Annotated in this window: 51 protein-coding genes and 3 pseudogenes (1 of these 54 only partly in view); 27 read left to right on the plus strand and 27 right to left on the minus strand. The window is 72.5% G+C overall.

The features are described from left to right. Positions 1–316: hypothetical protein (locus tag C2142_RS40850; RefSeq protein WP_241002952.1), on the minus strand; the 316-nt coding region annotated here is incomplete at its 3' end. A gap of 43 nt (positions 317–359) precedes the next feature. Between C2142_RS40850 and C2142_RS40855 the strand changes: the two genes are divergently transcribed. Continuing rightward, positions 360–563 carry a hypothetical protein gene (locus tag C2142_RS40855; RefSeq protein ID WP_241002953.1) on the plus strand — a complete coding sequence of 68 codons (204 nt, stop codon included), beginning with the start codon at positions 360–362 and terminating at the stop codon, positions 561–563. Positions 564–611: 48 nt separating this feature from the next. Here the strand turns inward: C2142_RS40855 and C2142_RS34535 are convergent, their stop codons facing one another. Beyond that, positions 612–2,987 (minus strand): lamin tail domain-containing protein, encoded by a 2,376-nt coding sequence (locus C2142_RS34535; protein WP_148646807.1) that lies wholly within the window; start codon positions 2,985–2,987, stop codon positions 612–614. 326 nt (positions 2,988–3,313) lie between these two features. Between C2142_RS34535 and C2142_RS34540 the strand changes: the two genes are divergently transcribed. Continuing rightward, positions 3,314–4,183: an alpha/beta hydrolase gene (locus C2142_RS34540; protein ID WP_148646808.1), complete on the plus strand. Its 870-nt coding sequence runs from the start codon at positions 3,314–3,316 to the stop codon at positions 4,181–4,183. Here C2142_RS34540 and C2142_RS34545 read toward each other — a convergent pair. The 5 genes from C2142_RS34545 to C2142_RS34560 all read right to left on the minus strand — a co-directional run bounded on the left by C2142_RS34545 (position 4,167) and on the right by C2142_RS34560 (position 8,796). Continuing rightward, positions 4,167–4,601: a PPOX class F420-dependent oxidoreductase gene (locus C2142_RS34545; RefSeq protein ID WP_148646809.1), complete on the minus strand. Its 435-nt coding sequence runs from the start codon at positions 4,599–4,601 to the stop codon at positions 4,167–4,169. The two genes, C2142_RS34540 and C2142_RS34545, sit on opposite strands and share 17 nt — an antisense overlap. A gap of 104 nt (positions 4,602–4,705) precedes the next feature. Next, positions 4,706–6,550 carry an alkyl sulfatase dimerization domain-containing protein gene (locus tag C2142_RS34550; protein WP_148646810.1) on the minus strand — a complete coding sequence of 615 codons (1,845 nt, stop codon included), beginning with the start codon at positions 6,548–6,550 and terminating at the stop codon, positions 4,706–4,708. A 176-nt stretch (positions 6,551–6,726) separates the two neighbouring features. Beyond that, positions 6,727–6,915: a hypothetical protein gene (locus C2142_RS42070; RefSeq protein WP_346766410.1), complete on the minus strand. Its 189-nt coding sequence runs from the start codon at positions 6,913–6,915 to the stop codon at positions 6,727–6,729. A 24-nt stretch (positions 6,916–6,939) separates the two neighbouring features. Then, positions 6,940–7,512: a DUF4239 domain-containing protein gene (locus C2142_RS34555; RefSeq protein ID WP_346766411.1), complete on the minus strand. Its 573-nt coding sequence runs from the start codon at positions 7,510–7,512 to the stop codon at positions 6,940–6,942. Positions 7,513–7,536: 24 nt separating this feature from the next. Continuing rightward, a complete protein-coding gene (locus C2142_RS34560; protein WP_148647204.1) occupies positions 7,537–8,796 on the minus strand; it encodes a D-alanyl-D-alanine carboxypeptidase in 1,260 nt (419 codons plus the stop codon). A 400-nt stretch (positions 8,797–9,196) separates the two neighbouring features. On the opposite strand from C2142_RS34560, the gene C2142_RS34565 reads away from it, so the two are divergent. Beyond that, a complete protein-coding gene (locus tag C2142_RS34565) occupies positions 9,197–10,537 on the plus strand; it encodes an MFS transporter (protein ID WP_241002954.1) in 1,341 nt (446 codons plus the stop codon). A gap of 10 nt (positions 10,538–10,547) precedes the next feature. Further along, the gene (locus C2142_RS34570) at positions 10,548–10,775 is read left to right on the plus strand and encodes a hypothetical protein (protein WP_148646811.1); all 228 of its coding nucleotides are present in this window, start codon (positions 10,548–10,550) and stop codon (positions 10,773–10,775) included. Here C2142_RS34570 and C2142_RS34575 read toward each other — a convergent pair. Continuing rightward, entirely contained in the window at positions 10,772–11,563 is a 792-nt protein-coding gene (locus C2142_RS34575; protein ID WP_148646812.1) for a TetR/AcrR family transcriptional regulator C-terminal domain-containing protein, read from the minus strand. The genes C2142_RS34570 and C2142_RS34575 overlap by 4 nt on opposite strands. A gap of 92 nt (positions 11,564–11,655) precedes the next feature. Here C2142_RS34575 and C2142_RS34580 point away from each other — a divergent pair, with 92 nt between their 5' ends. Next, on the plus strand, positions 11,656–12,540 hold the full coding sequence (locus C2142_RS34580) for a siderophore-interacting protein (protein WP_148646813.1): 885 nt from the start codon (positions 11,656–11,658) through the stop codon (positions 12,538–12,540). A gap of 277 nt (positions 12,541–12,817) precedes the next feature. On the opposite strand, the gene C2142_RS34585 is transcribed toward C2142_RS34580, so the two are convergent. Both C2142_RS34585 and C2142_RS34590 read right to left on the minus strand, forming a co-directional pair. Next, the gene (locus C2142_RS34585; RefSeq protein WP_148646814.1) at positions 12,818–13,387 is read right to left on the minus strand and encodes a DUF6529 family protein; all 570 of its coding nucleotides are present in this window, start codon (positions 13,385–13,387) and stop codon (positions 12,818–12,820) included. Between the two features lie 4 nt (positions 13,388–13,391). Further along, positions 13,392–13,979 carry a hypothetical protein gene (locus C2142_RS34590; RefSeq protein ID WP_241002956.1) on the minus strand — a complete coding sequence of 196 codons (588 nt, stop codon included), beginning with the start codon at positions 13,977–13,979 and terminating at the stop codon, positions 13,392–13,394. A 515-nt stretch (positions 13,980–14,494) separates the two neighbouring features. Between C2142_RS34590 and C2142_RS34595 the strand changes: the two genes are divergently transcribed. The 4 genes from C2142_RS34595 (at position 14,495) to C2142_RS34610 (ending at position 19,841) form a co-directional block, all read left to right on the plus strand. Further along, the gene (locus tag C2142_RS34595; protein ID WP_148646816.1) at positions 14,495–16,396 is read left to right on the plus strand and encodes an ABC transporter ATP-binding protein; all 1,902 of its coding nucleotides are present in this window, start codon (positions 14,495–14,497) and stop codon (positions 16,394–16,396) included. Further along, entirely contained in the window at positions 16,393–17,349 is a 957-nt protein-coding gene (locus C2142_RS34600; RefSeq protein ID WP_148646817.1) for a serine/threonine-protein kinase, read from the plus strand. The genes C2142_RS34595 and C2142_RS34600 overlap by 4 nt, the downstream gene beginning before the upstream one ends. A gap of 355 nt (positions 17,350–17,704) precedes the next feature. Continuing rightward, positions 17,705–19,471 carry a high frequency lysogenization protein HflD gene (locus C2142_RS34605; protein WP_148646818.1) on the plus strand — a complete coding sequence of 589 codons (1,767 nt, stop codon included), beginning with the start codon at positions 17,705–17,707 and terminating at the stop codon, positions 19,469–19,471. A 79-nt stretch (positions 19,472–19,550) separates the two neighbouring features. Next, a complete protein-coding gene (locus C2142_RS34610; protein WP_148646819.1) occupies positions 19,551–19,841 on the plus strand; it encodes a hypothetical protein in 291 nt (96 codons plus the stop codon). Here the strand turns inward: C2142_RS34610 and C2142_RS34615 are convergent. The 6 genes from C2142_RS34615 to C2142_RS34640 all read right to left on the minus strand — a co-directional run bounded on the left by C2142_RS34615 (position 19,828) and on the right by C2142_RS34640 (position 27,671). Then, the gene (locus C2142_RS34615) at positions 19,828–21,201 is read right to left on the minus strand and encodes a tetratricopeptide repeat protein (RefSeq protein WP_148646820.1); all 1,374 of its coding nucleotides are present in this window, start codon (positions 21,199–21,201) and stop codon (positions 19,828–19,830) included. The genes C2142_RS34610 and C2142_RS34615 overlap by 14 nt on opposite strands. Before the next feature lie 40 nt (positions 21,202–21,241). Beyond that, positions 21,242–21,961, minus strand: a complete 720-nt coding sequence (locus tag C2142_RS34620; protein ID WP_148646821.1) for a class F sortase — start codon at positions 21,959–21,961, stop codon at positions 21,242–21,244. Positions 21,962–21,963: 2 nt separating this feature from the next. Further along, the gene (locus C2142_RS34625; RefSeq protein ID WP_148646822.1) at positions 21,964–23,622 is read right to left on the minus strand and encodes a DUF4331 domain-containing protein; all 1,659 of its coding nucleotides are present in this window, start codon (positions 23,620–23,622) and stop codon (positions 21,964–21,966) included. Positions 23,623–24,162: 540 nt separating this feature from the next. Next, positions 24,163–25,536, minus strand: coding sequence for a VWA domain-containing protein (locus C2142_RS34630; RefSeq protein WP_148646823.1), 1,374 nt, complete (start codon positions 25,534–25,536; stop codon positions 24,163–24,165). A 167-nt stretch (positions 25,537–25,703) separates the two neighbouring features. Further along, the gene (locus C2142_RS34635; RefSeq protein ID WP_148647205.1) at positions 25,704–26,576 is read right to left on the minus strand and encodes a MoxR family ATPase; all 873 of its coding nucleotides are present in this window, start codon (positions 26,574–26,576) and stop codon (positions 25,704–25,706) included. Between the two features lie 420 nt (positions 26,577–26,996). Beyond that, the gene (locus C2142_RS34640; RefSeq protein WP_148646824.1) at positions 26,997–27,671 is read right to left on the minus strand and encodes a Tat pathway signal sequence domain protein; all 675 of its coding nucleotides are present in this window, start codon (positions 27,669–27,671) and stop codon (positions 26,997–26,999) included. A gap of 418 nt (positions 27,672–28,089) precedes the next feature. On the opposite strand from C2142_RS34640, the gene C2142_RS34645 reads away from it, so the two are divergent. The 3 genes from C2142_RS34645 (at position 28,090) to C2142_RS34655 (ending at position 30,228) form a co-directional block, all read left to right on the plus strand. After that, the gene (locus C2142_RS34645) at positions 28,090–28,803 is read left to right on the plus strand and encodes a TetR/AcrR family transcriptional regulator (RefSeq protein WP_148646825.1); all 714 of its coding nucleotides are present in this window, start codon (positions 28,090–28,092) and stop codon (positions 28,801–28,803) included. Positions 28,804–29,008: 205 nt separating this feature from the next. Then, positions 29,009–29,656 carry a DUF6230 family protein gene (locus C2142_RS34650; protein WP_148646826.1) on the plus strand — a complete coding sequence of 216 codons (648 nt, stop codon included), beginning with the start codon at positions 29,009–29,011 and terminating at the stop codon, positions 29,654–29,656. A gap of 155 nt (positions 29,657–29,811) precedes the next feature. Beyond that, positions 29,812–30,228, plus strand: a complete 417-nt coding sequence (locus C2142_RS34655) for a DUF6114 domain-containing protein (RefSeq protein ID WP_148646827.1) — start codon at positions 29,812–29,814, stop codon at positions 30,226–30,228. Positions 30,229–30,515: 287 nt separating this feature from the next. Here the strand turns inward: C2142_RS34655 and C2142_RS34660 are convergent, their stop codons facing one another. Next, positions 30,516–30,752 (minus strand): hypothetical protein, encoded by a 237-nt coding sequence (locus tag C2142_RS34660; RefSeq protein ID WP_153882845.1) that lies wholly within the window; start codon positions 30,750–30,752, stop codon positions 30,516–30,518. 389 nt (positions 30,753–31,141) lie between these two features. Between C2142_RS34660 and C2142_RS34665 the strand changes: the two genes are divergently transcribed. The 6 genes and pseudogenes from C2142_RS34665 to C2142_RS40860 form a co-directional block, all read left to right on the plus strand. Beyond that, positions 31,142–31,678, plus strand: coding sequence for a DUF6193 family natural product biosynthesis protein (locus tag C2142_RS34665; RefSeq protein ID WP_148646829.1), 537 nt, complete (start codon positions 31,142–31,144; stop codon positions 31,676–31,678). 2 nt (positions 31,679–31,680) lie between these two features. After that, positions 31,681–31,890, plus strand: a pseudogene (locus tag C2142_RS34670) (IS5/IS1182 family transposase); the annotation flags it as partial. A gap of 141 nt (positions 31,891–32,031) precedes the next feature. After that, positions 32,032–33,128, plus strand: a pseudogene (locus C2142_RS34675) (tyrosine-type recombinase/integrase). Next, complete coding sequence (locus tag C2142_RS34680; RefSeq protein WP_241002957.1) at positions 33,125–35,377, plus strand: tyrosine-type recombinase/integrase; 2,253 nt, start codon at positions 33,125–33,127, stop codon at positions 35,375–35,377. Before C2142_RS34675 ends, C2142_RS34680 begins: the two are co-directional and overlap by 4 nt. Continuing rightward, entirely contained in the window at positions 35,367–35,810 is a 444-nt protein-coding gene (locus tag C2142_RS34685) for a DUF6262 family protein (RefSeq protein WP_206671086.1), read from the plus strand. Before C2142_RS34680 ends, C2142_RS34685 begins: the two co-directional genes overlap by 11 nt. A 75-nt stretch (positions 35,811–35,885) precedes the next feature. Then, positions 35,886–36,017 (plus strand): annotated as a pseudogene (locus C2142_RS40860) (IS5/IS1182 family transposase); the annotation flags it as partial. Positions 36,018–36,073: 56 nt separating this feature from the next. Here C2142_RS40860 and C2142_RS34690 read toward each other — a convergent pair. Together C2142_RS34690 and C2142_RS34695 are read right to left on the minus strand one after the other, a co-directional pair. Beyond that, complete coding sequence (locus C2142_RS34690; protein WP_153882846.1) at positions 36,074–36,211, minus strand: hypothetical protein; 138 nt, start codon at positions 36,209–36,211, stop codon at positions 36,074–36,076. 168 nt (positions 36,212–36,379) lie between these two features. Beyond that, positions 36,380–37,519, minus strand: coding sequence for an NAD(P)-dependent alcohol dehydrogenase (locus C2142_RS34695; protein ID WP_148646830.1), 1,140 nt, complete (start codon positions 37,517–37,519; stop codon positions 36,380–36,382). 100 nt (positions 37,520–37,619) lie between these two features. On the opposite strand from C2142_RS34695, the gene C2142_RS34700 reads away from it, so the two are divergent. Together C2142_RS34700 and C2142_RS34705 are read left to right on the plus strand one after the other, a co-directional pair. Next, positions 37,620–38,636, plus strand: a complete 1,017-nt coding sequence (locus tag C2142_RS34700; RefSeq protein WP_148646831.1) for a helix-turn-helix transcriptional regulator — start codon at positions 37,620–37,622, stop codon at positions 38,634–38,636. Between the two features lie 175 nt (positions 38,637–38,811). Further along, the gene (locus C2142_RS34705) at positions 38,812–39,765 is read left to right on the plus strand and encodes a globin domain-containing protein (protein WP_148646832.1); all 954 of its coding nucleotides are present in this window, start codon (positions 38,812–38,814) and stop codon (positions 39,763–39,765) included. Positions 39,766–39,902: 137 nt separating this feature from the next. Here the strand turns inward: C2142_RS34705 and C2142_RS34710 are convergent, their stop codons facing one another. Together C2142_RS34710 and C2142_RS34715 are read right to left on the minus strand one after the other, a co-directional pair. Continuing rightward, entirely contained in the window at positions 39,903–40,484 is a 582-nt protein-coding gene (locus C2142_RS34710; protein WP_194235834.1) for a hypothetical protein, read from the minus strand. 320 nt (positions 40,485–40,804) lie between these two features. Beyond that, positions 40,805–42,226, minus strand: coding sequence for a selenium-binding protein SBP56-related protein (locus tag C2142_RS34715; protein ID WP_148646833.1), 1,422 nt, complete (start codon positions 42,224–42,226; stop codon positions 40,805–40,807). 271 nt (positions 42,227–42,497) lie between these two features. Between C2142_RS34715 and C2142_RS34720 the strand changes: the two genes are divergently transcribed. The 4 genes from C2142_RS34720 (at position 42,498) to C2142_RS34735 (ending at position 46,762) form a co-directional block, all read left to right on the plus strand. After that, positions 42,498–43,460, plus strand: a complete 963-nt coding sequence (locus C2142_RS34720) for an alpha/beta hydrolase (protein WP_148646834.1) — start codon at positions 42,498–42,500, stop codon at positions 43,458–43,460. 179 nt (positions 43,461–43,639) lie between these two features. Continuing rightward, positions 43,640–44,434, plus strand: coding sequence for a fused MFS/spermidine synthase (locus C2142_RS34725; RefSeq protein ID WP_148647207.1), 795 nt, complete (start codon positions 43,640–43,642; stop codon positions 44,432–44,434). Positions 44,435–44,661: 227 nt separating this feature from the next. Next, positions 44,662–45,507, plus strand: a complete 846-nt coding sequence (locus C2142_RS34730) for a class I SAM-dependent methyltransferase (RefSeq protein ID WP_148646835.1) — start codon at positions 44,662–44,664, stop codon at positions 45,505–45,507. 166 nt (positions 45,508–45,673) lie between these two features. Then, positions 45,674–46,762 carry a polyprenyl synthetase family protein gene (locus tag C2142_RS34735; protein ID WP_148646836.1) on the plus strand — a complete coding sequence of 363 codons (1,089 nt, stop codon included), beginning with the start codon at positions 45,674–45,676 and terminating at the stop codon, positions 46,760–46,762. A 146-nt stretch (positions 46,763–46,908) separates the two neighbouring features. Here C2142_RS34735 and C2142_RS34740 read toward each other — a convergent pair whose 3' ends face one another. Both C2142_RS34740 and C2142_RS34745 read right to left on the minus strand, forming a co-directional pair. Beyond that, positions 46,909–48,054 carry a beta-propeller fold lactonase family protein gene (locus C2142_RS34740; RefSeq protein ID WP_148646837.1) on the minus strand — a complete coding sequence of 382 codons (1,146 nt, stop codon included), beginning with the start codon at positions 48,052–48,054 and terminating at the stop codon, positions 46,909–46,911. 703 nt (positions 48,055–48,757) lie between these two features. Next, a complete protein-coding gene (locus C2142_RS34745) occupies positions 48,758–49,663 on the minus strand; it encodes an arginase family protein (protein ID WP_162002633.1) in 906 nt (301 codons plus the stop codon). A 211-nt stretch (positions 49,664–49,874) separates the two neighbouring features. On the opposite strand from C2142_RS34745, the gene C2142_RS34750 reads away from it, so the two are divergent. Both C2142_RS34750 and C2142_RS34755 read left to right on the plus strand, forming a co-directional pair. Further along, on the plus strand, positions 49,875–50,459 hold the full coding sequence (locus C2142_RS34750) for a TetR/AcrR family transcriptional regulator (RefSeq protein ID WP_162002634.1): 585 nt from the start codon (positions 49,875–49,877) through the stop codon (positions 50,457–50,459). Between the two features lie 84 nt (positions 50,460–50,543). Then, positions 50,544–51,764 carry a zinc-binding dehydrogenase gene (locus tag C2142_RS34755; RefSeq protein ID WP_148646840.1) on the plus strand — a complete coding sequence of 407 codons (1,221 nt, stop codon included), beginning with the start codon at positions 50,544–50,546 and terminating at the stop codon, positions 51,762–51,764. Here the strand turns inward: C2142_RS34755 and C2142_RS34760 are convergent. Beyond that, a complete protein-coding gene (locus C2142_RS34760; protein WP_148646841.1) occupies positions 51,695–53,230 on the minus strand; it encodes a DEAD/DEAH box helicase in 1,536 nt (511 codons plus the stop codon). The two genes, C2142_RS34755 and C2142_RS34760, sit on opposite strands and share 70 nt — an antisense overlap. A gap of 372 nt (positions 53,231–53,602) precedes the next feature. Next, positions 53,603–53,806, minus strand: a complete 204-nt coding sequence (locus tag C2142_RS34765; protein ID WP_148646842.1) for a cold-shock protein — start codon at positions 53,804–53,806, stop codon at positions 53,603–53,605. A gap of 384 nt (positions 53,807–54,190) precedes the next feature. Here C2142_RS34765 and C2142_RS34770 point away from each other — a divergent pair, with 384 nt between their 5' ends. Continuing rightward, positions 54,191–55,048 (plus strand): S-methyl-5'-thioadenosine phosphorylase, encoded by an 858-nt coding sequence (locus tag C2142_RS34770; RefSeq protein ID WP_148646843.1) that lies wholly within the window; start codon positions 54,191–54,193, stop codon positions 55,046–55,048. Here the strand turns inward: C2142_RS34770 and C2142_RS34775 are convergent. Both C2142_RS34775 and C2142_RS34780 read right to left on the minus strand, forming a co-directional pair. Beyond that, the gene (locus C2142_RS34775; RefSeq protein WP_194235835.1) at positions 55,014–55,484 is read right to left on the minus strand and encodes a hypothetical protein; all 471 of its coding nucleotides are present in this window, start codon (positions 55,482–55,484) and stop codon (positions 55,014–55,016) included. The genes C2142_RS34770 and C2142_RS34775 overlap by 35 nt on opposite strands. Beyond that, positions 55,481–56,123 carry the 3' portion of a molybdopterin-dependent oxidoreductase gene (locus C2142_RS34780; protein ID WP_241003327.1) on the minus strand. 473 nt of this gene lie beyond the right edge of the window, so only the last 643 of its 1,116 coding nucleotides appear in the window; its start codon lies off the right edge, out of view; it ends in the stop codon at positions 55,481–55,483. Before C2142_RS34780 ends, C2142_RS34775 begins: the two co-directional genes overlap by 4 nt.

A 56,123-nucleotide genomic window follows, 5' to 3' on the forward strand; every position in this document is an offset into this window, starting at 1 on the left:
GGCGGCGGTGGGTGGGGGTGCTGGCGGCGTGCAGCAGTTCGTCGACCAACGCGTCCCTCGCGACGTCGGGGCCGGCCTCGACGCTGAGCACGGCGCCGAACCCGTCGACGTTCTCGGGCGAGCCGCCGTCCGCGCTGGCCTCGACGGCGGAGTCGGCGCTGGCCTCGGTGTCGGCGGCCGCGGCCTCCGCCGCGGCCGCGGCGGCGTCGTTCGAGGCGTCGGTCTCGGCCCAGGCCGTGGAGGCGCGGCAGAAGGCCGCGACGGCGCTCGGAACGCTGGAGAACGGCGGGAACGCGCTCGGGGACGTCACGGTCACCGGGGTTCCGCGGGCGCAGACGGGCGGGCTGCACGCGGTCGTGGTGACCATCGTGAACAGCGGGATCAACACCGCCTCGTACGCGGTGCAGGTCGACTTCACCGACACCAGCGGGAAGGCGGTGGACAGCTCGTTCGTCGGCGTCCAGGACCTCCCGGCCGGGGACAAGGCCCAGCCGATCGCCTTCAGCAAGGCCCCCGCCGACCAGGTGCTGCTGCCCGTGGTCGTGAAGGCCCTGCGGTACTGACCCCGCCCCCCGGCGTGGGGTCGGTACCGCAGGGCGGCACGGCGGGCGTTACGGCAGCGGGATGCGGACGACCTGCGGGTCGTGGTCGCTGAGCTGGGTCGGGAACTCGCTGTTGAGGTGGACGATGTCGTAGCCGTACGGCTTCGCCGCCAGGACACCGGAGATCAGGATGTGGTCCAGCACCTGGGAGTTGCCCTCGTACACGTAGGTGTAGCGCTCGCCGAGCGGGAGGGTGCGGGGGAGGTCGACCAGGGAGCCGCCGGCCGTGAGCAGGTCGGCCGTCTGGGAGAACTCGAAGTCGTTGAGGTCGCCGAGCACGATGACCGCGGCGTTCGGGTCGACGGCCAGGATCTGGTCGGTGAAGGACTTCACCACGGTGGCCTGGGCGTGCCGCTGGGTCTCGGAGGGGCGGGCGGGCTGCTGGTAGCGGCCGAACAGGGGCTGGTCGCCGCCCTTGGAGTTGAAGTGGTTGGCGATCACGAAGACCGGCTTGCCATTCCAGCGGAACTCGCCGGCCAGCGGCTTGCGGCTGGCGTTGAAGGCGGAGTTGGCGGGGTCGATCCGGCCGGGGGAGTAGGCGAGCGCGGGGGTGCCGGCGTTGTTGACGACGGAGTTGGCGGTGGTGGAGCCGGCGCCGGCGCGGTCGGTGAAGGTCAGACCGCGGTCGGTGCGGTAGAGGAAGACCTGGCGGATGTTGCCGCCGGGCTGGCCGCCGTCCTGGTCGTCCTGCGGGTTGATCTGGCGGTAGGAGTACGCGGGGCCGCCGGCCGCGGTGATGGCGGCAGTGAGCTTGGCGAGGGTCTGGTCGGCGGCGACGACGCCGTTGTCGGTGGCGCCGCTGTTGTCCTGGATCTCCTCCAGGGCGACCAGGTCGGGCGACCTGAGGTTGCCGACGATGCCGGCGGCGAGGCCGTCGTACTTGCTCTGCGGGTCGCCCGGGGCGAGGTTCTCCACGTTGAACGTGGCGGCGGCCAGCTCGCCCGCGGCCGGCGCGGCGGTGGCCTCGGGTGCGGTGCCGCCCGGGGTGAGGGCGGGGGTGGCGGTGACCAGCAGCTTGAAGTTGCCGAAGGAGTAGTCGAGCACGCCGACGGTGGCACCGCTCAGGGTGTCGCCGACGGTGGCGGCGGCCGGGGTGGGGGCGAGCACGTCGTCGAGGATGACCCGCTCGGGGTTGGCGTCGTTCGCCTGGAGCAGGATGCCGCCCCGGGCGGTGCGGGTGGTGCTGCCCTGCGGGACGACCGGGACCTCGCCGAACTTGCTGGTCGGGCCGACCACGGCCGCGTTGTCGAGCTCGACCCGCATGCCCTCCAGCGACTCCCAGAAGTCGAGGCCGTCGGTGGCGGGCTGGAAGGCGCCGGCGGTCTCGACGTCGCCGCTGGTGACGCCGGAGATGACCGTGGCGGGCGGCACCCGGCCGCCGGTGCCGACCAGGGTGGGCGCGGGCAGTGCGGCGTTGTGGGCGAGGACGGTGACGCTGGGGCCGGTCAGCTCGGTGACGGTGAGGTTGGTGGTGCCGCCGGTGCCGCCCGGGCGGAACTCGCTCACCGTGCCGCCGACGGTCACCGAGTCGCCGACCGCGACGGTGGGGGCGGACGAGGTGTAGACGTAGACGGCCTCGCTGGTGGCCGGGTCGGCGTCCGGTGTCGGGTCCTGGTACCAGAAGCCGGCGGTGCCGACGGCCGTCACGACGCCGGGCACCGCGGAGACCGGGCGGCCGGCCAGCGGGGAGGTCCGGGCCGCGCCCTGGACGTCGTGTATTCGGGTGCCGCCGCCGCCCGTGCCGCCGCCGGTGGACGAGGAGCCCCGCGGGGCGGGCGCGGTGACGGCGAAGTCGGCCGCGTTGCTGTCGGTGTCGGTGGCGCCGCCGCCGGCCCGCAGCGCGGCGGTGGAGTTGGAGAGGTTGCCGGTCGGCGAGCCCTCGGCGGAACTGGCGGAGGAGCCGTAGCCGACGAAGTCCCGCACGCCGGGCTGGGTGGCGCAGCCCGAAGTGCACGTCAGCGCCGTGCCGTTGGTGACCAGGGCGATCTTGCCGGAGGTCGCGCTCAGTGCCAGCGTCCCGGTCGCGTCGGGGGTCGGCAGGGCCGCGCCCGTGCCGGCGCCGGCCGCCTCCTGGACGAGGTAGTACTTCCCGGGGGCGATGGTGCCGGAGAGGGTGGTCCGGGACCAGGACGAGCCGCCGGCCGAGGCGTACTGCACCGTCCAGCCGGTGACGGTGACCGGTGCGGTGCCGCGGTTGTACAACTCGATGAAGTCGTTGGCGTACGGGGCGCCGGAGTTGCCCCCGCCGCCGTACACCTGGCTGATCACGATGTCCGGCGACACCGCCTGCGCGGTGGCGGCCGGGAGGACCGGCAGTGCTCCCACCACGGCGGCGGCGGAAGCCACCGCGAGGGTGCGGAGCCGGACTCGATCGGTTTGCCGCATGGGCTTTCCTCCTGATGGTCCTGACGGGCGGACGGTCTGACGGGCGGTGATGCCCGGGCGGTGATGTCCGGGCGGTGATGTCCGGGCGGTGCGTGTCTAACAGCGCCACCCGTGCCATACCGCGCGCTGCGGCCGACGACCAGACGTACAGCGGGAGAACAGTCAGGGCGTCATGTCCGCACCAAGAAGGTTCGGGCGCCCGTCGACGCGGCACCGGAGGGCGGGCGCGTCCGCGGCGGCATCCCTCTTGTCGGGCGGGCTACCGGTCGGTAATCCTTGCTGGCATCGCGAATCCCTGCTGACATCGCGTCCAACAGAGGAGCCCCATGCCCGCCGACGTCACCTTCCCGCTGCCCGCCCCGCACGGCCCGGGGGAGGTGACCGTGCGCCACCGGCGGCTCGGCGCCGGGAGCCCGCTCCTGCTGCTGCACGGCATCGGCCACCACTGGCAGGCCTGGGAGCCGGTCCTGCCCGCACTCGCCGAGCGGCACGAGGTGATCGCCGTCGACCTGCCGGGCTTCGGCGCCTCGCCCGCCCTGCCACCGGGCGTGCCGTACGGGGTGGACGCGGTGGTCCCGGTGCTCGGACGGCTCTGCACGGAGCTCGGCATCGAACGGCCGCACGTCGCCGGGAACTCGCTCGGCGGGCTGCTGGCCCTCGGGCTCGGCCGGGCCGGGCTGGCCCGCTCGGTGACGGCACTGGCACCCGCCGGCTTCTGGACGGAGACCGAGCGCCGCTACGCCTACACCGTGTTGGGCGGCATGCGCGTCGGCGCGCGCGTGCTGCCGCAGGCGGTCGTCGAACGGCTCGCCCGCTCCGCCGCCGGCCGGGCGCTGCTGGTCTCCACCATCTACGCCCGCCCGGCCCGCCGGGACGCCGCCGCGGCGGCCGCCGAGACCGGGGCACTGCGCGCGGCGACGGGCTTCGAACCCACCCTGGCGGCCGGCCGCGGCCTGCGCTTCACCGGGGACCTCTCGGCCCTCCCGGTCACCGTCGCCTGGGGCACCCGGGACCGCATCCTGCTGCGCCGTCAGGGCGTCCGCGCGCTGCACGAGCTGTCGGACGCCCGGCTGGTCCGGCTGCCGGGCTGCGGCCACGTGCCGATGAGCGACGACCCGGAGCTGGTCGCCCGGGTGATCCTGGACACCTGCGCACAGGTGGAGGAGGAGGCCGGGCGGGTCAGTCCGTCAGCGTGATCCGGATCCCGACGGTGCCGCGGTCGCCGCGCCGCAGCCGGCTCCCGAGCAGGGTGACCACGCCCAGCAGGCCGTACTTCTGCCGCAGCAGGGTCCGGTAGGCGGCGGTCCGCTCGGGGCCGAGGATCTCGGCGGTGGCCGGGTACTGCTCGCCGGTCGGCCGGCCCTTGACGTCGCAGGGGCCGACCAGGACGTCCGCGCGGTTGCGGATGCGCTTGACCTTCCAGGAGTCCGTGACGGTCCACACGCCCAGCGCGTCGCCGTCGCGGACCACCCAGACCGGGGTGGGTACGCCGGTGCCGTCCTTCTTGTAGGTGGTCACCAGCAGGTAGCTGCCGGAGGAGAGGCGGACCAGGCGCTCCAGCCGCTCCCGCGAGGCGGGATCGGGAGTGGCGGGGTCGGGCGTCGCGTCGTTCATGGCGGGAAGTCTAGGGGGTGTTCGAGGCACCTCCCGCCCGTCGTCCCGCGGCCCGCCCGGCTCGCGGCCCACGGCCCGCCCGGCGGTGGCCGGGCGGGGTTCCGTCAGGGGGTGACGACGGGGAACGCCGGGTCGGCCTTGGTGACGACCGCGAACAGCCGCGTCAGGAGCCCCGGGTCACCCTCGTGCCCGATCCCGTCGAGGCCCTGGCCGGCCAGCAGTCCGAGCAGCCGCGGTTTGTCGAGCGTGAGGGTCAGCCCCGCCGCCGACTTCGGGGCCTCGCCGGCCGGGTGGGAGCGGTGGGTCAGCGCGCCGTTGTGCAGCGTCAGCCGGTACCGCCGCTGCTCGTCCGTCAGCACGAGGTCGATGGTGAGGTCCTCGTCCCAGGCGCGCGGGCCGTCGATCCGGACGGCCACCGAGTCGAGCAGCATCTCGACGGTGAGAGCCGCCGTCATCTCCGGGTTGCTCGGGTCGACGGCCGAGACCTTGACGCCCTGGCGCAGCTCCTGCGCCCCGGCCAGGTAGAAGTTGCGCCAGGTGCCGTTCTCCGCGCCCCGGCCGAGCCGGGTGTTGACGGCGGCCAGCGCCTCCTTCGCCGCGGTGTCGGCGGGGTCGGCGAAGACGACGTGGTTGAGCAGGGTTGCGGCGAACCGGAGGTCCCCGGCGTCCGCGTAGGCGCGCGCCTTGCCGAGGACGGCGTCCGCCCCGCCGGCCACCTCGACGTACCGCTGCGCCAGCTCGGCCGGCGGGTGCTCCCACAGGTGGGCCGGGTTGCCGTCGAACCAGCCGAGGTAGCGCTGGTAGACCGCCTTCACGTTGTGGTTGAGCGAGCCGTAGTAGCCGCGGGCGTGCCAGCGCCGTTCGAGTGCGGGCGGCAGCCGCAGCTCCTCGGCGATCTCCGGACCGGTGGGGCCGTCGTTGAGCCGGCGCAGGGTCTGGTCGTGCAGGTAGGCGTAGAGGTCGCGCTGCTCGGTCAGGAAGGCGGCGACGTTGTCCCGGCCCCAGGTCGGCCAGTGGTGGGAGGCGAACGCGACGTCGTACCGCCCGTCGAACAGGTCGATCGCCTCGTCCAGGTAGCGGCCCCAGATCCGGGCGTCGCGGACGACCGCGCCGCGCAACGTCAGCACGTTGTGCAGGTTGTGGGTGGCGTTCTCGGCCAGGCAGAGCGCCCGCAGCTCCGGGAAGAGGAAGTTCATCTCGGCCGGGGCCTCGGTGCCGGGCGTGAGCTGGAAGAGCATCCGCACGCCGTCGACGGTCTCCTCCTGCCCCGTGCGGGTGATGTCCACCGTGGGCGGGAACAGGGTGATGGTGCCGTTCGAGGTGGCGCTGCCGAGGCCGACCCCGATCTGCCCGTCGGGGGCCCTGGGCAGGTCGTTGCCGTACATGAAACCGGCCCGGCGCACCATGGCGTTGCCCGCGTAGACGGTCTCGCTGACCGCGTGCTCCAGGAAGCCGGCCGGGGCCAGGACGGGGACGCCCTCCTCGGAGCCGTGCGGCAGGACACCGCGGGCGCCGCCGAAGTGGTCGGCGTGCGAGTGGGTGTACACCAGGCCGGTCACCGGACGGTCGCCGCGGTGCTCGCGGTAGAGGGCGAGCGCGGCGGCGGCCGTCTCGGTGGAGATCAGCGGGTCGATCACGACGACCCCTCGCTCGCCCTCGATCAGCGTCATGTTGGAGAGGTCCAGGCCGCGCACCTGGTAGACGCGGTCGGCGACCTTGTACAGGCCCTGGCGGGCGCAGAGCCGGGACTGCCGCCACAGACTCGGGTGGGCGGTGTCCGGGCAGTCGGCCCTGAGGAAGTCGTAGGCGTCGTTGTCCCAGACCACCCGTCCGTCGGCGGCCCTGACCACCCCGGGGACCAGGGCCCCGAGGAAACCCCGGTCGGCGTCGGCGAAGTCGGTGGTGTCCTCGAAGGGCGGGGCGGTGTCGTCGAACGGCAGGGCTGTCATCCGCCGCTCCGTTTCCAGGCGGGGAGGGGTTTCCAGGCGGGGGGTTTCCATACAGGGGGTTTCCAGGCGGGGAGGGCCGGGGCCCGGACGGGAGGACCGGGGGCGGCCCGCACACTGCGCCATCAGAACACCGCTCGGCGAACCGTGCACTTCGGCCGGACGGGTGCGGCCGGACGTCACCAGAACTGCGCCAGCGTGCTCTGCTTGAACGGGTTCGGGCTCACACAGAGGTCACCCGCGAACGGCCGGTCCAGCACCAGGACCAGCAGCAGGCTGAACCCGATCAGCCCCGCCAGCGACCCCACGAACAGCAGGCGCATCCGCCGGTTGCGGATGCCGTAGATGAAGGTCAGCGGCAGGATCACCAGTGCGCCGCCGATGACCAGCAGTCAGAGCAGCGGCGGCAGCGACAGTCGGCTGTCGGCGATCCGGGCCCGGCGCTGCGCGACGGTGTCGTTCAGGCTGTTGAGGGCCTCGCCGTAGAAGGCCTGTTCGGTCTGGGTCTGCGGCTCGAACTCGCGCAGCGCCTGGTACATCGCCTCCATTCGTTCGGCCGTCCGGGCGAAGTCGCCGCACCCCTCGCGCATCAGCGGCCACTGTTCCTCGACCACGGCGTGCACGTAGTTGCCGACCGCCGTGTTGACGGCGGCCTGGTGTTCGGGAGGGAACGCCTTGGCGTCGCGGACGATCTGGGAGACCGCCGTCGCCTCGCCGGCGACCACGCTCTGGGTCTCCTCCAACTGCGTCCAGAGGTTGACGATGACGAAGGCCAGGATGATCCCGTAGATCGCGCCGAACATGCCGAGCACCACGCCGACCATCTCGTTGTGCTCACCCTCGGCCAGGGCCGGGTGCCGCCGGTAGGCGAGCAGGCTGCCGACGGCGGCGAGCGCGACGAAGCCGCCGACCACCACCACGGTCAGCCCCACGGTCGAGAAGTGGTTGAGCAGCCAGAGTTCCACGCGCGCTCCCTCGGACCCGGCCGGTCAGCGGGAGCGCCGGGCCCGCTGCCGGGCCGCCACGACGTGGGCGCGGACGGAGCGGGCGAGCCGCCGCCGGCGCCGGCCGCCCACCGCCGTCGCTCCGCCCAGCGCGGTGGCCCCGGCCCGGGGGTACGCGACCGGCACCTGCACGGCCTCCGCGGCCACCGGCCGGAGCCGGCGCCGGCCACGGGCCCGGCCGGCCGCCCAGAGCGCCAGCGCCCCGCACAGGGCGACGGCGGTCCAGCCGGCCGGGCCGAGCGCGTGGTGGGCCTGCTCGACCGCCCGTGGCAGCCCGCCGGACGCCGGGACCTCGCCGGCGGGTGCGGAGGCGACCGCCTCCTCCACCAGGTGCCCGACCGGCTCGACCTTGCCCGCCGCCGCGAACCCCCAGTCCAGCAGGCTCGCCGCCTCGTCGTACACCTTCGCCTGCGACTCCGGGTGCATCACCGTCACCAGCAGCGTGCGGCCGCCGCGTTCGGCGGCACCCGTGAAGGTGGCCCCGGCGTTCGAGGTGTAACCGTTCTTCACCCCGATCAGCCCCGGGTACTTGCCGAGCAGCCGATCGGTGTTGGCGATGTCGAAGGCCGTCCGCTGCCCGGTCGTCTTGTCGACACCCCCGGGGAAGCGCGCCGTGCGGGTGGAGCAGTAGGCACGGAAGTCGTTGTTGCGCAGCCCGGCGCGGGCGAACAGCGTCAGGTCGTAGGCCGAGGACACCTGTCCGTCCTGGTCGTAGCCCTCGGGGGAGACCACGTGGGTGTCCCGGGCCTGGAGGGACAGCGCGCGGGCCTGCATCTGGGCGACGGTCTGCGCCAGCCCGCCGTTCATGTGGGAGAGGACGTGCACCGCGTCGTTGCCGGAGCTGAGGAAGACGCCCCGCCAGAGGTCGTCCACCCGGTACGGCAGGTTCTCCTTGATGCCGACCAGACTGCTGCCCTCCCCGAGGTCGGCCAGCTCGGACGGTGCCACCTGGTGCTCCAGCGAGCGGTCGAACTTGGGCAGCACGGTGTCCGCGAACAGCATCTTCAGCGTGCTGGCCGGCGGCAGCGGCACGTGCGCGTTGCGCGCCGCCAGCACCTCGCCGGTGGCCGCGTCCGCCACCAGCCAGGACCGCCCGGTCAGCTCCGCGGGCAGCGCGGGCGCCCCGGCCAGCGGAGCCACCTGCACGGCCGGCCGTCCCAGCCGCTCGCCGCCGACCACGGCGGCCGCGTCCTGCGCGACGGCCGCCGGCGCGGTGACGGCCGGCGCGGTGACGGCGAGGACCAGCGCGGTGGCGGCGAGGAGCCGTGGGGCGACGGCGCAGGTCGCGGCCGCCCTCCTGACGTGGTGTGACCCCTGCGGCACCGGGACCGGCTGCGCCGTTGTCCGTCGCACCGAGCCCTGCTGCGCTGCTGTCTGCCGCACGGACCTCTGCTGCACTGACCTTGGCTGCACACGGCGAACGTACCTGCGCCACCGCCGGGCCGCCGCGCCCGCTGCTCCGTCCGGGCCCTCCGGAGGCTGCCGTCCCGCGCCGGGGAGCTGGTAGCGTGCCGGACATGTTCCTCCCCCGTGTCTAGGCGACCCGCCGCGACCGCGTCCCACCGCCGGGCGCGGCGCATCGGTGTCCCCGCACGCCCGCGGGCACGGCTGCGCGCCGGGCCCGCCTCCACCGAGGAACGTTCCCTTGACCCCCTCCTACCGCGCTGTCCTGCGCACCCCGCACGCCGGCCGGACCTTCGCCGCCGCGCTGCTCGGCCGGCTCTCGTACGGGATGGTCCCGCTCGCCCTGATGCTGGCCGTCCGGGACGCCACCGGCTCCTACCCGGCGGCCGGAACGGCGCTGGCCCTGTTCGGGCTGACCAGCGTCCTGCTCTCACCCGCCCGTGCCGCCCTCGTCGACCGGCTCGGCCCCCGGCGCGCGCTGCCGCCGCTGGCCGAGGTGTACGCCGGGCTGCTCGCCCTGACGGCCTGCGCCGCCTGGCGGCCCGGCGCTCCGCCGCTGCTGATCGGCGCGCTGGTGGTGGCCGCCGGCGCCTGCACCCCGCCGCTCGGGCCGGTGATGCGGACCCTCTGGCGGAGTCTGGTGCCCGATCAGGCCCTGCTCCGGCGCGCCTACAGCCTGGACACCGTCGCCGAGGAACTGCTCTTCGTCAGCGGCCCGCTGCTGCTGGGGCTGCTGCTCGCGGCGGCCGGTCGGGTCGGGCCGGCCGCCGGGGTCGCGGTGGGCGCCGGGCTGGTACTCGCGGGCGCGTTCGCACTGGCCTACTCGCCGGCCGCCCGGGAACTCACCGGGGCCGCGGCGGTTCGGGGGGAGCAACCGGACGGTCGGCCGACCGGGGTGCTCGGGGGAGCACTGCGCCGGGCGGTGCTCGCCTCGGCGGCGACCGGGCTCGCGCTCGGCGCGCTGGACCTCATGGTGGCCGCCTTCGCGGAACAGCGCGGGCAGGCGGAGGCGGTGGCCTGGGTGCTGGCGGCCCTGTCGGTGGGCAGCGCGGTCGGCGGCCTCGCCTTCGGCGCGCTCCGCTGGTCCGCCCCGCACGCGGCCAGGCTTCCGGTTCTGGCCGCCGGGCTGGGCGTCGCACTGGCCTGCGCCGGGCTCGCGCCGAACCTCCCGGTGCTGGCGGTGGCCGTCTCCTGCGCCGGGCTCTTCGTCTCACCGGCCGTCACCACCGCCTACCTGCTGGCCGACGAGGCCGCCGCACCGGAGGCCCGGACCCGGGCGGGGGCCTGGGTGAACACCGCCTTCAACGCGGGCTCGGCGGGCGGCACCGCCACCGTCGGCCTGCTGGTCGGCAGGGTGCCGCTCGCGCTCTGCTTCGTGCTGGGGGCCGCCCCGGTGCTGCTCGCGGCACTGCCCGCGGTGTTGCGCCCGGTGTTGCCCGCGGCGCTGCGCCCGGGGCTCTCGGGTCTCGTCCGGGTGCGTGGGGCCGGCCGAAACCATGACCTTGGTGCAGGCCGAAACCGCGACTTTGGTGGGGTGGAGCCACGCCGAAAGTCGGATCCCAACGCCGGGCGGCCTCTCTAACCTCGACTGCATGAAGAACCTGCTCGGTTTCGTCAGCTTCGTCCTGGTCGTCGGAGGCATCAGTGGTCTGCTCTCCGACCACCTGTGGGGCCTGCACGTCTTCGGCTTCGTCCGCCACCTGGTGCCGGACGACCACCGGACGGTCGGCTACGTCGTCCTGGTCGTCATGGGCGCAGCACTGGCCGTCGGTACGGACCGCATAGGCCGCTCGCGCCGGAGTGCCGGCGCGGACGGTTAGCCGACGGTGGCCGCCTCCACGCCGTCCAGCAGGACGGCGAGGCCGGTGCGGAAGGCCTCCCGGGTCTGGGCCTCCAGGGGGGTGCCGTTGCCGTCCCCCGCCTCGGGGGCGGCGGCGTCACCGCTCTCCAGGGCGGTCAGGAGGGGGAAGCGTTCCGCGAAGTCCGGTGCCAGCTCGGCGAGTTGGGCCGCGCGGGCGTACCACCACTCCTCGTCGGGGACGCCGGTGGCGGCCGCGGCCGTGCGGGCCTCGGCGGCCGTCCGGGCCATGCCGCGGACGAGCTGCCAAAGCGCGGCGACCACGCCCCGCAGCTGCCGGGGGGTCAGCCGGGCCCCGGCGAGGATCCGCAGCAGCGCCTCCATCGCGCCGAGCTCGGCCGGACCGAGCACCGGCCTGGCCTGGGAGATCTGAAGCACCCACGGGTGGCGCAGGTAGCAGGCGAACGCGTCCTCGGCCCAGGCCGTGGCGGCGGTCCGCCAGCCGGCGCCGAGGTCGTAGGAGGTGGGCAGTTCGGCGAGCACCCGGTCGTGCATCAGGTCGAGCAGCTCGCCCTTGCCCGGGACGTAGGTGTACAGCGCCATGGCCGTGCGGCCGAGCCGCTCGCCGACCGCGCGCATGGAGAGCGCGGCCATGCCCTCGGCGTCCGCCACGGCGATCCCGGCGGCCACGATCGCCTCCATGCTCAGTCCGGGCTTGGGGCCGCTGCGCCCGGGTCGGGGGCGGTCCGGCGCGCCCCAGAGCAGGGACATCGAGCGGTGGGCGTCGCCCTGTCCGGCGAAGACGGTCACGAGGACAACTCCTTATGGCGTAAAGTATCCTGCCCGAGGTAACTCTTTATGCCGTAAGGTTATCAGTGGAGCCCGAACCGGAAGGGTCGACCATGCCGTTGCCCGTCACATTCGTCCAGGTCGTCGGGGTCGAGCGGATCACCCCGCGCATGGCCCGGATCACCTTCGAGGCCGAGTCGCTCGCCGAGAGCGTGGGCCGCGCCCCCGACCAGCAGATCAAGCTCTGCTTCCCGAGGACGGGGCAGGAGGAGCCCGTCCTGCCCGCGCAGGACGACGATCCGATGAGCTGGTACCAGGCCTACCTGGCGATCCCGGAGGCCGAACGGCCGTGGATGCGCAGCTTCACCCTCCGCCGGCGCCGGCCCGGTACCCGAGTGCTGGAGATCGACTTCGTGCTGCACGGCGACGCCGGACCGGCGAGCGCCTGGGCGGCCCGCGCGCTGCCCGGGGACCGGCTCGGCATGGTCGGTCCGTCCGACCTGTACGCCCGGCCGGTACCGCTCGCAGCCGCCGTCGCCGGGGCCGACCGGGTGCTGCTGGCCGGCGACGAGACGGCCCTCCCGGCGGTCGGCACACTGCTGGAGGCGCTGCCCGCCGGCACTCCGGCGGTGGCCTTCCTGGAGGTGGCGGACGCGGCCGAGCGTCAGTCGTTCGACACCCGTGCCGACCTCACCGTCCACTGGCTGCACCGCGACGGCGCCGGCCCGGGTGAGCGGCTGACCGAGGCCGTCCGGAGTGCCGGGCTGCCGGGTGGCACGCCGTTCGCCTGGCTGGCCGGCGAGGCCTCCGCGGTGCGGGCGCTGCGCCGTCACCTGGTCGGGGAGCGCGGGTGGGCCAAGGCCTCGGTCGAGTTCGCCGGATACTGGCGTCACCGCCTCACCCAGGACGACGCTCCCACCGCCGAGGACCTCGCCGACGCGCAGGAGATGCTGGCCCAGGCTCAGCGGGAGGCTCAGGCCGGGGGTGACGGGGACTGACGGGGACTGACGGGGAGTCGGCGTGCGGGCGTGATCGGCGCGGATCGGCGGCGATCGGCCGCGATCGGCGGGTTCCGGGGTCGTCCGGCTGCACCTCGCGCCGAACAGGGCGGTGGGCCGCTCGTCCTGCTGCTGCAGGGCTTCCGGAGAGCTGGTACTCCTGGCCCGCCGGACCCCGACGGTAGACTGGACATCGGCCCGAGAAGCTCAGCCCTGCGGGGCCTGCGGGGCCTCCGGTACCGGCAGCCGAGGCGGGGGAGCGCGAGGCGGAGCCGGCTCAGAGCCCCGGTGCCCCGTAGCCGTTCAGGTACCAGAAGGCGGCGGAGTACCAGAGCAGGGCGATCGTGACGACCAGGACGCCTCCGGCCAGGGGAAGCGCCCAGCCGGGCAGCCGGCGGTGGCGGACCACGATGACCTTGGCGGCGAATGCCCCGTAGAGGAAGCAGCCGGCGAGTGAGTGCAGCGCCACCCGGCTGTCCGTCAGCTGGACCCCGTAGGCGGTGATGCAGTGGTAGGCGATGGGGAGGGAGAGCAGGAAGGTGGCCAGGCCGCCGATCCGGTGCGCGGTCCTGGTCCACGGGCGAGCGGCGGGCACGCCGGGCAGTCGGCCGTACATCCACAGCGCCAGCAGGAGTTGGACCAGCGCAAGGCCCAGCAGGGCGCTGCCCAGCTGGGCCTTGAGCCGGTTCGCGTCGTCGAAGCGGAGTCCGAACAGGGCGCTTGTGTAGTCCGGGGTGTGCGCCCGGCCGTACCAGTAGAGACCCGCGGTCACCGCCACCGGAAGGAGCGCCCAGAGGGTGCCGCGGACCCACCGGGGGCTGTGGGGAGAACGCTCGACGCCGTGCACGGATTCAGGAGCCCTCGACCTTGTTGCCGTCGACGTTGACCACGTACCACTGCGCTCCGAAGGCGCTCGACTCCTGGCCGTTGGTGTCGCCCTGGGCCTTGTCGCCCTCGAAGTAGTAGAGCGGGTGGCCGTTGTAGACGACCTGCGTCTTGCCGTCGGTACGGGTGGTGGTGGAGAGCTTGGCCTGGTCGGCGCCGTGCGCGGCCGTGGGGGCGCCCGTGGTGAGGACAGGCGGCCACGCGGTGGCACAGGCGTCGTAGCAGTTCGACGTGGTGGAGGTGTCCTTCTCGAAGAGGTACAGCGTCTTGCCCTGGGAGTCGACCAGGATGTCCGTGAACTTGCCGACGGTGGCCCCCGCGACGACGGTGGCGCCGGCAGTCGCGCCGGGGCTGGGACTGGCGCTGCCCGTTCCCGGGGCGCTCGCACTGGCGCTCGCACTGGCACTTGGGCTGGCACTGGCGGACGCAGAAGCGGACGGGGGCGGCGTGCTCGCTCCCGTCGTCGTCTTCGTGCTGCTGGAGCAGCCGCCGCACGCCGCGGTGATCAGTGTGACGATGGCGACCGCCGCGGTTGCCATGTGGGAGGTTCTCATCGGCTCTCTTCGGTCAGGGCGGGGAGGGATTCCACCACTTCGACCCGTATGCGCCCACCAGGTCCACCCGGCACGCGCGCACGTCGGCGGAAGGGAGGACGGTTCTTAGCCCCGTTGGCCGATGGCCCGGCGTTTGCGGCAGCCCGCCCGCCTCGGGCCGGCTGCCGAGGTCCTGTCGGCTGCCAAGATCCTGCCGACTGCCGAGGTCCTGTCGGCGGGCACGAGAATTCTGAAGAATCTTCGTGTGCTCCTGAACCGCTCGGCCGCCCCGTGCGTATCAGCTCATAGGGGGTGCCAGAAAGGTTGGAACCATGGGCATGCTGAGCAGCCTGGCTCCGGCGGTGGGCAGTCCGCGCAAGCGGACCGCCTCGAAGCCGACCAGGACCTCGAAGACCACTCACCGTCGTCGTCGCCGCCGTCATCCGACGGGCTCGCGGCACTGACGGTGCCCATCACTCCGAGATGGCCGGGCACCCTCGGTGCCCGGCCATCGCCATGAGGCAAGGACACACAGCGTGTGGTCACTGCGGCGGTTGGTGGCCGTCGGTGAGGCTTCGGAGCGGGACGAGACGATCGTCGCCGCCGCTCCGCCGGTAGCGTTGCGCGAGGTGTTCCGGCGGTTCTGGCCCTACACCCGGGGTGGCCGGCGGTGGCTGGTCCTGCTGCTCGTCTTCATCGTGCTCGCCCCGGTGGTCGATGCGGCCGGCATCTGGCTCTTCAAGATCGTCATCGACGATGTGCTGGTTCCCCGGAGGCTCGCTCTCTTCGTGCCGATCGCGCTGGCGTACGTGGGGCTGACGCTCGTCGCCGGCATCCTGCGGTTCGCCGACGAGGTCACGTCGGCCTGGGTCAGCGAGCGTTTCCTGGTGGTCCTCCGCTCGGATCTGTTCCGGCACCTGCAGGGCCTGTCCCTCGGGTTCTTCGAGCGCCGCAGGCTCGGCGACATCCTGTCCCGGCTGACCGGCGACGTCGAGGCCGTCGAGACGTTCCTGCTCTCCGGCATCGTCAACGCCATCGCGCACGTCACCCAGCTGGGCATCTTCCTCGCGGTCCTGTTCTACCTGCGCTGGGAGCTGACCCTGGTCGCCCTGGTCGTGGCGCCGGTCTTCTGGTTCATGACCCGCCGGTTCTCCCGCCTCGTCAAGGCGGCCTCCCGGGAGAGGCGACGGCGCAGCGGCACGATCAGCGCGGTCACGGAGGAGACGCTCGGCAACATCGCCCTGGTGCAGGCCTACAACCGGCGGGGCTGGGAGCAGCAGCGGTTCGAGCGGGAGAACCTCGGAAGGTACCGGGCCGCCATGGCGGCAACCCGGATCCGTGCGCTGTTCTCGCCCCTCGTGGACGTCCTGGAGCTGTTCGGCGTCCTGGTCGTGATGGGGCTGGGCGCTTGGGAGCTGGCGCACGGGCGGCTCACACTGGGCGGCCTGATGGTCTTCCTGACACTGCTGAGCAGGCTGTACAGCCCCATCCGCGGCGTGTCCCGGCTCAGCAACACCTTCTTCTCGGCTTCCGCCGCCGCCGAGCGGATCATCGAGCTCCTCGACCAGCGCCCCCAGGTCACCGAGCCGGCGTTCCCCGCACGGCTCGGCCGCGCGCGCGGTGATGTCGCCCTCGACGGGGTCTTCTTCCGCTACCCGCAGACGCCCCGGTGGGCGCTCTCGGACGTCTCGTTCCACATCGATGCGGGCGAGATCGTCGCACTGGTCGGTGCGAGCGGCGCGGGGAAGTCGACGATCGCCAAGCTGCTGCTGCGCTTCTACGACCCCGAGCACGGGTCGGTCCGGATCGACGGGTGCGACCTGCGCGAGCTGCGCCTGGCCGACCTCCGGGACAACGTCGCGGTGCTGCTCCAGGAAGCCCTGGTCATCCACGGCACCGTACGGGAGAACATCGCGTACGGCCGGCCGGGTGTGAGCGAAGCGGAGATCGTCGCGGCCGCCCGGACCGCCGACGCGCACGAGTTCATCACCCGGCTGCCGGACGGCTACGACACCGTGGTCGGCCAGCACGGCAGGCTGCTCTCCGGCGGGCAGCGCCAGCGCCTGGCGATCGCCCGCGTGATGGTGCGGGACGCCCCCGTCCTCATCCTCGACGAACCGACCACCGGCCTCGACGCCGAGTCGGGCCGGCGGATCCTCGAACCGCTGCGGCTGCTGATGACCGGCCGGACGACGATCATCATCTCCCACAACCTGCTCACCGTCCGCAACGCCGACCGGATCGTGCTGCTCCAGGGCGGCCGGGTCGCCGACTGCGGCACCCACGACACACTGCTCGCGCGCAGTGCCTCCTACGCGCGCCTGAACCGGATGCACGGCCTGCCGGACCACGCGGTGGAGGCGCTGCAAGGAGCGGGCGCCGACGGGCACGACACGGCGGGTGAGACCGCCACTGCACGATGGGAGGCGAGGACATGAGCCGGACCAAGGCGCCGGAGCTGCCGCCGCTGGAGGCCGGAACGATCGTCGCACCGGGATACCAGGTACTCGCGCACCTGTGCCGCACCGGCTGGCTGGACCTCTACGACGCGTGGAGCGAGGAGCGGGACTGCCGGTGCGTGGTGAAGGTCCTGCGACCGGACCGGCGCCATGTCCAGCGGCTGCGCGAGCGACTGCTGCAGGAGGGCCGCTGGCTCCAGACGTTCACCCACCCGCACCTGGTCCGCGCCTACGAGACGGTCGAGTCACCGGAGCCGTTCGTCGTGCTGGAGACCCTCACCGGTGAGACGCTCGCCCACGTCATCGAGCGCCGCCGCCACCGCCTGGCCGCCGACGACCTGGCCCAGCTCGGCCTGCACCTGTGTTCGGCCGTCCACTACCTGCACGGCCAGGGCCTGCTGCACCTCGACCTGAAGCCCTCCAACGTCGTGATCGACTGCCGCCGAGCCAAGGTCCTCGACCTGAGCATCGCCCGCCCGCCGGGGCCGGGCCGCGCCGGCGTCGGCACCTTCTGCTACCTCGCCCCGGAGCAGGCCCGCGGCGGTGCGCTCACCCCGGCCGCGGACGTCTGGGGCATCGGCACCACGTTGTACGAGGCCGCCACCGGCGACGTCCCCTTCGACCCGGGGGAGACCGTCGACGGTGGCTATGACTCCGACGGCCCGTACGACGCGGACGGCCCGTACGACGCGTACGGCTCGTACGACGCGGACGGCGAGGACGCCGCCGACGCGGACCTCTGGTACCCGCAGCTTGAGGCAGCGGCGCCCCCGGTCGCGACCCGGCGGCGACTGCCTCACGGCCTCGCCGAAGCGATCGATGCCTGCCTCCGGCCCGACCCGGACGCCCGGCCGACGGTCCGGGCACTGACCGCGGCCCTCGATGCCCAGCTGCCGCAGCAACAGCGCGCCGTCCGGGAGCCGGCGGCCTGATGCGGCGGAGCCGGCACGGTCAGGTGGCTCCGCCGAGCGGTGCCGGCATTCCTCCCATGCCATCCCGACCTGACCGCTGCATCCGGGCCCCCCTGCGACGGCCGACCGGGCTGACGGGAACGTGCGGCCCCAGCCCGTACCCCGTGGCCGATACCCCGTGGCCGATGCCCCGTGCGGGTGATGCCACGACCCGGACCGGAGTGGTGACATGCTGCCCGCCGCCTCGGCCGCCATGGTTACCCGTCGGGCCCCTGCCCTCACCCTCGGCAGCCGCCTGTCGCCCGGGGTTTCCACGCCGACCGCAATCCCCGGAGGCAAGAACGTGGTGTTCCCGCGGTTCCTCTTTCGGACGGGCGTGGGGGTTACCGGTGCACTCTGCCTGCTCGGCTTCGCCGCGGCCGCGGACGCGCACCCGCTGGGGAACTTCTCCGTCAACCACTACCTCGGGTTCACGGTCCGCCCTGACGGCATCGAGGTCCTCGCCGTCACCGACGCCGCCGAGATCCCGACGCTCCAGGAGCAGCCGCGGGTCGACCGCAACGGCGATGGCACGGTCGACGACTCCGAGCGCGCGGCCTGGGCGGCCGGGCAGTGCTCCCAGGCCGCGCAACGGCTGCAGGTGACGACGGACCAGGGGCCCGCGGCCCTGCAGTGGAACACCCGGTCGGCTCAGTTCCGTTACGAGGACGGTTCCGCAGGACTGCGGACCAGCCGGCTGGAGTGCGTCCTCGGGTCCGCGTTGCAGTTTCCGCCCGGCGGCACCACCGTGCGGGCCGCAAGCGGGAGCGATCCCGGCCGGGTCGGCTGGAACGAGATCACCGCCCGGGGTGACGGGACGACGCTCGACCTGGCGGATGTCCCCGCGCAATCGGTCTCCCGGGAGCTGCGGGACTACCCCCGTGACCTGCTGAACAGCCCCAGTGGCGTCACCCGGGCTCAGTTCCGGGTGTTCCCCGGCGGGGCTGCGGCTGCCGCTGCCGGCACCGTGTCCAGGGGAGACGTCTCGGGTCCCACGGCCTGGCTCACCGGCCTCGATTCCCGTCTGGCCGACCTCGGCGCGGCCAGGCACCTCACCGTCCCGGTCGGTCTGCTCGCCGTGCTGCTCTCCATCGTGCTGGGGGCCGGGCACGCACTTCTGCCCGGGCACGGGAAGACCGTGATGGCGGCCTACCTGGCCGGACGGCGCGGCAGGCCCCGGGACGCGGTCACCGTCGGCGCCACCGTCACCCTGACGCACACGGCCGGCGTCCTGGTGATCGGCCTGTGCCTGACGGCGTTCTCCTCCCTGGCAGGTGACGTCCTCCTCGGATGGCTGGGCGTTGTCAGCGGCGCGCTGGTCGCCCTCGTCGGCGCCGCCCTGCTGCGCGAGGCGGTGCGGGGTTCCGGCAGCGGGCCACAGCCGGGTGGGGCCCCGGACTCAGCGGTCCGGGACTCAGCGGCTCGGGACTCAGCACACGAGGCGGGCGAGCCACCGGGGGAACTCGCGCACGCCGCGGCCGCGCCGGCGTCGGCGCTCCATCACGACCACCCCCACCCGGACGGCCAGGTCGACCACTCCCACCCGCATCCCCACGACGGGCACGATCACCATCCCCACGACGGGCACGACGACCATCCCCACGACGGGCACGATCACCATCAGTGCGAGCACGACCACCATGACCACCACGAGCACGATCACCATCACCACGAGCACGCCGACGGTCACGGGCCGGCTGCCCATCACCACAGCCACGAGCACGAGCATCGGCACGGCTTCTTCGGCGGCGCCCACCAGCACCACCACACGGCCCCCGGCCGCCGTGGACTGATCGGCCTCGGCGTTGCGGGCGGCCTGGTGCCGAGCCCGTCCGCCCTGGTGGTCCTGCTGGGTGCGATCGCCCTGGGCCGCACCCTCTTCGGCGCGGCTCTGGTGGTCGCCTACGGCCTGGGCATGGCTGCCACCCTCACGGCCGTCGGCCTGCTCCTGGTCCGCCTCGGCGACCGGATCGTCGACGCCGCGGACGGTCCGGTCATCGGTCGGCTGCGCCGAATCGCCCCGTACACCGCCCTGTTGACTGCCGCGCTCATCCTCGCCGTCGGTGTCGCGCTGGTGGTCCGCAGCCTGCCCTCCACACTGTGAACTCCCGTCCCTCGGAGGCCGACCCGTCGTGCACACCCGCAGCCTGCGCCGAGCCGCGCGTTGTCCTGTCCTTGCTGTCGTGTCCGTCGTGCTGGTGGCCGGTTGTGGCGCCGAGCCGGACGGCGGCTTCGACGCCCAAGGGGATACGCCTTCCCCCAGTTGCATCCAGCACCAGAGCCAGAGCCCGGGGAGCAGGTACACGGGGAGGGAGAAGTCCGATCCGAGGTCGGTGCTGGAGATGATGCGCTTCTACGCCGCCAACGGCACCAAGGCCTTCTGCGACGGCAAGCCCCCCACCGGCACCGATCGCCAGTGGATGGAGCTGTACACGGCGCTCGGCGGCGACGCGAGCCACGTCATCGCCAAGTAGCCTGCCGGGCGGTCCGGTCCTCCGCGGACATCAGCTCGTCGAGGGCCGTGCGAGCGGTCGGTGCGTGCAGCGGGCTGAAGAACGGGTTGATCTGCAGGGCCGTCTGCAACTCCGTGCGGGCCTCGGCCGTTCGTCCGAGGGCCTTGTCGATCATGCCCCGGTGGTACCGGAAGAGGGCGTTGCGCATCCCGAGGGCCGTGGCCTCGTCCGACTGCTCCAGGGCCTCCTGATCGCGTCCGCCGAGGTGCAGCGCCCAGGCGTAGGCGTCGTGCATGTCCAGGAACGGGCGGGTCCTCAGCCCCTCCTCGGCGATGGCGAGCGCGGCCCCGGGGTCGCCGTGGTCGGCCTCGAAGAGGACGGCGTCGGTGTCCAGGGTGACTCCGTTGTCGGCGAAGAGCCTCTGTTCGCCGCGGAACACGTCGTACTGCTGTTCAGCCTCCTGGGAGCGGCCGAGTGACTGGAGCAGCTCGCCGAGTTCCAGGACGTACTCCGGCTGGGGGACCAGCGTGGCGGCCCGACGGAGACCGGCGATGGCCGAGGCGCTGTCACCCAGAGCCGCCTGCGCTTTGGCCTTGGCCTCCAGAAGGGGTGCCGCGTCGGGTGCGGCGCGCAACCCCGACTCCGCGTGGGTGAGGGCGGTCCGGGGGTCGCCGTTGTCGAGGGCCAGCTGGCTGAGGTGGTAGAGGGCGAACGTCCGGTCGGCGGTGGTGTTGGCGTCGTCGAGGGCGCGCTTCATGTTCGAGACGGCGGTGGCGGTGTCACCGCGCAGTTCCCACGTGTAGGAGGCGCGGGCGAGGGAGGGTGTGCCCGGCCGGAGGTCGACCATGCGTTGGACGGCGTCGAGCGACTCGGGGTAACGGCCGAGCTGGGTCAGGGCGTCGGCGAGGATGCCGTAGAGGGTCGAGTTGTCCGGGTTGACCGCGATGGCCTTCTGCGACCATTCGAGGGCGGCGGTGAAGTTGTGCCGGGCCGCCTCCAGGGAGGCCATGCCGCCCATCGCGGTGAAGTTGTCGACCGGGTCGGCCTGCAGCGACCGGGCGAGGACTTCCTCGGCCCTCGGATAGTAGGACGGGTCGGCGGTGACCCTGGCCTGCTGGACGTAGGCCAGGCCGAGCGAGCCCAGCGCCACCGCGTCCGTGGGCGCGCCCCGCAGGTGCTCCTGCAGGCCGCGGATGTCCGCGGGCACGCCGCCTGCGCCATCGGCCTGCTCGGTCATCACACCGGAGGTGGGCCGCGTGCCGCCGTGCTGGGGGGCCAGGCCCAGCGCGCCGGCGAGGAAGAGCGCGATGCCGAGCGCGGTGGCAACGGCGGCGGGCAGCAGCCGACGGCGGCGGGTCTGCGAAGAGGCAGCCGGGATCATGGCGTACTCCGTGGGTGAAGCCGTGCCGTCGGGACCGGTGTCAGGCCGTTTGCGCGCCGGCGGATGGAGTGGTGGGTACTGCGAAGACCACCAGGTTGGCCAGGTACTCCCCGGTCCCGTGGTCATAGCTGCCGCTGCAGGTGATCAGCCGCAGACTGGGACCGGACGTGGCCCCGAACACGAGATCGCTGGGGAAGCCGTCCTTGGCGTAACCGCGCAGGGCCTGCACGGTGAACCCCGTGGTGGTCCCGTCGCTGCTCTGCACGCTGATGGTGTCACCGGGCCGAAGGGCGGACAGGCCGGCGAAGACGGCCGGCCCGGTGCGCGAATCGACGTGACCGACGATCACCGCGGCCCCGATGCTGCCGGGGGCCGGCCCTTGGCTCCACCAGCCGGCCACGTCCGGGTCGTCGGGTGTGCCGAGATGGCCGTCGTCCTGGACCTGTATGTCCGTCAGAGCCGCGTCGAGGCCGATCCGTGGTATTCGCAGCCTCACCGGCGGGGCCTGTCGTGCGCCGGAGACTGCGGCGGTCGGGCTCTGGGATGCCGCGGGGGAGGGCAGGGGAAGGTCGCCGACGTCCGTGACGGCCCCTGGGCCCGTGGTATGGGGAGCGGTCGCCAGGTTCACGGCCCCGGCCCCGGACAGCGCCGCGCCGAGCGCCAGTGCGATGGCCGCGACGGTCCGCGGGACCTGGACAGGCCCCGGCCGCCCGCTCCTCGTGGTGAGGCGCGGGCGGCGGGGGCCGGAAGAGCGCGCCACTGCTAGGCGCTGTGCCGGCGGCGCAGGGCGAGGACCGCGGCGGCGGTCAGCAGAACGCCCCCGCCGAGGGCCGTGGCTCCGGCGATCGGGAACCGGCTCAGCGACAGGCCGCCCAGGCCTGCCGCCACGCCCCCGCCCGGGGTGTCGGAGACGGCCTGGTTGACGGCCGCGGTGTTCGGCAGCGCGACATAGGGGAAGGTCTTGTCGAACGCGTGGTCGTTGGTGTTGACGCCGTCACCGGCGGCCAGCGCGGGCACGAGCTTCCCGGTCTGCGCCGCACCCTCGGCGGCCTGCAGCGTGATGTCGACGACGTCGTCGGCCAGACGCCGGCCGTTCGGGAACCCGGCGAGGTCCTGCGCGAGGACGCCGAGCCGGTTCGGTGCGGCTGCCGGTGGCACGGACATGTTGAGGCGCAGCTCCTCGGAAGGCACGAACCTGTCCTTGCTCACATCGGCATTGAGGAGCTGGGAGTTCAGGTCGGCCTGGATCGGACCGCCGCACGCCTTGCACACGCCGGTGAGGAAGATCTCCACCAGGTCGTTGCGCGGCGCGGCCGGAGCGGGGATCCCGTAGATGCTCTGGACGAGCTTGGGAACGATCGGATCCTTCACCTTGTCGACCACCGGGGTCACCGTGTGGTCCTTGTCCGGTGTCAGGCCGTTGAACGCGTCCTTGAACTTGATCGGGACGACCACCTCGTTGATCAGCGGGTTGCCGAGGCGGGAGACCTGGCGCCAGCCCGCCCCGTCCTCCTTGCCCGCAGTCTCCTTGCCTGCAGTCTCCTTGCCCTCGCCACCCTTGTCCTCGCCACCCTTGTCCTGTGCGACGACTGCGCCCTTGCGGTCGGTGGTCGACCACACCCCGATCACCGGGTTGCGCGTGGAGTCGCCCTTGAGCGCCAGGTCCTTCTTGGGAACCTGGATGGCGATCGTGTTGACGTTGTAGCCGGTGAGGGTGTCGTGCCCGGACTCCTTCAGGTTGCCGCCGTAGAGGAGGTCGAAAACCCGCAGGTCGAGGAAGAACGAGTCGTCGGCCTGACCGGCGTAGGTCTGGCCTCCCCCGGGCAGGCCGAGGACGGCCTGCTTGCGCAGGGACGCGTAGTCCGGCATCGACGCCTTGCCCACGTTCGAGGGTGCGGCCGGCACGTTCTTGAGGAGGGTCTTCGTGGCCCCGTCCGGCCCGGTGACGGTCAGGGTGTAGGTCTGGCGGAAGTTCAGTGTCGCGTCGTCCAGGGAGTTCACGACACCGGTGTTGTACAGGAACTGGTTGGCGTCGTCCCGATAGTGACTGGTGAACGACCAGGTGTACGTGACGTCCGGCTTCCCGTCGCCGTCGCTGTCGACCTTGATGTTGTAGCGGGCGTCGTCGGCGAACGGGTAGAAGTTCGGGCCGCCGTTGGGCTCCTCGAACGGGATCCAGTTCGCGATCAGGGTCACGGTGTCCGGGTTGTCGGGGCTGACGAAGGCATACACATCGGTGTTGTCCGCCCGGGGGTCGCCCGCGATCAGAGGGGCCTCACGGTGGCTGGAGGCCGAACTCACACCGGGGGTCAATCCCGCCAGTGCGCCGGCGGCCGTGAGGGCCAGGACACCTACTCCGGCAAGCGGCCGTTCTGCGCGGCGGGCGAGTGCGGCCAGGCGGGGCGGGCGAGGAAGCTGCATCTTTAGTCCTTCTTGAGAGGCGGGGACCGGCGCTGCACGGCGAACCGCTGCGCGCCCAGACGGACGGCGCACGCCTTACCGCTCAGGCGCAGAGATCGTGGAGGCCCGCGATGCGGGCGGACACGGCCCCTGCGCCCGGACCGCTGGTGGGGAAGGATCCAGCGGAGGGAGCCGTCGACTGTGGGTGACCGTGACCTTGTATGCCACTCATAAAGTCATCACACCTTGGATTGGCGCGCTCACGCAGATACACCATTTGAGGCCCGCGTTCGTGCGCGCCCGAGGCGGACGGCCATCTCCGGAGCGCAGGGCCGGTCCCTCAGCGCCTTGAGTTCCGGGGCCACCGTGCTGTCGTGCCGCCATGGCGTCGCGGCAGCACAGCAGTGCGGCAGCACGGCAGTGCGGCATCGCGGCAGCCCCTCAGCGCCCGGACGGGTCGGGTTCAGCCGTCCATGGTGGCCCGGCGGCGCGACAGCCCGGGCCCGGGGGCGCGTCAGACCGGGGCCCGGTGGCCCGGCGGCACGACAGCCCGGTGGCGCGTCAGACGGGCAGCAGCCGGGTGATCAGCTCGCCGAGCCGGCGGGCGTTGCGGCAGGAGTGCATCTCCACCGCCTCCGCGTACGCGAGTGCCGCGGAGTCGCCGGAGCCCCAGAGCGAGGGCTGCTCCGGGTTGAGCCAGTAAACCCGCCGGGCCCGCGAGGCGATCAGGCGCAGCGCGGGCACGTTCGGGTCCCGGTGGTTGTTGCGGGCGTCGCCGAGCACCAGCACGCTGGTGCGCGGGCCGACCGCGTCCAGGTGGTGCTCGGCGAACTCGCCGAGGGCCGAGCCGTAGTCGCTGTTGCCGTGGTGGCCCATCACCTTGGCCTCGGTGAGGATGCGCCGGGCGAGTACGGCCGGATCGGCGCCGCCGCCCTTGGCCAGCAGCCCGGTCACCTCGGCGGTGCGGTTGACGAAGGCGAACACCCTCACCTTGCTGAACTGGTCGCTCATCGCCTGTACCAGCAGCATCGTGAAGTCGGCGAAGCCGGCCACCGAACCGGAGATGTCACAGAGCAGCACGATCTCCGGTCGGGCCGGTCGGCGCAGCCGGTACGCCGGGCGCAGCGGCACGCCGCCGGTGGAGAGAGAACGGCGCAGGGTGCGGCGCAGGTCGATCTCGCCGCGGGCGGCCCGGCGCCGCCGCGCGGCCAGCCGGGTGGCCAGCTTCCGCGCCAACGGGTGCACGGTGCGACGCAGTTCGGCGAGCTGGTCACGGCCGGCCGCGAGGAAGTCGATCCGGTCGGCACTGGGGGCGACGGCGCGTTCGGCGATCCGTTCGGCGCCGCGCAGTTCGGCGACCCGGCGGCGGGCCTCGGTGCCGACCATGGCGCGGAAGCCCTGGATGCGGCGGCGGATCTCGTCGGCCAGGAGGCGGTCGGAGACGTCCGCCAGGGTGTCGGGGGCGGGGCCGTCGCGCAGCGCCGCCAGGACGCGGGCCAGCAGAGTCTCGGGGGCGAGCCGGCCGAGTGTCTGGTGGGCGGACCACCCGTCAGAGCCGGGGGCCGAGCCGACGCCGTACCGGCCGAACGCGGCCACCGCCTCGCCGGCCAGGCGGGCCTGGGCGGCCCGGTCGTCGGCGGCCAGTGCGGCGGCGAGCCGCTCCCGCAGGTCCTCCCGGACGGCCTCCGGGGTGGCCTCGTCGCCCTCCGCGGAGCCGTCCCGGGCGGTCTCGGGGGCGCCGACGCCGGCCGGGAAGTACAGGTCGAACGTCGCGTCGTAGACGCCGCGCTGGCCTTCGGAGCGGAGCAGCGCGGCGGCCAGGCCGGCCCGCAGCTGCTCCCGGTCGGCGAGGCCGAGGACGTCGGCCACGGCGGCCGCGTCCACCGTCTCGGCCGGACCGATCCGCAGCCCGTGGCCGCGCAGTGCCCGGACCATGCCGGTGAGCCGGGCGGCGAGGTCGGCCGTACCGGGTGCCTCGCCGGCGCCGGTTGCACCTGCTCCGGCTGTACCTGCCGCGGCTGTACTTGCTCCAGCTGTACCTGCTCCGGTTGCAGCCGTTCCGGTTGTAGCCGTTCCGGACCGGCCCGGTTCCGCCGGAACACTCATGCCAGGGTGAGCTTCCGGGTGGCCTTCAGGATGTCGTCCTGGTGCTTGAGGATCACCCCGAGGGTGTCGCGGACGACAGCCTCGTCCAGGGTGTCCGCGCCGAGTGCGAGCAGGGTGCGGGCCCAGTCGATGGTCTCGGCCACCGACGGCGCCTTGCGCAGCTCCATCGCCCGCAGCGCGCCGACCACCCGTACCAGGGACTCGGCCAGCGTGGCGTCCAGGCCGGGGACCTTCATGCGGACGATCCGGCGCTCCAACTCGGCGTCCGGGTAGTCGAGGTGGAGGAAGAGGCAGCGGCGGCGCAGCGCCTCGGACAGCTCGCGGGTGGCGTTGGAGGTGAGCAGGACGAAGGGCCGCCGGGTGGCCGCGATGGTGCCCAGTTCTGGGACGGTGACCTGGAAGTCGCTCAGCACCTCCAGGAGCAGCGCCTCCACCTCGACGTCGGCCTTGTCCATCTCGTCGATCAGCAGCACGGTCGGCTCGTCGCCGCGGATGGCGGTCAGCAGCGGGCGGGTGAGCAGGAACTCCTCGCCGAAGATGTCGGTGCGGGCCTGGTCCCAGCCCTCGTCCCGGCCGGCGGTGATCCGCAGCAGCTGCTTGGCGTGGTTCCACTCGTAGAGCGCGCGGGCCTCGTCGATGCCTTCGTAGCACTGGAGCCGGACCAGCCGTGCCCGGCCGATCTCGGCCACGGCCTTGGCCAGTTCGGTCTTGCCGACCCCGGCCGGGCCCTCGACCAGCAGCGGCTTGCCCAGCCGGTCGGCGAGGAAGACGGTGGTGGCCACCGCGGTGGAGGCCAGGTAGCCGGTCTCGGCGAGCCTGGCCTTGGCGTCCGCCGCCGACTCGAAGAACCCGGTGCCGTCGCCGCCCATGTGCTCCACTCCCCGTCGATAGCCCTGCCCGGTGCGTCTGTGCTCCGCACCCTACCGGCCGGTCACTTCGCTGTCCCGGGTCGGGCGGTCGCGGGGTCGGGCGGTTGGGCGGAAAGCCGGCAGGGCGGCAGGGCGGCAGGGCGGCAGGGCGGTTGGGCGGTTGGGCGGCAGGGTGGTCGGGGCTCGGGCGCACCGTTGCTGTCACCCGGCAACGGGGAAGGCGGCGTGCGCCACCGGGGGTGCCGCACGCCGCTCGCTGTTCCGGCCGTCCGTTCTCCGGACCGTCCGTCGTTCCAGCCGTCCGTCGTTCCGGCCGACTGCTGTTTCGGCTGCCCGCTGTTCCGGCCGTCCGCTGCTCCGCCGGTTTCACGTCAGCCGGTTCACTTCTGCCGGTCGGACGTCAGCGGGCGGAGCCGGGCGTCAGTTGACGTAGACGTGCGGGCTGCCTGCGACCGAGCTGTCGACGACCGGCCCGTAGGTGGCGGAGAAGTAGCCGGTGGCGAAGCAGGTGCTGGGGCCGGAGACCTTGGCGAACGCCTGGGAGGCGAACCCGATGGTCTGCCCGGTGTTGTTGGTGGTGCCGGAGATGCTCCCGGGCGCACGGTAGACGCAGGTCGTGGGGCCGAGGATGGTGTTCAGCACCACCGTGGTCTGAAGCGGGCCGGCGGTCGGGCTGAGGGTGACGGGGTTGCCGGCGGCGTCGCTCACCGAGTTGGTGTACGGCAGGTTGTTGACCGTGATGCTCTGCACGGAGATGACGCCGATGACGTTGGCGGTGCAGGAGCCGAAGGTGTGGCTGTTGAGCTGCTCCGTGGCCACGCCCGGCGCGGCCGGGTTGTTGGTGACGGTGGCGGAGAAGGAGGAGACGGCACACTTGATGCCGCTCGTTCCGGTCGCGCTGGAGTAGAAGGTCGCGTAGCTGCCGGAGGCCAGGTTGGCGGTCAGGACGTCGCCGACGGCGACGTCGGTGCCGGCGGCGCCGAGGCCGCCGTAGGTCAGTACGGCGGGACCGGCGGCCTGGGCGGGGGTGACGGCGGCGGTGGCCAGGGCGATGGCGGCGAGTGCCGCGGCGCCGAGGGTGCGGCGGATGCGCATGGGGTGCCTCTCTCCGTGCGGAGTTCTGGGTGGGGGAGCCCGCGGAAGTCGCGCGGTGGTACGCGTGGTGCTACGCGCGGCGGGGTGGCGCAGGGGTGCCGCGGCGGGCGCGGCGGAGTGGGTGCCGGGCGGCGCGTGGTGATGCGTGGTGGCGCGTGCCGGCACGTCGGCGGTGCACTGTGGGGGAAGGTGCTTCCGGTGGTGCGGCGGGCCCGGCGCCACGGGCCCGCCCGTACGGCGAGGAGGTGCAGGGAGTGCGTGGGGTGCATGCCGACGGCTGCCACCGGCGCATGCGTTCGCCATACTGAACAGTCGGAACGCGTGAAGGCCCCCGGCGGCTGATGCCGCGAGTGGGAAACCTGCGAGTGTTGTAAACCAGCCCTTGCGTCAATGTCAATACAGAGCACAGGAGTTGGCGATGAACCGGGATGCCCTCCAAGGCGCCGAGGCGCTGCTGCTGCCGGGCGCGCGCGCCGGCCGTGACCCGGCCCGCTCCATCAAGCGCGGCCCGAGCCGGCTGCCGCCCGGGGTGGTCGCGGCCACCCAGCGCGAGCGGCTGCTCGACGGCCTGGTCCACACCGTGGCGCAACACGGGTACCAGCACGCCACGGTGAGCGACATCTGCCGCGCGGCGGGCGTGACCCGACCGGTCTTCTACGAGCTGTTCAGCGGCAAGGAGGACGCCTTCCTCGCTGCTCACCGGTACGGCACCGGGGTGGTGATGCGGCGGATGGCGGCAGCGTTCGCGGCGGCGCCCGACTGGTGCACCGGTATCCGCGAGGCCCTGCGCGCGCTGCTCGGCCTGCTGGCGGGCGTGCCGGCGTTCGCCACCATGGCGGTCATCGAGATCGAGGCGCTGGGCCCGGCCGGGCGCCAGGAGATCGCCCAACTCCTCAGTCGCTTCCGGGCGTTCTTCGCCGAGGTGCCCGAACCCCCCGGCGGCGTAGGGGCGGAGGCGCTGGTGGACGCGGTGGTCGGCGGCGTCTACCGCACCCTGCACCGTGCGGTGGACGCTGGGCGGACAGAGCAACTTCCCGATCTGCTACCGGCGTTGAGCCTCTTCTGCCTGGCGCCGTTCCTCGGTCCGGCGGAGGCGGAACGCCGGCTCTCGGCTTCACCGCAGCAGAGTTGATGGTGCGTCACAAACGCCGGTGAGTGATCCTTCGTGCACCCGTATTGACCCGCCGGATACCGGGCAGTAGCTTTCCAGTTACCGACTGCGGTCCGACCGGCCCGCCCCGCTGCCAAGGGGCGGCCCACCGGCCGGGCCGCAGAACGCTGTCCGCGCCAGGACAACGTGCCAGTGCCTGCACATCCCACCACCCGAGGGAGCACACATGGCCACGTCCGAGGACGCCGCCCCCACGCCCGAAACCACCGGGACACCCGCCGGGACGAGAGGGAGGGTCCGGCTTCGGCGCACCGCGCTGATGGCCGTTCCCGCCGTCGCCGTCGGTGCCGTCCTGATGACCCTCACGGCGCAGGGCGTGCTCGCCGCCCAGTTCGCCATCTCCGGAATGCCGTTCACCGTCACCGCCGACAGTCTGGACGGCGTCGGCTTCGAGCAGTTCGGCAGCCTGGACCACATGATCGACGGCAGCCCGAACGCCGGTGACACCGGCGGCCAGGTGCTGGTCGCCGTCTCGGCGATCAAGCAGGCCGAGCTGACCAAACTCTGCCAGAGCGTCGACCTCGGCGGCATCAACCTGCTGATCAGGGCCGGCGACGGCGGCACCCCCGTCACCGCCACCGACCTCACCACCGACTCGGACCTGCTCTCCGGCGACGCGTCGTTCAAGAACATCGAGATCGGCGGCGACGCCAGTACCTACACCAAGGCGGGCGTGAAGGGCCTGCCGGGCGTGTTCGGGCAGCAGGCCGACACCGTCACCATCAAGAACCTGAGGCAGCACAACTACGCCACCACCGCAGGGGCGTTCAAGCTGCCCAACCTGCGGCTGAGCTTCAGCTCGGAGGGCTGCTGACGGTGGCCGCCGATCCCGTACCCGAGGCCGACGGGGCAGCCACTGGGGAGGCCGGGCCCGCTGGGGCGACGGCGCCCACCACGGCGGCGCAGACGACCGAGCCCGCGGGGACGGCCGAGTCCGCGGGGACGGCCGAGTCCGCGGGGACGGCCGCCGTGGCGACGCGCGGCGCCGGGGGCTGGCGAGGCTGGCGGGGCCGGCGGCCGTTCTGGGGCGGTCTGCTGGTGCTGCTGGGCGGCGCGGAGATCCTCTTCACCCTGCGGGCCCCGCTGCCCGTCGTCCTGCACATCGGGATGCAGGGACTGGCCGGCTACCTGGTGCCGATCGTGATGACGGTCTGCGGTGTGCTGATCCTGCTCAACCCCGCCCAACGGCTGTTCTACTCCGTCCTCGCCGTCCTCAGCTCGCTGGCCAGCTGGATCACCTCCAACCTGGGCGGCTTCCTGGTCGGCATGATCATCGGAGTCCTGGGCGCCTGCCTCACCTTCGGCTGGCTCCCCGACCAGCCCCCACGCCGCCGCCGGCTCCGCCGCTCACCGGCCGCCAAGGCACCCGGCCCGGCCGAGGCCTGACCCGGCTCCACCCAAGACGCGGCGCCCCGCCCCCGGTGATGGGAGAGCACCGGGGGCGGGGCGCCGTGAACTGTTCTCCGAGGTTGAACTTACATGGCAGGAACCATACTTCGCTCAAATGGGGCAGGGCTTCTGCTGCTTCTCCGAGGTGTCGTGTCACATTTGGTCACAGTCCATAGCGATCTTCAGCCCAGTAGCTCGCCCGGCTTGTCCGAGCCAGCCTTGAGACTCTGCGGGTCAGGGCGCACGTAGATCCGCTTGGTGAAGGAGAGATCTGCGTGCCCGGCTCAGGCCGACACCCCGTTGTCGGGCGCGCCGTTGTTGGCCATCGACGAGAGCACAGCGTGGCGGGCGTCGTAGAGACGAACCCTCCGGACGCCGGCCTGCTTCATCAGCCGCTGGGCGTGCCAACGGAGCTTGTCGGTTGTGAACGGGCGACCCAACTCGTCAACCAGGACGTAGCCGGAGTCCTCACCGACGACGAACGCGCCGCCGTCGACGACGGCCAGGCTGTCATCGACCAACTCCTGGCACGACTCACCGACGTCCCTTCCCGGGCGGGCCCGACACCACGCCAGCTCGGAATACCTGCGACAGTCACGTTGCTTTCCGTCGTCGGGTCCGGCACAGCAAGCAGCCGGCGAGGAGCTACGAAGAGCCGTTCACAACTGGCGGCACCAACTGAAGGGCGAAGCGTGACGTCACAACCTGCCCCGGATCTGGCCAGTCTCTATCCTGAACTCGGCCAGGACGGCACGCTCCAGATCGCCCTGCAGAAGCCGTTCACCATGCTGGATATCGCTTCGACGTGCTCCCCGAACGAGCGCCAGGGTGGAAGCGATCAGGAGCTCGGGCGGATAGTGACAGCCGGACGACGAATGCTCACCTGGGCATCCAGGACCGCTGCTTCGTCATGAGCTTCTGGGAACGCGGTGTCGCGATGGCCAAGGGCACGACAAGCAATTTGAATGAGGCTGCCACGGCTACCGGGGTCTGGCAGTCCGGCGCCAACCTGGAGGATCTGCGAGCCGCATGCCCGTTCGTCCACTATGGCACGCTCGCCGAGGCCCACGAGCGCGGCACCGCAATCGAGACCATGTGGACGATCTACCGTCAGGTCGCAGCGTCACACGTCGACCACGACCTCATCGAAGCGTCTTACGCACAGCCACAGCTCCGAGCCTTGTTCCCCTTCCACAGCCACATGTCGCTGAACTTCAGCCGCTGCACCGGATTCCCCTACACCCACGACGTTCCAGTGGTTACTCCCGTGGACGGGAAATACCGTGTCACCTGGTGGAAGACCCGCTCGCCTCACGGACCGGCGGACATCGGAGAGGCTGACAACCCGCGTGACGCTGTTGCCTTGGTCGTCGCCCACCTTCCCCCCGAGTGCGGGCCGGCAGTCGTCGGCACTGCCAATGACCTTGACAAGTCAGATTCCACATAACGCCATGGGAAACGGTCTACGCCTACTTCGCCCGCTGGCAGAAGGGGGGAGTGTTCGAGCAGCTCAACGGCCTGTTATGCCGCCTCGTCCGCATCCGCGAGGGGCGCAACCCCGAGCCGACGGCGTGCATCATCGACTCGCAGAGTGTGAAGAGCTCCATGAACGCTCCCGCCGCCACGCAGTGCGCCGACGTCGGGAAGAAGATCGTGGGCAGTTATCTTGAGCCAGCACCGAGGTGTCCTTCATGTAGGTGAAGCGTGCTGGAAGTCCCCCAACTTGCTTGGTGGATGCGGTTATCTGCCGCTGTCCATCACGGAGGAGTTGGAGGCGCGATGCGCGTGCACAGGGTGCTGATGCCTGGGTCTACGACGGAGTCGTGGACGCTGCTGGGGGATGATCTGAGGCCTGTCGGTCCGGTGGAGTCGTTCCTCGCGTACCTGTCTGCGGTCGAGCGGTCACCGAACACCGTCAAGGCCTACGCCCACGATCTCAAGGACTGGTGGTGCTATCTCGACGGCCGCGGCCTGGACTGGAAGTCGGTCGACCTGGAGGTGATGGCCGGGTTCGTCGCCTGGTTGCGACTGCCGCCACCGGCCCGGAACGGGGCGGTGGCGGTCCTGCCGACGGTCGAGCACCACTGCACCGCGTCCAGCGTCAACCGCAAGCTCGCCGCGGTCAGCACGTTCTACGAGTTCCACGCCCGAGGCGGTGTCGAGGTTGCCGGCCTGCTGGTGACGATGCGCCCGGCCGGACGGCACCGGTCCGCGGCCACCTCCTACAAGCCGTTCCTGCAGCACGTCGCCTCCGGGAAGCCCGAGCGGACCCGGACCATCAAGCTCAAGACCGGCCGGACGCACCCGCGCGTCCTGACCGCCGCCCAGGTCCAGAAGATCCTGGACGCCTGCGAACACCTGAGGGACCGGCTGCTGTTCGCCCTCCTCCTCGACACCGGCGTCCGCATCGGCGAGGCCCTCGGCCTGCGGCACGACGACGTCGCCATCGCCGAACGGCAGGTGACCGTGGTGCCGCGGCAGAACGACAACCGGGCCCGGGCGAAGGCCGGCCGCTCCCGCACGATCCCGGCGAGCGCGGACCTGATGCGGCTGTACTCGGACTACCTGCACCGCGAGTATGGCGCCCTGGACTCCGACTACGTCTTCGTGAACCTCTTCGCCGAACCACACGGCCGTCCTTGGGGCTACCCGGCTGTTTACGACCTGGTCCAACGGCTCCGGAAGACCACGGGGATCGCCTTCGAACCCACCAATACCGCCACACCTACGCCACCTGGCTGCTGCGGCGGGGCGCCGGGATGGAGACGGTGAAGGAGTGTCTCGGGCACGCCTCGATCACCACGACGATCGACACATACGGTCACCTCACCGTCGAGGACGCCCGCCGCACCCTGGAGGAAGCTGGCTGGTTCACCGGCCGGGAGGTCCGGCTGTGACTGTTCCCGCCGAGAAGGCTCCGGGACGAACGAGGCTGCTTGAGCGGCTGATGGCCGTCGTCCGGCCAGAGTTCCGCACCGAGATCTACGTCCCCGCTCCGGACGACCCCGTGTTCGTCGCCGACGAGTGCACGGTCGCGGACTGCGACCGGACAGCGGCGTCGACCCGCCGCGGACTCTGCAATGCCCATGCCATCCGATTCCGCAAGCGCGGCTGCCCGCCGATGACGGACTTCCTTGCCGACCCGGGCCCGCCGGTGAGGGGCCGCAGATCCCTGGCTGCCTGCGTCGTCGCCGGCTGCCGCTACGGACGCGGCGCCAAGAACGGCCTGTGCGCCAAGCACCGCGACCGGTGGGGTCGGGCCGGCAAGCCCGACCTGGCCGCCTGGGATGCCCCTGACCTGGCCCCGGGTGACAGCGCGGCCTCCGAGTGCCGGCTGCCGTGCTGCGACCTCTGGGTCGCCAGTCCCACGAAGTTCTTCTGCGCGGGCCACGACGACCGGTGGCAGCGTCATGGCCGGCCCGACCCCGACCGTTTCATCGCCGACTGCGAACTGGTCGGAACCGCCAGCATCGATCTGCGAGACCTGGCAGCACAGTTGAGACTGGAGATCCAGTACGCACTGCAGTGCCGACACGACGCCCGATCCCGGACCGCCGCCCCTCGCCTGGTCATGCCGGCCGTCCGGCGCGTCACCGCACTCGGGATCACGTCGCTGCTGGACCTGTCAGAACAGCAGTGGCGCCGACAAGTCGGAGCCCAGGCCGCCGAGTCGCTCCTGTTCCTGCTCGATGCCCGTGATGCGCTGGAAGCTCTGCGGGACGGAATCGGCTGGGAGATCGAATACTCCAGGAATGTGTGGCGGCTGGACAGGCTTCCGGGCATCACCACTTCGGCCGGGCGTCCCTGCCCGCGCGCTCGGCTGCGGTTCGACCGCATCACCCAGCCCTGGCTGCGTGAGCTGGGCAAACGGTGGACGAGGCTGCGGCTGACGTCCGGGCTGAGCATCGGCGCCGCCCGGGCCGGGGCCGACGCTCTCATCTGCTTCAGCGGCTTCCTCACGTTCGTCGGCGTCGACGCGCTCGCGCAGGTCGACCGGCCGCTGCTGGAGCGCTACCTCGCGCACGTGATGTCACAGCCCGGCGGGCACGGCATGAAGAAGACGCGGATCGGCTCGCTCAACCTGTTCTTCCAGAACATCCGGCAGCACGGCTGGGAGCACACTCTGCCCGGCACTGCGGCCTTCTACGTCGGCGACGTCCCACCGGTCCCCGAGCAGGTCGACCGCCGCCTCGCCGAGTACGTCATGACCCAGGTCGAATCGCCCGGCAACCTCGACCGTTGGCCCGACGCGGCCGGCCGCCTCGTCACGCTCATCCTCACCCGTTGCGGACTTCGGATCTCCAGCGCCTTGGCCCTCGACTTCGACTGCCTCCTCCACGACGGCCAAGGCGCTCCCTACCTGCGCTACTTCAACACCAAGATGAGGCGCGAGGCGGCCGTGCCGATCGACGAGGAACTCGAAGCAGCTATCCGCGACCAGCAACGCCGGGTGCTGGGCCGCTGGCCGGACGGGACGCCCTGCCTGCTGCCCCGCCAACGCGCCAACGTCTCGGGGAGTCTCCCGCTGGCGGACGGCACTTACCGACGGATGCTCGGCCGCTGGCTGGCGACCTGCGAGGTCCGTGACGAACACGGCCGAGCCGTGCATCTGACGCCCCACCAGTGGCGGCACACGTTCGCCTGCCGACTCATCAACCGGGACGTCCCGCAAGAGGTCGTCCGGGTCCTCCTGGACCACGACTCGCACAAGATGACCTCGCACTACGCCAAGATCACCGACCAGACCGTGCGGCGGCACTGGGAGACGGCGACCAGGGTCAACATCAAGGGCGAACGCGTGACCCTCGATCCCGACGGGCCGCTCGACCAGGCCCAGTGGGCCAAGACCCGCTACGGAATCGCCACCCAGACCCTGCCCAACGGCTACTGCGGACTGCCCGTCCAGAAGACCTGCCCACACGCCAACGCCTGCCTGACCTGCCCAGTCTTCCTCACCGGACCCGAGTTCCTGCCCGAGCTTCGCGAACAGCGCACCCGCACATTGACGCTGATCGACAACGCGAAGAGCTGCGGCCACACCCGCGTCGCCGAGATGAACCAGCAGGTCACCAACAACCTCGACCGCATGATCAGCGAGCTGGAAGACGGCCAGGACGAACACGAGGAGACCGCGGATGCCAGCTGACAACGCCCACCTGATCGTCGCGGCAGCCCGCCGACGGGCCGCGGCGACCCGCCGACGCGCGACCTCAGCCCTGCGGCGGATGGACGCCACCGGCACCGTGATCACCTTCGAGACAGTCGCCCGCGAAGCAGGCGTCTCCCGGTCCTGGCTCTACAACCAGCCCGACCTGAGAGCCGAGATCGAACGTCTCCGAGCCCGGCACCGGCCCGTCCCCGCAGCCCGACCGGTTCCCGACCGACAACGAGCCTCCGACGCCTCGCTGCTGCGACGCCTGGAGGCCGCCACTGAACGCAACCGCCAACTGGAGTCCGAGAACAAGGAGTTGCGGGATGCCCTCACCCACGCGCTCGGGGAACGACGCACCGCCGACCTGCCAGGCCACCCCCACGACACGCCGAAGAAGAAATCTTCCGCTGCCATCGGACCCTGCTGACCGAGCGTCATGAACACCGTCCACCACACATCGCACCAGGTCAGCAGCCTGCGAGTAGGGCAAGCTCAAGATAACGTCCGGAAGCGGTACATCGTCACTGACACGATCGGCTTGCTGCTGGTAGTGCTGGTCACCGCCGCGAGTGTGCAGGACGGCACCGCCGGCTGGCAGCTGTTGACCGCGGTCGCAGCCGACCACCCGATCATTGGTGGTCTTCTTGACCTCCTAGCCGCGGGCTGCCGGGCTGGCGGTCCACAGCTTCTTCATAAAACGTCGAGCGGGGCCAACTCTGCGCGCATGTCGGCCCGGTTGGCTTGCCTGATCCGCTCCTTGGCGTCTGCCTCTTCCTGGTCTGCCTGCTGGTCCGCGACAAAGCGGTGGTAGGCGTCGTTCATCGACATGGCATGCCGTCCTTGCGGGTTGCCGGGTCTGGCCTTGGTTACCGGGTCTGGCCTTCAGTTCCAGGATGCGCCGGTCGGTGGCACAGGGCACGGGGCCGACAGGAGAACACCACAGGGGGCGAGAACGGGCAGCCCCTTCCTGCATCAGGAAGGGGCTGCTCCCGTGGCTCAGATCGTCGAGGTGTCGATGACGAAGCGGTAGCGGACGTCGCTGGACAGAACCCGCTCGTAGGCCTCGTTGATCTGGTCGGCGTCGATCAGCTCGATCTCGGCGCCGATGCCGTGGGCGGCGCAGAAGTCCAGCATCTCCTGGGTCTCCGGGAGACCGCCGATCATCGAGCCGGACAGCGACTTGCGGCCGACCAGCAGTGCGTGGGCGTTCACGCTGACGGGCTTCTCCGGCGCCCCGACCTGGACCAGTGTGCCGCCGGTGCGCAGGAGGCCGAGGTAGGCGCTCAGGTCGAGGTCGGCCGAGACGGTGTTGACGATCAGGTCGAAGGTGCCGGCCAGCTCGGTGAAGGTGGCCGGGTCGGAAGTGGCGCGGTAGTCGTCCGCGCCGAGCCGCAGGCCGTCCTCCCGCTTGCGCAGCGACTGGCTGAGCACGGTGACCTCGGCGCCCTTGGCGTGCGCGATCTTCACACCCATGTGCCCGAGTCCGCCGAGGCCCACGATCGCGACCTTCTTGCCCGGGCCCGCGCCCCAGTGGGTGAGCGGCGAGTACAGCGTGATGCCGGCGCAGAGCAGCGGCGCGGCGACGTCCAGCGGGAGCGCGTCCGGGATGCGCAGCGCGTACCCCTCGTCCACCACCAGCTGCGAGGAGTAGCCACCGTACGTCGGCTCGCCGTCGCGGCCCACGCCGTTGTAGGTGAAGACGGCGCCCGGGGTGCCGGAGCAGTACTGCTGGAGCCCGGCCAGGCAGTTGTCGCACTCCCGGCAGGAGTCGACGAAGCAGCCGACACCGACCCGGTCCCCGACCGCCCAGCGGGTCACGCCCGGGCCGACCTCGGCGACCACGCCGGCGATCTCGTGGCCCGGCACCATCGGGAAGATGCCGTCGCCCCAGTCCTCGCTGACCTGGTGGATGTCGGAGTGGCAGATGCCCGCGAAGCGGACGTCGATCAGGATGTCGTGCTCGCCCACGGCCCGGCGCAGGACGGTGGTCTTCTCCAGCGGCGCCTTCGGGGCGGGGGCGGCGTACGCGGAGACGCTCCGCGGCTGTGCGGTGTCCGTGGTGCTCGTGGCGCTCGTGGTGCTCGTTCCGGCGTTCGTCGTGTTCGTCGTGTCCGTCGTGTCCGTCGTGTTCGTCATGTGCTTCAGCCTGCGCCGACCCGGTCCGGGCAACCAGATCAGAGCTTGTCGTACGCACGGCCAACGTACGACTGGCAGGCTCACCCTCATACTGGGCCGCATGGACCAGCGCACCGAACTCAGCGAATTCCTCCGGTCGCGGCGGGCCCGGCTGCGCCCCGAGGACGTCGGCCTGCCCGACCACGGCACCCGCCGCCGCGTCCCCGGACTGCGCCGGGAGGAGCTGGCGCAGCTGGCGGGCGTGAGCACGGCCTACTACACCCGGCTCGAACAGGGCCACGGGGAGTCCGTCTCCGTCGCCGTGCTGGACTCGATCGCCCGCGCCCTGCGGCTCACCCAGGCCGAGCGCGAGCACCTCCAGCGGATCACCAAGCCCGCCCGGCGCAGGACGGGGCGCGCCGCGTCCACCCGCCCGCAGCAGGTCCGGCCGGCGCTCCAGCAGCTGCTCGACGCGATGGAGGGCGTGCCCGCCTACGTGCTCGGACGGCGGCTGGACATCATCGGCTGGAACCGGCTCGGCAACGCCCTGCTCGGCGACTACTCCGCGATGCCGCCGGAGCAGCGCAACATGGCCTGGCACGTCTTCCTCGACCCCGCCGCGCGCGAGCTGTACGACGACTGGGAGGGCAAGGCCACGGACGTGGTCGGGATCCTGCGGCTGGACGCCGGGCGCGACCCCGACGACCCCCGGCTGGCCTCGCTGATCGGTGAACTCTCCCTCAAGAGCGCCGACTTCCGCCGCCTCTGGGCCGCCCACGACATTCGCGACAAGGGCCACGGCACCAAGGAACTGCACCACCCGGTGGTCGGCCGGCTCACCCTGCGCTACGAGACGCTGCGCCCGGCCGGTGAGCCCGACCTGGTGCTGGTGACGTACCACGCCGATCCCGGCTCCACCTCGGCCGAGTCGCTGCGGCTGCTGGCCAGCTGGGTGGCGACCGGCCCGTCGGGCGACAGCGAGGTCGACAGGCAGGTCGGGGGCGAGGTCGACAGGCAGGTCGGGAGGGAGGGCGACAGGGTGGTCGGGAGGTCGGGCGCTACGTCGGGCGACCCGTCCACAGGCGGGCCGGGCGCCGCGTCGACGGGCCGGACGTCCTCTCCGGAGACGTCCCGTTAGTCCGGTGGTCCCGGTCCCGCCGGGACCACCGGCCCTGTCCCGGCCCTTCCGCCCGGCCGTGTAATGGACCTGCGGCGGTCCGGGCCCACCCCTGCCCGGAATCGGCAGAAGTCCCTTCGGCTGGGTGAACTCATGCTGAACAGAAGCGATCTGACGGCTGGTTAGGCTTTCGATCATGGAGATCGTCAGCACCGCCACCGAGTACGACCAGTTGATCGCACGCCACCACGCCATGCTCCTGCGCCGCCAGATCCTCGCCCCGTCGTCGCAGTCGTCGCCGTCGGCCGGAGCGTCGCAGGCCGGAGCGCCCCGAGTCGGTCTGCCCTATGGCGGCGCGCCCCACGACGGCATGCCCTACGACGGCGCCGCCGACCAGCGGCTGATCCTGGACAACCTCGGCCCGGTCGCCCCGTTCGCGGACCTCATCGACCACCTCTACGACTCCATGTTCCGGCGCCGGCCCTTCCTGCGCAGCCTCTTCCCCTCCTCGATGGAGTTCCAACAGGCTCACCTGGAGCGGATGTTCACCCATGTGATCGAACACCTCCACCGGACCGACGAGCTCGCCGACACGCTCGCCCGGCTCGGCCGCGACCACCGCAAACTGGGCGTCCGGCCGGTCCATTACGAGGCCTTCGAGGAGGCGCTCTGTGAGGCGCTCCGGCACCGCGCCGGCTCCCGGTGGACGGAGGATCTGGAGGCGGCCTGGGTGCGGATGCTGCGCTTCGCCGTCGGGGCGATGGTGGCGGGCGCCGAGTCCGCGCTCACCGAACCCCCCTACTGGCACGCCGTGGTGGTCGGTCACGAGCGACGCCGCCCCGACCTCGCGGTGCTGAGGGTGCGCACCGGCGAGCCGTACCCGTACCGGGCCGGCCAGCACGGCACGGTCGAGCACCCGCTGCTGCCGCACTCCTGGCGGCAGTACCCGATGAGCCGCGTGCCGCGCGCGGACAACGAGCTGGAGTTCCACGTCCACCGCACGGGCCCGGGCGGAGTCGGCGAGGCCCTGGTCGAGCACACCGCCGTCGGCGACAGGCTCCGCCTGGGCCCGCCGCGCGGCACGCCGGCGCCCGAGGGCGTGGGCCGCGAGCTTCAGCCGGCGGCCCACGCCCCGGCGCCCTGGCGCTGAGGGGGCGGTCGGGCGGTCGGGCGGCAGTCCGGCCGGTCACGCCCGGACTGCCGCCCGCACGCCTTCACCGCGCGCCGGGGGCCGGGTGCTGGGACCGCTCCGGGCGGGGCTCCCGCCGGGCGGGCCCTACGGCCTGGTCAGGCGCGTACGGTGAGCCAGGCGCCGAGGCCGCTGCACCCGCGTGCGTCGTACGTGGTGCTGCGGTAGCCGGCCGGGATCGGGGAGTACGGGCAGGTCCAGATCCCGTTCCGGACGAGCTGGTGGTACCAGGCCCCGACGCCGCTGCACCCCTTGGAGTCGAAGTTGGTCAGGACGTACCCGGAGACGATCGGCGAGCCCCCGCAGGTCCAGATCCCGTCCCGTACCGGCTGCTGGAGCCAGGCGCCGTGGCCGTTGCAGCCGCTGATGTCGAACATCGTGATGACGTAGCCCGGGGGGACGGCGACCCCGGGACACGTCCACCCGCCCACCGAGGCCGCCGCTGCGGCGGGCGCTTCGGCAGGCGCAGCCGCTGCCCCCACGGCCGGGGCGGCAGCGGGTATACCCGCGGGTGCGGCGGCGGGTACGGAGGTGGCGGGAGCAGCGGCGACGGCCGCTCCGGCCGTGGTGCCCGTGAGCGCGGCCGCGAGCAGTGCAATGGTGGCGGCCGTACGGGCGATCCACCCCGGGGCGGCGGTCGCCCGGGAGTGGTTTGTCGGCTGACGGAAAGTCAAAGGCATGGCACACCGGTCCGATCGGTAGCCCTCCCCGACGCGTTCCGGCGATTGGGGAGGCGGGTCAGCAGGGACTCGTCGCACCCTAGTGGGCGCGGCCTGCGGCGGTCGCGGGACGGCCGAAAGGCCTGCCAACATGACCGGAAAGCCATCCGACGGCCTACCTGTCCGCCCGAGTGCCTGCCTGTCCGCCCGACGCCTCACCCGCCCGACGCCTCACCCGCCCGACGCCTCACCCGCCCGCGGCGACAGGCCCGGGCCCGGGCCCGCGACAGGTCCGGACCCGGGCCTGTCACCGTGGGCCGTCCGCAGGCCTGTCCAGCAGGTCAGCGGTAGCAGTACGAGTCCGACGAGGCGTCCCCGCCCGCCAAGTGCGTCTGGTGCACCCGCAGGCCCCGGAACTCGTCCCCGTGCGGGTAGAAGCGCGGGTCGACGGTGAGCCCGCCCGACTCCGTGTCGGCGTCCAGCTTGACGATCCACGGCTCGATGCCGTCGGGGTAGAACTGGTCGTCCCAGGACCCGTACAGCGAGTTCGTCAGGTAGAGCCGCCGCCCGTCCCGGCTGATCTCGACCATCTGCGGTGCGCCGCTCAGCGGTCGGCCCGGTTCGGCCGGGTGCGGCGTCCTCGCCACCACCCCGCCGAGCCGCACCGAGCCGGCCAGCCGAGGGTGGAACGGGTCCGACACGTCGTACTGGAACAGCTCGCCGGTGCCCCAGGCCGAGATGTACAGCCAGCGGTCGTCCACCGACAGGTTGATGTCCGTGACCAGCGGCGGCACCGCGCCGAACGGTTGGAGGGCCGGCGGCAGGTCCTCCGGCTTCGCCGGCTCGGCGGGTATCTCGATCACCTTGCGCGCGGTGAACGCCGGGCCGTCCCGGTACCAGAGCCACACCGAGGCGGAGAGGTCCTCCACGTTGGTGACCACGCCCACGAACCCCCACTCGGCCTGCGGGTCGTGCGCCGGCCGCAGCTCCAGCACCATCTGGTACTGGTCGCCGAGGTCGATCCGCTGGAGGTGCCGCCCCGAGTCCAGCTCCCAGAAGTGCAGTGCGTGCCCGTACTTGCGGCCCAGCAGCAGCTCCGGCACCACCCCGTCCTCGACCATCGACGGCGTGCCCCATTCGCTGGTCACACCCACGTTGGTGCCCAGGTGCCACCAGACGTCGTAGGCGAGGTGCTGCGGCCCCCGCTCCGTCTCCCATGCGCGCAGCACGTCGAAGGTGGTGTGGTCGAGCAGCGCCACCCCGCCCGGCCCGTCGCCGCCGTCCCCGCTGCCGAGGCAGGACAGGAACACGCCGTCCGGCCCGCAGTGCAGCGTGTGCGGACGCGAGTACCCCGCCCTCGCCGCCAGCTCCTCGGCGGACACCGTCTTCACCAGCCGCGGCCGCACCGGGTCCGGCCGGGTGTCCATCACGTGCAGCCGGGAGGACCGCAGCCCCGGCAGCAGCAGGTACCGCCGCTCCGGGTTCTCGTGGCACGCGTGCGCCAGCGCGCTGGAGCAGGCGTTCCAGCCGAAGTGGTGCAGCTCGTCGCCCAGCCCCGGGAGTTCGGCGAAGTTGAGCACCCGCCCGTAGGTCGGCGACGCCGGATCGGTGTCCACGGTGATCAGCGCGTCCGGCCGCTGCGCCGACCGGTCGAACCCGGCCACGTACGCCAGCCGCTCCGGCGGTGCGGCGATCGCCTCGGCGGGCGTGCGGTAGAGGGACGGGTCACCGTGACCGGCCCGCGGATCGTGCCCGTGCGGCATGCTGACTCCTCAACTGGCTTCATCGGCAGCTTTATTGACAGCTTCATTGACGGCTTCATGGGCCAGGGGAGTGACTCTGGCCCGGGTAGCGTTCCACAGGACCACGGGCGCACAGCAGGCGCACGGGGAGCGGGGCGGCCCGCGGCGCGGCAGCCGCCGCGCCACGACCGTGCTGCCGCGCTCCCCGCTACCGGCCGGTATTGTCGGTCGTCCGGATCGATGGTTCCTGCCGGGGCAGGCAGGTCAGAGCAGAGGTTGGGTGCGGGCGGGCATGGAATTCCGAGAAGACATCCTGGGGGCCCCGTACGAGGCGGTCGAGCTGCCGCTCGCCCCCGACGAGGAGGGCGCCGTCAGTGCCACCCTCGTCCGGCGGCTGGTCCCGGGCAGCGACCGCGCCGTGCTGTACGTCCACGGCTACGTCGACTACTTCTTCCAGACCCACCTCGCCGACCACTACGTCGAGCGCGGCTACTCCTTCTACGCCCTCGACCTGCGCAAGTACGGCCGCTCGCTGCGCCCGCACCAGTCGCCGAACTTCATCCGCGACCTCGCCGCCTACGACGAGGAGCTGGACGCGGCCGTCCGGATCATCCGCGAGCAGGACGGCCACCGGCAGCTGCTGGTCAACGGCCACTCCACCGGCGGCCTGGTCACCGCGCTGTGGGCCGGCCGCCGGGCCGGACGGGGCGTCGTGGACGGCCTCTTCCTCAACAGCCCGTTCCTCTCCATGCCCGCGGCCCCGGCCGTCCGCGCCATCGGCGCGCCCGCACTGGACGCCCTCGGCCGCTTCGCCACCACCCGCAAGCTCCCTTCCACGCTGAACCCGCACTACGTGCACAGCCTGCACCGGGACCACCGCGGCGAGTGGGACTTCGACCTCAAGCTCAAGCCCGCCGAGGGGTTCCCGCTGTACGCGGGCTGGCTCGCGGCCATCCAGCGCGGCCAGCGCCAGGCCCGGCGGGGCCTGGGCATCGACGTCCCCGTCCTGCTGATGGCCTCGACCGCCTCGATCTCCACCACCAAGTGGCGGGCCGCCCTGCACCACGCCGACGCCGTGCTGCGCGCCGACGACATCGCCGCCGTCGGACCGCGCCTCGGCCGGCAGGTCACCATCGTCCGGATCAAGGACGGCATGCACGACCTCGCCCTCTCCGGGCCGGACGCGCGCACCGAGTTCTTCGCCGAGCTCGACCGCTGGCTCGCCGCCTACCTGCCGGCGCCGGTGGCTCCGTGACCGCCGCCCCGGAGCCCGTACCGGACGCCGCCCCGGAGCCCGTACCGGACGCCGCCCCGGAGTCTGCAACGGACGCCGTACCCGAGCCCGTACCGGACCCGGCACCGCACCCGGACCCGGCACCGCACCCGGAGCCCGTGCCGGTCGCGCGGAAGACCGACCTCGGCCTGGCCCGCCTGATGCCCGACATCGACCACGACGGCGGCTGGCTGCTCACCCTGGACGACACGCCCCAGTCGTACGTGGACCTGGGCGACCCCACCCACCTGGAGTTCGAGTACACCCGGCGGATCGGCCACCTCGTGGACACCCTGGCCCCCGCCGGCCGGCCGCTCGACGCGCTCCACCTCGGTGGCGGCGCACTCACCGTGCCCCGCTACCTGGCTGCCACCCGCCCCGGCTCCCGGCAGCAGGTCGTCGAGGTCGACGGGCCGCTGCTCGCCCTGGTGGAGGAGCACCTGCCGTGGCAGGGGCCCGGCGTCGACATCACCGCGGTGGTCGGCGACGCGCGGGCCGTACTGGAGACCGTCTCGGCCGGGTCGCTGGACCTCGTCGTCGCCGATGTCTTCCACGGTTCGCGCACCCCCGCGCACCTCACCTCGGTGGAGTTCGTACGGGCGGCCGCCGCCGCGCTGCGCCCCGGGGGCTGCTACGCCGCCAACCTCGCAGACGGCCCGCCACTGGCCTTCGCCCGGGCCCAGGCGGCGACCCTGCGCGCCGTCTTCCCGGAGGTCTGCCTGATCGCCGAGGCCCCGGTGCTGCGGGGGCGCCGGTACGGCAACATCCTGCTGGCCGGTTCGGCGGGCCCGCTTCCGGCCGCCGACCTTGCGCGCCGCCTGGCGGCCGACATCTTCCCGGCCCGGCTGACGGACGGCGCCGGCCTGGCGGAGTTCTGCGGGCGCACGCCCGCGGTGACGGACGCCGAGGCCACGGACAGCCCGCCGCCCCCGGACGGCGCGTTCAGCGTCGGCTGAGGCTCCGCCCGGCGCGCCGGTGCGTCGCGCGCCGGGCCGGCACGCCCCGGGGTGTCAGAATCGGCGGGTCCATGCCGGGGGACCGGGAGAGCAGGCCCGTGGCGGCCAGGCCTGTGGCAGCGGGCCAGGGAGAGCCAGGTCCGGCGCAACAGGCCGGGACAGTCAGACCCGTGGCAGCAGGCCCGGGGGAGTCAGGTCCGGGAGAGTCAGGTCCGAGGGAGCGTGTGATGAGCAGCGGGGAGCAGCCCGAGCTGGGGACGGTGCCGGAGACGGCACTGTGGACACTGTGGCAACGGGCGGTGGAGGCCCGCCGGCCGGACGCCGTGCTGCACGATCCCAAGGCGGTGGAGCTGGTCGAGCGGATCGACTACCCGTTCGCCGACCGGTTCGGCACCAGCGGCGTCCAGGCCCAGCTGCAGGCGCTGCGGGTCGGGTGCTTCGACCGTGAGGTGGCGGACTTCCTGGCCCGGGAGCCGCGCGGCACCGTCGTCTGCCTGGGCGACGGTCTGGAGACCCAGTACTGGCGCATCGACAACGGCCGCGCCCGCTGGCTCTCCGTCGACCTCCCCGAGGCGCTGGCCCTACGCCGGCAACTCCTGCCCCCCGGCCCCCGCCAACGCTATCTCGCCGCCGACGCCACCGACCTCACCTGGGCCGACGAGGTCGACCGCAACCACGGCGTCCTGGTCACCGCACAAGGCCTGCTCATGTACCTCCCCCCGACGCACGTACGCGACCTCATCGCCGGCTGCGCCGAACGCTTCCCCGGGGCGTCCCTGGTCCTGGACGCCGTCCCCCGGTGGTTCAGCCGCCTCACCCTCACCGGCAGGATGCGCACCCACGCCTACCAGGCCCCACCCATGCCCTGGGCGATGGACGCGGCCGAGCGCCACAAGCTCCGCACCGCCAGTCCGGCCGTCACCACCATCCGCGACGTCCGCCCCACAGGCGGCCGCGGCCTCGTCGCCGGCCTCCTCCCACTCGCTCTGACCATCCCACCCCTGGCCACCCACCGCCCCTCGGTCACCGTCCTCGACTTCGCCGACCGTGCGGACAGGCCCACACAGTCGTAGGCCGAAGGCAGCGACCTCGCCGCCGTCCCCGAGGTGCTCACCCCCTACCGCCCCGCCCGGTCCTCCAAGCGTTCGAGGCAGCATGGTGCCTGACCACCGCCAGGACCTGAGGTACTCCGGCCTGCGCGGGCGGCGCGCATTCACCACCCGAACGGAAGACATCCCCATGACCGACACCGCCGTCCTCGCCGAGCAGATCCGGGCCCGTCTCGCCGGGTACGAGCGTCGGTTCGGCACGCTGTCCGCGCAGTACTTCCGGGACCTGGCCGTCACCTTCGACGCTCCGTCGTCCAGTCGGTTCACCCCGGACTGCCTCGCTCTGCTACGGGATCTGACGCTGCGCGGCGGCAAGCGAATGCGGGTGGCCCTCCTCTTCGAGGCCGCCCGTCTCGTGACTGCCGAGCCCGTGGAGGGGCTGGACGACGCCGCGCTGAGCATCGAACTGCTCCAGACCCACGGGCTGATCCACGACGACATCATCGACGACACCCCCACCCGCCGAGGAGGCCCCTCCACCTACTACGCCTACCGGGGGCGGTTCCCCGGCCGGCCGCAGGCTGCGCTCGGGCTCGCCCTCCTCGCCGGCGACCTCGCACTCGCCCTGTCCCTGCGGGTCCTCCTCGATTCCCACGCCCCGCTCCCGGTCCGACATGCCATGGTCGAGGTGCAGACGCGAGCGGCATCGGCCACGTTCGTCGGCCAGATCACCGACCTGGAGCGGGACTTCGCCGCGGACCCGGACGAGGGCATGCTGCACGACGTGGCCGACTACAAGACCGCCCGCTACTCGGTCCTCGCCCCGCTCCGGCTGGGACTGCTCGCCGCAGGCGTCGATCCCTCCCTCCACGACGAGGAACTGCGGCGCTATGCAAGGCTGGTGGGGATCTGCGGGCAGATGCGCGACGACTACCTGGACCTCTTCGGTGACGCGGGGACCATGGGCAAGCCCACCGGAACGGACATCCGGGAGGGGCGCCGCAACTACGTGGTAAGCGCCGTCCTGGCAGCGGCCACCGACTCCGAGCGGGAGCTGGTGGAGTCCGCCCTCGGCGACGGAGCCTGCACCGAGGAGACCATCGCCGCCATCCGCGACATCGCCGAACGCCGTGGCGTCCCGGAGAGAATGCGGGCGGACATGCAGCGCCGTGCACAGGCGGCCGCCACGGAGGCCGCCGGATGGCGTCCCAGGTGGCGGGAGGAGGCCGTCGCGTTCTTCGAGTACCTGCCGAGGTGGAGCGTCGAGCGAGCCCGCTGAGCTCCGAGACCTGGGACCTGGGACCTGGGACCGCCGCCACACCGGCAGCGGCCCGGGTGTCAGTCCGAGACCGGACTCGGTGCAGTCGGCGCGGGTCGCGCACGCCCAGGTGCGAGGGACCCGCGCCGACTGCCGTGGGCGGTGCGTCAGAAGGCGACGACGCCTTCTCCGCCGGCGCCGCCGGGGACGGTCTGCGAGCCGATCGGGGTGAGGGAGCCGTCGTCGTTGATCGCGAACTCGTCGAGGATGCCGTTGACGCCGGTCTGGGCGTAGAGGTAGCGCCCGTTCGAGGAGACCGCGGCGTCCACGGTGCCGGGGTCGGTGGGTGTGTTGCCCAGGACGGTCAGTTGGCGGCCGCGGTCGGCGGTGCGCAAGCCGGTGAGGGTGGAACTGCCGGCGTTCGAGGTGTAGAGCAGGTTGCGCACACCGACGATCCAGCAGGTGGCCGCCTGGCCGGTGGCCGCGAAGGCCTCCTGCGTGGCGGTGCCGTCGTGGTGGATCGTGAACGTGGCCACGGCGTTGGTGCCGGCCTCGGCCAGGAACAGGCCGTGCCGGCCGTTGGGCACGAACGCGAAGGGCACGGTCCCGGGAAGGCTCGTCGTGACGGGGGTGGCGGCGGGGGCGCCGGAGCGGTCGAGGTTGAAGACCTGGAGGCTGCTGCCGTTCGCCTTGGTGGTGACCACGAGCTGGGAGCCCTCGCCGGTGAAGCCCACTTGCCCCGGGGTGTTGGTGAACTGGGGCGTGGCGTTCGGGTCGAGTCCGAGGCGCCGGTTCCAGTCGGCCTCCTCGTGGAGGCGGCCGTCGCGGACGGTGTAGCCCTGGATCGAGCCCCCGTCCAGAGCGTTGAGGACGTAGACGGTGTCGTCGTGCACGGCGACGCTCACCGGGAAGCGGCCGCCGGAGCCGACCACCTGCCGCAGCGCGAGCCGGTCGCCGTCCACGGAGAAGACGGAGACGGTGTCGCTGCCGGCGTTCACCGCGTACAGCAGGGCGTGGCGCGGGTCGTAGGTCAGCGAGCCCTGGGAGGCGAGGTGGTCGGCGACCGATCCGGCCAGCACGCCGCCGAGGCCGTTCGTGTCGTAGGTGCCGGCCGGGGTGAGTTGTCCGTCGTCCGCCCGCCGGTAGGCGATGACCTGGTTGCCCGCCGGGTTGTCGGTCTGGACGAACACCGCGTGGTGCCCGCCGCGCGGGCGGCCTTCGCCGCCGTACGCAGCCGCGGTGGACGGGGCGACCGCTGCTGCCGCCGCGAGCGCGGTCGCGACGGCCACGGCGAGCCGGGTGATCTTCTGCATGAGGTTCTGCCTCCTGGAGGTCCGGAACCGATCCCACCCAGGTCTTGGGCACCATGGCCGGGAGTCGGAGCGACATGGGGGAGGGCTGTGACGGGAAGCCCGATGACGGTGAACGGCGTGAGAGGGCTCGCCACATTCCCTCTTGACACGGTATGTGACGTTCTGTCGGAATCCGCTGAAGACGGCGATCCCGGCCCCGCCGGGATGTGCACGGGGCTGGTCCCGGGCCGCACGGGATCCGATCCGTCGCCGCCCGATCGGATGGGATATCAGGCAGGTGCGTGGGCTGTCGGTCGGGACCAGCACCGGGTCTGACCGGCAGCGCGACTCCCGCTGGGGGTACCGCTCTGGTGGCGAGGAATCTGCCGTCGCAACGCCGGGAGACGGCGGGCCGGCGCGAGGGCCGGCAGCAGCGAACCGGCGCTCGGGTCGGGGGGTGGGGCGCTGACCCGAGTCACGCCGATGTCACCGCCGAGGCGGGCCCATGGGCGCCCAACCTCGCCGAGCGGGAGCATCTGACGTGCCACGTTGCCCGGCTCGACGCGCGCCGGTGCCCCTGGTGGGCTGTGGGTTGCCCCAGGCGCCGATGTCGAGGGCGCCGATGCCGAGGGCGCCGATACCGAGGGCGCCGGCCTCGGTGGTCAGCCGGTTTCCGGTGGGGCGGCGAGGGTTCGGAGGAGGTACCCGATGTCCCGGTCGCAGTTCACGGGGTTGCGCGCAGGACGTGTTGAAGGCTTGCGGCGAACCGGTGGAGGACGGCGGGGTGTCCGGCGGCGCGGGAAGGGTTGAGCTCGCAGATCGAGAGCGCTCGGAATCGCGGGTCCCGGCAGGCGGTGTCCAGCGCCTCGGACAGGGCGTCGAGCGTGGGGCCGCTGTTGCGGCCGTCCGTGCTTTCGGCGAGCGGCGCGTCGGTGAAGTCCAGGACGTCGACGTCGAGGTGCACGGCCAGGGGGCCGGACGGGAGCGTACCGAGGGCCCGTGACACCTCGGTTCCCGGCGTGGTGGCGAGATCGAGGTGCGAGCCCCATCGCAGGCCCAGGCCTCTTGCCTGCTCACGTTCCCAGGGGGTGGCGGCCTCGGGGTCGATGCCGAGGAGGTGGATCCGGTCCGGGGTGAGCAGCGGGCGGTGGGCGAAGGCGGCCGCCAGCGGCTCCGCGGCTCCGGGCAGGTCCAGTCCGTGGGCGAGCCCCATCCAGTCGAGGGCGCCCTCGTGGGTGCTCGCGGGTGTGTTGAGGTCGAAGTGCCGGTCGATGTAGAGCAGGCCGGCGTCCGGGTCGCGTGCCGTGAGGGCTGCCATCACGCCCAGTGCGACGGTGCAGTTGCCGCCGATGACCAGGACGTCCGCGTCCTCCTCCAGCGCCCCGGCGACGTGGTCGGCGACCGCCCTGACGGCTTGGACCACTGCCGCCAGGTTCTGGGCCCGCGGGTGCTGCGGGTCAGGGGCCCACACGTGCAGCGGCCCGTCCCCTGCATCCCGTACCCGGCGGCCCGCCGCCCTCAGGCGATCGATCAGGCCCAGCTCGCGCAACACGCTCGGTGCGGCCTCCTGGCCGGGCGCGTAGCTGCCCGCACTGGTCGGCGCGCCCACCAAGACGAGATCCCGTCGCATCCACCCATCATCGCCGTCCGCCCGGACGGGCGCGAGCGGGCTGCTCCCGCGGGTCACCAGGGACGTCCGGCGCATGACGGCGGACAGGCGGACAGGCCCGTTCCGGCAGGGGCGGCGCTGCTCGCGGCCCGGCCCGGCCGGTCTTCCGGGACCGGTGGCCGGCAGGCGGCGGCCCGTTGTTCTTGAATGGTCGCTCATGTATGTTTCTCCCATGCCCAGACCGCGCGAGTTCGACCCCGACGCCGTGCTGAACCAGGCGATGCTCCGGTTCTGGGAGCGCGGGTACCGGGCCACGTCGATCGAGGACCTGGTGAAGGCCACGGGCGTCAAGCCCGGCAGCATCTACAGCGCGTTTCCCGGTGGCAAGCACGCGCTCTTCGTGAAGTCGCTGGAGCGCTACTCGAAGCTGGTCGTGCCCCAGAAGCTCGGCCGGTTGGAGGCGCCGGGCGCGTCGGTGGCGGAGGTTCGCGGCTACTTCGACGGACTGGTGCGAGACCTGCTCAGCCCCGAAGGGCGCCAGGGTTGCCTTCTGGTCAATACGGCGATCGAGAACGCCGCCGAGGACGACGCGGCGGCGGCCGTCGTGCGCGGCCACCTGGCGCGCCTGGAGCGGTGCATGACCCACGCCCTGGAGAATGCCGCCCGCCGGGACGAGGTGCGGGACTCGCTGGACCCGGGCGGCACTGCCAAGCTGCTGGTCGCGACCTGTCAGGGACTCATGGTCGTCGGCAAGGCGAATCCCGACGAGGCGGTTCTGCGGGCCATCGTCGACAACGCCTTCACCGCGCTGTCCTGACGGCGCAGCAATTCGGGCCACCGTGCGCGGTGGCCCTTTCGTCGGCCCGATAGTTGAATGACTACTCAAGAACGAGGTTCGGACATGAAGGCCATTGTCATATCCGCCCACGGCGGCCCCGAGGTCCTCACGGTCACGGAGCTGCCCGACCCGGTGGCCGCCACCGGCGAGGTCCTCATCAGGGTCAAGGCGTTCGGCCTCAATCACGCGGAGGCGTACATGCGAAGCGGCGCCTGGGGTCAGGTGGCCGCCGTCCCCGGGATCGAGTGCGCCGGTCTCGTCGAGGCCGACCCCTCGGGTGAACTCCCCGTCGGGACGAAGGTGGTGGCGATCCTCGGCGGCATGGGACGGACCCGCAACGGCAGCTACGCGGAACTCGTGACCGTCCCCGCGACCAACGTGGTGGCCGTGAACTCGCGTCTGCCGTGGGCCGACCTGGCCGCAGTGCCCGAGGTGTACGCCACGGCGTACAGCGCCCTGCACGGCAACCTCGCCCTCAAAGCCGGGGAGACACTGCTGGTCCGGGGCGCGACCTCATCCCTCGGGCAGGCCGCCGTCAACCTCGCCGTCCACCAGGGCGCAACGGTGCTCGCCACCACCCGCAATCCGGCACACGCGCCGCTGCTCAAGGAACTCGGAGCCTCCGACGTGCTGATCGACGACGGGCGGCTGGCCGCGGAGGTCGAACGCAGGGGCCTCTCCGTCGACGCGCTGCTCGACATCGTCGGCAACACGGTGCTTCGCGACTCTCTGAGCACGGTCGGGCCGCGCGGCCGGGTCTGCCAGATCGGCTTCCTCGGTGGATTCTCACCGGTGGCTGACTTCGACCCGATCGCCGATCTGCCCAGCGGCGTCCAACTCAGCTTCTTCGGCAGCGCCTTCGTCCTGGGAACCCCCGCCTTCCCCCTCTCGGGCGTTCCGCTGGACGAGATCTACGTCCAGGTCGAGGCCGGCGGCCTTCGAGCCCGCCCCACCCGGATCTTCCGCTTCGACGAGATCGTCGAAGCCCACCGGGTGATGGAGGCCGGCCAGGCCCAGGGTAAAGATGGCCGTCGTTCTCGACTGACCCGTCCGCATCACCGAGTCCGCAAGCCGGCGGCACCTCCACAGGGCCCGGCGCCGCATCGCCGCCCCCACCCGCCCTCAACGCCACCGTCGGCACCTCGGGACCGGTCAGGGTCCCTGGGCGAACTGTGCGGGCCCGGTCCGTGCGGTGGCCCGGGCCCGCTGGGGTGCTACGCGGCGAGGGCGGCGCGCCCGGGCGCCCGGCGGCGGCCGGAGGAGCCCTGGTCGTCGCGGCCGTAGGCCGCCCGGGAGTCGCCGCTGATCCGGGCGGGGCGGCTGCGGCGGCCACGGTTCGTGGCAGCGCCGCGGCGCGGTCGTTCGACGACGGGGTCGGGGATGACGACGGGCACGCCGGTGGGCACGCGGGCGCCGGTGATGCGGGCGAGCTCCTCGTCGCCGGCGAGGACCCTGGTGGTGACGGGGGTGATGCCGGCCGTGGTCATCATGCGGGCCATCGCGCGGCGCTGGTTGGGCAGGACGAGCGTGACGACGGTGCCGGACCCGCCGGCCCGGGCCGTGCGCCCGCCCCGGTGCAGGTAGTCCTTGTGGTCGCCCGGCGGGTCCAGGTTGACGACCAGGTCGAGCCCGTCGACGTGGATGCCCCGGGCGGCGACGTTGGTCGCGATCAGTGCGGTCACCTGGCCGGTGCGGAACTGTTCCAGGGTGCGGGTGCGCTGCGGCTGGGACTTGCCCCCGTGGAGGGCCGCGGCCTTCACCCCGCTCGCGAGCAGGTCCTCGACCAGGCGGTCCGCGCCGTGCTTGGTGTCGATGAACATGATCACTCCGCCGTCACGGGAGGCGATGTGCGCGATCGTGGCGTCCTTGTCGAAGTTCTGCACCTGCAGCACGTGGTGCTCCATGGTGCTGACCGCCGCCGCGGACGGGTCCACCGAGTGCGTGACCGGGTCCTCCAGGAAGCGCCGCACGAGGCGGTCGACGTTGCGGTCCAGGGTGGCGGAGAACAGCATCGTCTGGCCGCCGTCGGCGACCTGTTCGAGGAGCTCGGTGACCTGCGGCAGGAAGCCCATGTCGGCCATCTGGTCGGCCTCGTCGAGGACGGTGACGTCGACCTCGTCCAGCCGGCAGTCGCCGCGCTGGATCAGGTCCTTGAGCCGGCCGGGGGTGGCCACCACGACCTCCGCCCCGCGGTTGAGCGCCTGTGCCTGGCGGCCGATCGACACCCCGCCGACCACGGTCGCCATCCGCAGACGCACCGCGTGGGCGTAGGGGGTGAGGGCTTCGGTGACCTGCTGTGCCAGCTCGCGGGTGGGGACCAGGACCAGGGCCAGCGGGCGGCGGGGCTCGGCCTTCCGCCCGGCGGTGCGGGCCAGCACGGCGAGGCCGAACGCGATGGTCTTGCCGGAACCGGTGCGGCCTCGTCCGAGGACGTCGCGGCCGGCCAGCGAGTTCGGGAGCGTCGCGGCCTGGATCGGGAACGGCGAGGTGACGCCGTGCCGGGTCAGCACCGTCAGCAGCGCCTTCGGCATGTCCAGCTCGTCGAAGGACTCGACGGCCGGCAGCGCCGGGGTGCTGCTCACCGGCATCGCGAACTCCCCCAGCGAGGGGGAACCCTGGCGGCCACCCCCGTTGGGGGAGCGCCGGCCACCGGCCGGCCGGGAGCCGTAGAAGGAGCTGCCGCCGGAGCGGGAGCCTGCGCCGGACCGGGAGTTGGCGTTCTGGTAGGAGGAGCGACTGGAGCGTTCCATGGGAAAACCTTCCTCAGGGCGGCACGTCACGAGGAAGGCTCCGTGGCGCGGTGCGCCGGCGGAGACCGCAAGGGAACGGGCCGGAGTGTGACGGGCGGAGCGTGGACGGTAGAACCGTGCGGCACGTCGTCACCTACGGTCGGCGCTCACCGAAAGGAGCGGGAGCGAAGAACTCGAACCGTGAACTGTCACGGCAGGGCGCAGATCCGGACGCGGCGCTGTGCGTCTCGCGTGGGGGATGGCCACCGGTGGCGGAGCCAGGGGGCCTCAACGGCCGGGGACGCGTCGTGGTGCAACGCCGAGGGGCCCGCACCGGGCATCATGTACGCGGTGCGGGCCCCTCACTGCTGGGCGTATGCCGTGGCAGGAGAACTACAGCGGGCGGATGTTCTCGGCCTGCGGGCCCTTCTGGCCCTGCGTGACGTCGAACTCGACCTTCTGGCCCTCGAGCAGCTCACGGAAGCCCTGGGCGTTGATGTTCGAGTAGTGGGCGAACACGTCCGGGCCGCCACCCTCCTGCTCGATGAAGCCGAAGCCCTTTTCCGCGTTGAACCACTTCACGGTGCCGGTAGCCATAAAAAACAATCTCCTTCAAATGCTGTCCGAAGCACGCACAGTGCGGGCTTCCAGTCGCCGCGATGAGCGCCCGCCCGGGGAAGAGCCGGGAAACAAAAATGCGCCTGCGAATACATCAGCAGGCGCACACAAAGTTCATGGGAACCACTACTGCAACTAGAACGACTCTAGCAGGCCCGGGACCGAAACGGTGGATATTCCGGCGCCGGTTTCAGGAAAACCTCCCCCCGGGGCCGTCGGCCGGGTGGTGGCGGTCCTCGGCACCGGCGCCACGCGTGCGGTGCGAGGGACGTTCGTGATTCGTAAGGCCCGGTGCCCTGGTTCCGGCAGGGACCGTTCCTACAGTTGCCGGGAGGTTGTTCCCGAGAAGAAGGGTGGACCGCGATGACGGCCGACCAGGACGTCCTGCCGAGCGCCGAGGTGGCCGTGATCGGCGGCTCCGGACTCTACGAGCTGCTGGACGATGTGACGGAGGTGCGGGTGGACACCCCGTACGGCGAACCGAGCGACGCGCTGTTCGTGGGTGAGGTGGCCGGTCGCCGGGTCGCCTTCCTGCCCCGGCACGGACGCGGCCACCGGGTGCCCCCGCACCGGATCGGCTACCGCGCCAACCTGTGGGCGCTGCACACCCTGGGCGTGCGGCAGGTGGTGGCGCCGTGCGCGGTCGGCGGGCTGCGCCCGGAGTACGGGCCGGGCACCCTGCTCGTCCCCGACCAGTTCGTGGACCGGACCTCGGGGCGGGTGCAGACCTTCTACGACGGGCTGCCGCTTCCGGACGGCACGGTTCCGGAGGTCGTGCACGTGTCGATGGCCGACCCGTACTGCCCGGCGGGGCGGCGCGCGGTGATGGAGGCCGCCCGGGAGGCGGCCTGGGAGCCGGCCGACGGCGGCACGCTCGTGGTGATCGAGGGCCCGCGCTTCTCCACCCGCGCCGAGTCCCGCTGGTTCACCGCCAACGGCTGGTCGGTGGTCGGCATGACCGGCCACCCTGAGGCCGTCCTCGCCCGTGAACTCGGGCTCTGCTACACCTCGGTGGCCCTGGTGACCGATCTCGACGCCGGGGTGGAGAGCGGCGAGGGCGTCACCCACGGCGAGGTCCTCAAGGAGTTCGCCCGCAACGTCGACCGGTTGCGCGTCGTGCTGTTCAAGGCACTGGAGCGGCTGCCGCTCGTGCGCGAGTGCACCTGCCCGCACGCCCTGGACGGTCTCACGACCGGTCTTCCCGGGGTCGCCGGCGCCTGACGGCCCGGTCCCGGTCCCGGTCCCGGTCCCGGTCCCGGTCCCGATCCCGGTGCCGCCACCGCCCGACGAACGCGACCAGCAGCGCGACGCCGGCGGTGGCGGCCAGTACCAGCAGCCAGTTGCGCAGGTAGGGCAGCGGCAGCACCGACGGGTTGCCGTGGTCGTCGTCGGCGCGCAGCACGGCGGGCAGGCCGACGGCGGTGACGGCCGCCGCGACGACCAGCCAGCCGCGCAGCACGGGCCCGCGCACCAGGAACGCGCCCAGCAGGCACACCAGCGGCACCCACAGCCCGTCGTGGATCACCAGCCCGCCGAACGCCCAGACCAGGATGCCCAGCGGGTCGGTGATGTACGGGTCGCCGAGCAGCCCGTAGAGGCCGTAGCCGATCAGGGCGAGCCCGGCCGCGAGCAGCAGACCGCGGACCACGGTGATCATGCGATCACCTCGATGTGCGCGACCCACTTGGTCTGCAGGACACCGGGGCGGTTCGGCGCGATGACGCGCGCGGGGAATCCGTGGTCCGCGGCCAGGACGTCGCCGTTGACCCGCAGGGCGAGCAGGCTGAGCGGATCGTCGACGTACGGCGCCGGCATCTCCGTCACCCGGTACGGTCCCTCGGCCTCCAGCGAGGTGACCCGCACCGCCGAGCCGGGCGGGGCTCCCGCCCGCCGCACCAGGTCGGCCACCCGGACCCCGGTCCACCGGGCCGAGGCGCTCCAGCCCTCCACGCAGGAGATGGGCAACTCCACCTCGTACTGGGGCAGTTCACCCAGGTCGGCGAGGGTGAGTTCGTACGGCTGCGGGCCGTCCACCCGGAGCCGCCAGTCGGCGGGCACGGTGACCGTCCCGGCCTGGGCGGCGGTGCGGTTCACCGGCAGCCCCTGGGGGCCGAGATCGGGGCGGCGCGGGGCCAGCAGGTCCAGGGAACGCAGCCACGGCACGGTCTGTCCGGCGGTGACGAGGGTGACGGCGCCGGTGGCGGCGGCGGTCGCCGTGAGGAACGCCCGGCGCTGCGCCAGGGCCGGAGCGGTCCGGCGCCACCAGGCGGAGGCGATGAGGGGTGCCTTGACGCAG

Origin of the sequence: Streptomyces sp. CB01881 (assembly GCF_002953255.1) — a bacterium.
Lineage (GTDB): Bacteria > Actinomycetota > Actinomycetes > Streptomycetales > Streptomycetaceae > Kitasatospora.

Excerpts from the sequence above, each read along its gene's own strand:
- C2142_RS34535 (WP_148646807.1), bottom strand. The coding sequence starts at position 2,987 with ATGCGGCAAACCGATCGAGTCCGGCTCCGCACCCTCGCGGTGGCTTCC.
- C2142_RS34540 (WP_148646808.1), top strand. The coding sequence starts at position 3,314 with ATGCCCGCCGACGTCACCTTCCCGCTGCCCGCCCCGCACGGCCCGGGG.
- C2142_RS34545 (WP_148646809.1), bottom strand. The coding sequence starts at position 4,601 with ATGAACGACGCGACGCCCGACCCCGCCACTCCCGATCCCGCCTCGCGG.
- C2142_RS34550 (WP_148646810.1), bottom strand. The coding sequence starts at position 6,550 with ATGACAGCCCTGCCGTTCGACGACACCGCCCCGCCCTTCGAGGACACC.
- C2142_RS34570 (WP_148646811.1), top strand. The coding sequence starts at position 10,548 with ATGAAGAACCTGCTCGGTTTCGTCAGCTTCGTCCTGGTCGTCGGAGGC.
- C2142_RS34580 (WP_148646813.1), top strand. The coding sequence starts at position 11,656 with ATGCCGTTGCCCGTCACATTCGTCCAGGTCGTCGGGGTCGAGCGGATC.
- C2142_RS34590 (WP_241002956.1), bottom strand. The coding sequence starts at position 13,979 with ATGAGAACCTCCCACATGGCAACCGCGGCGGTCGCCATCGTCACACTG.
- C2142_RS34600 (WP_148646817.1), top strand. The coding sequence starts at position 16,393 with ATGAGCCGGACCAAGGCGCCGGAGCTGCCGCCGCTGGAGGCCGGAACG.
- C2142_RS34615 (WP_148646820.1), bottom strand. The coding sequence starts at position 21,201 with ATGATCCCGGCTGCCTCTTCGCAGACCCGCCGCCGTCGGCTGCTGCCC.
- C2142_RS34625 (WP_148646822.1), bottom strand. The coding sequence starts at position 23,622 with ATGCAGCTTCCTCGCCCGCCCCGCCTGGCCGCACTCGCCCGCCGCGCA.
- C2142_RS34630 (WP_148646823.1), bottom strand. The coding sequence starts at position 25,536 with ATGGTCCGGGCACTGCGCGGCCACGGGCTGCGGATCGGTCCGGCCGAG.
- C2142_RS34635 (WP_148647205.1), bottom strand. The coding sequence starts at position 26,576 with ATGGGCGGCGACGGCACCGGGTTCTTCGAGTCGGCGGCGGACGCCAAG.
- C2142_RS34640 (WP_148646824.1), bottom strand. The coding sequence starts at position 27,671 with ATGCGCATCCGCCGCACCCTCGGCGCCGCGGCACTCGCCGCCATCGCC.
- C2142_RS34645 (WP_148646825.1), top strand. The coding sequence starts at position 28,090 with ATGAACCGGGATGCCCTCCAAGGCGCCGAGGCGCTGCTGCTGCCGGGC.
- C2142_RS34650 (WP_148646826.1), top strand. The coding sequence starts at position 29,009 with ATGGCCACGTCCGAGGACGCCGCCCCCACGCCCGAAACCACCGGGACA.
- C2142_RS34665 (WP_148646829.1), top strand. The coding sequence starts at position 31,142 with ATGAGCTTCTGGGAACGCGGTGTCGCGATGGCCAAGGGCACGACAAGC.
- C2142_RS34685 (WP_206671086.1), top strand. The coding sequence starts at position 35,367 with ATGCCAGCTGACAACGCCCACCTGATCGTCGCGGCAGCCCGCCGACGG.
- C2142_RS34690 (WP_153882846.1), bottom strand. The coding sequence starts at position 36,211 with ATGTCGATGAACGACGCCTACCACCGCTTTGTCGCGGACCAGCAGGCA.
- C2142_RS34695 (WP_148646830.1), bottom strand. The coding sequence starts at position 37,519 with ATGACGAACACGACGGACACGACGGACACGACGAACACGACGAACGCC.
- C2142_RS34700 (WP_148646831.1), top strand. The coding sequence starts at position 37,620 with ATGGACCAGCGCACCGAACTCAGCGAATTCCTCCGGTCGCGGCGGGCC.
- C2142_RS34705 (WP_148646832.1), top strand. The coding sequence starts at position 38,812 with ATGGAGATCGTCAGCACCGCCACCGAGTACGACCAGTTGATCGCACGC.
- C2142_RS34710 (WP_194235834.1), bottom strand. The coding sequence starts at position 40,484 with ATGCCTTTGACTTTCCGTCAGCCGACAAACCACTCCCGGGCGACCGCC.
- C2142_RS34715 (WP_148646833.1), bottom strand. The coding sequence starts at position 42,226 with ATGCCGCACGGGCACGATCCGCGGGCCGGTCACGGTGACCCGTCCCTC.
- C2142_RS34720 (WP_148646834.1), top strand. The coding sequence starts at position 42,498 with ATGGAATTCCGAGAAGACATCCTGGGGGCCCCGTACGAGGCGGTCGAG.
- C2142_RS34725 (WP_148647207.1), top strand. The coding sequence starts at position 43,640 with ATGCCCGACATCGACCACGACGGCGGCTGGCTGCTCACCCTGGACGAC.
- C2142_RS34730 (WP_148646835.1), top strand. The coding sequence starts at position 44,662 with ATGAGCAGCGGGGAGCAGCCCGAGCTGGGGACGGTGCCGGAGACGGCA.
- C2142_RS34735 (WP_148646836.1), top strand. The coding sequence starts at position 45,674 with ATGACCGACACCGCCGTCCTCGCCGAGCAGATCCGGGCCCGTCTCGCC.
- C2142_RS34740 (WP_148646837.1), bottom strand. The coding sequence starts at position 48,054 with ATGCAGAAGATCACCCGGCTCGCCGTGGCCGTCGCGACCGCGCTCGCG.
- C2142_RS34745 (WP_162002633.1), bottom strand. The coding sequence starts at position 49,663 with ATGCGACGGGATCTCGTCTTGGTGGGCGCGCCGACCAGTGCGGGCAGC.
- C2142_RS34750 (WP_162002634.1), top strand. The coding sequence starts at position 49,875 with ATGCCCAGACCGCGCGAGTTCGACCCCGACGCCGTGCTGAACCAGGCG.
- C2142_RS34755 (WP_148646840.1), top strand. The coding sequence starts at position 50,544 with ATGAAGGCCATTGTCATATCCGCCCACGGCGGCCCCGAGGTCCTCACG.
- C2142_RS34760 (WP_148646841.1), bottom strand. The coding sequence starts at position 53,230 with ATGGAACGCTCCAGTCGCTCCTCCTACCAGAACGCCAACTCCCGGTCC.
- C2142_RS34765 (WP_148646842.1), bottom strand. The coding sequence starts at position 53,806 with ATGGCTACCGGCACCGTGAAGTGGTTCAACGCGGAAAAGGGCTTCGGC.
- C2142_RS34770 (WP_148646843.1), top strand. The coding sequence starts at position 54,191 with ATGACGGCCGACCAGGACGTCCTGCCGAGCGCCGAGGTGGCCGTGATC.
- C2142_RS34775 (WP_194235835.1), bottom strand. The coding sequence starts at position 55,484 with ATGATCACCGTGGTCCGCGGTCTGCTGCTCGCGGCCGGGCTCGCCCTG.